The organism is Streptomyces sp. O3 (assembly GCF_054788135.1).
This window is the reverse complement of record NZ_JBTVYK010000019.1, coordinates 1-57,671: the sequence shown is the minus strand read 5'-3', so window position 1 is coordinate 57,671 and position 57,671 is coordinate 1. Positions and strand designations below refer to the sequence as shown.

Below are 57,671 nucleotides of genomic sequence, written 5' to 3'. Positions count from 1 at the left end.
GGTTCGCAGAACTCGTTCTCACTCAAAGGTGGGTTCGGGGTACTTTCGGGAATCGTTTGTGACAGTCTCCGGTGCCATGACGGTCCCTCAAGAGGCTTCCGCGAGCGACGCGGACGATGTCGAGCGCCACCCCTGCCCGCGCTGCCGTGCCGAACCCGGCTCGCCGTGCCGCTCGCGCTCCGGCGCGGTTTCCGGCACCTACCACACCGGCCGCTTCACCAAGGTGCCCCAGCTCGCCAAGCTCTTGCGCGTGCCCACCCCCGCCGACCGCGGGCCCGGCCAGCCGTGGCGCCCCGGCACCCCCGTCCCGCTCGCCCTCGCGCCGGACACCCCGACCGCCGACATCCGCATCGGGTACGCGCGGTGCTCGACGCTCACCCAGGAACTCCAGTCGCAGCTCGACGCGCTGGCCAAGCACGGCATCCCGCGCGACAAGGTGTTCTCCGAGAAGATCAGCACCCGCGTACGGGTCCGCCCGCAGTTCGAGGCCGCGCTCGCGCTCGCCCGCCAGATCAAGGCCCACGCCCCGCACTGCCGGGTCATCTTCACCGTGTACGAGATGAAGCGCCTCGGCCGCGACGCCGCCGAACTCACCGCACTCGCCGACCACCTCACCGCCCACGGCCTGGTCCTGGAGATGCTCGCCGGGCCACTGCCCGGGATGTACGACCCCAGCGGGCCCGGAAGGCTGCTGTTCGCGTTCTTCGCAGCGATGGCAGAGACCGAGCGCGAGAACATCCGGGAGTCGACCCTCGAAGGACTCGACGCGGCGGCACGCAAGGGCAAACACGGCGGCCGGCCGCCCGTCATCACCGACGACATGCTGCACACCGTGCTCCGGCGCCGGGCGAACGGCGAGTCGGTCGAGCAGATCCAGCCCGACCTGATCATCCCCACCGGCAAGCGCAAAGGTCAGGCCCCCAGCGTCGCCAGCGTCTACCGGGCGCTCGCCGAGCACGAGAAGCAAGAGACGTACCCCGAGGCCGTCGCCCAGGCGCACGCCGACTTCGCCGACCTCCAGGACGTCGACGACATCCCTCGCCCCCGCCGAGTCCGCATCCGGCGCCCAGGCGACCCGCTCACAGCCGAAGAAGCCGATCTCCGCCAGCGACTCCAGACCCAGCCTCACCCGAACTCGAAGCCGTAGAACGGTGGCCCCGCATGCCGATCCGCCCCGAGAACCGAGACCGCTACCCGGCCAACTGGCCCGAGATCAGCGAGGCGATCAAGAACCGTGCAGGGTGGCAGTGCGAGTGTGAAGGGGAGTGCGGACGCGGCAGCCACACCGGCCGGTGCCCCAACCGGCACAGACAACCCGCGTACGGCACCGGCTCCCGCGTCATCCTGACGACCGCTCACCTCGACCACACGCCGGAACACTGCGAGCCCGACAATCTCCGCGCGATGTGCCAGGGCTGCCACCTGCACTACGACCAGGACCACCACGCCCGCACCCGGGCCGAAGCCCGCCTTGCAGCGCTCGAAGCCTCCGGACAGCTCACGTTCGAGATGTAGCCAACCCGGCCATGATCGTTCTCAGCGCCAACCGCTGTACCGATGTTCCCCAAGCCCGATATCCGTCGCCCGTCTTGTCCAAGCGGTTGGCGAGCTGAGTGTAGGCGAAGGTGGTCTTCGGCAGGGTGACGACGGGTTCGGCAGTGTGGCCGGTGCGCTGCACCGAGTCCAGCAGCAGTTGGTAGTCCGTGTCGGCTTGGCCCCAACGGTGGCCGAGTTTGACGGAGTCCACCTTCGCGTACGCGTCACCGTCAAGGACATGAGTGGTGACACTGGTGAGACGCTTACGGGTGAAGAACACCGGGGAAAGCCGTCCCTGATCGCAGTCCTCGGATGCGTCGCAGTTCAGGTCCCAGGGGGTGTCGTACCAGTAGAACGCGTCCTTCTCGATAGAGGTGCAGTCGGTGCTGGCACCCGGAAGGCAGCGCTCAGAGGTGACGAAGTCAACCTTGGCCAGGGCCTTGGCACCGTACAGAGATGAGGACTTCAGGCCGTACTCAATTCGCTGGAGCGAACCCCCGCGGGTGTAACGGGTGTTGTCCTTTGCTTCCACGTTACGGCCGTAGGAGTTCTTCTCCTGGTCGTAGTAGTAGGCCACCGCGTTGCCGTGCGGGTCGACGACGTAGTCAAGGTTCCAGCGCCAGGCCTGCTGACACCAGGAGTCCACGAAGCGGGCGGCATGGCAGGGCTCGCCGGAGTCGTTACCGAAGACCGGCACGGTCCAGGTGGAGTCGGTGGTCTCCTTACCCGAGGTCCAGCCGGGCAGGCGGTGGTAGCCGAAGTAGTAGCGCACCCCGTTCGGGTCGGTCAGACGCCAGTACTCGCCGTCATTGTCGCCGTTCGCGCGGCCGGTGGACTTCAGGCGCTTGATGCGGCTGCCGTCGTCCTGCTGGAACTTGAACTCGTCGTTCCCGGCCGGGACGAGTTCACCGCCCTTGCCGTTGAAGGTGATGAACGCGTTGTCATACTCCCAACACAGGTCACCTGGCTTGTTGCCGTCGGTGTTCTCTACCCCGTCATCGGCGCATGGCTTGTAGCGGCGCTCGATGGCACCCGGCCACAGATTGAAGCCGTCGCCGACCCAGGAGGCCTGATTGTTGGTGGTACCGGTGCGTCCGTCGATGGAGCCGGAGGAGTACGACAAGCCCACGGTCGGCTCCAGGCCGCCCGGCACCCCCGGTACCGGGATGTCGTAGGACCAGTTGAAGTCACCCGTGTTTAGGTTCGTACTCCATGTAGCGGACGGGGACAGCGAGGTCGCGGTGTAGTCGCTGTTCTCGCCCTCCTCCGCCGCGACAGCGGCGAGCACGGTCGGGGCCGAGGCATGCAGGGCCACGCCGTCTGTGGTCAGGGTCTGCTTGTCGGTGTCGTTGACCGTCTCCACCGGCTCGCTGGTGCGGCAGGACTGCTTCTCCGGGGTCGTCAGCGCGCACGCGGGGAGCTCGACCAGGGTCAGGCGGGAGCCGTAGCCGCCGCCGAACGCCTCGGCGAAGGAGGAGTAGTCAACCCGCGCCTGGGCCTTGCCCGGTTTAGCGCCCTTGGCGTCGCCGGGTTCGAGGGCGAACAGCACGCCGTTCACGCCAGCCCGCTGGGCCGCCTCGCGGCCCAGGACACGGGCGGAGACCTTGCCTCGCGCCGCTGCCTTGGCCGCCTTAGCCGTCTTGGCTGTCTTTCCGGTCTTGGCGTTCTCGGGCGTTCCCAGCGCGAGCGGCAGGCCCTTCGCCTTGCGCGGGGCCAGTACGTCGGCGGCCTCGGCGGCGGGCTCCGGAACCGTCACCGTCGCCGAACCGGCCTTGGGCCACTTCGCCTTCGGCTTCTCCTTGGGGGTCTTGGGCCCCTTGGCGAGGGTGCGGGGCTCGCTCTTGACGCCGTCGCGGCCCTTGACGGGGTGCTCCGCGTTGGGGAGGTCAGGGCGGGTGTTGCCCGCGGGGTCCGCGGTCGCCGTCGGCGTGGCGATGGCCTGGAGCAGCGTGCCGACCATAACCGCGGACACGCCCAGGGCGACTCGGCGCCGCAGCGCCGGGAACCGCCGAGGTCTGGATATGCCGTTCATCGTGGTAATCAATCCCTCACAGAGAACCGCCGGTATCACGCGAGCGCGCGACGCGGCATAGGAACTTCAAGCTGCAGATGGGCCTGCGGTGGGTGTGCGCAGCCGTCGACCTGCGCACACCCACCGAGCGGCTTCAGACGCTGGGTACCTCGGTGGGAAAGTCAAACCATGCGCCAGCCAGTTGTTCGACCTGGGCTTCGGTCAACGCCCCCTGGAACACCCACACGTCATCGATCGAACCGGGGAAGTGCTCGCCCCAGGTTCCGTCGGTCTTGGCGCGGCCGACCTGCAGGGACTTGGTGGCCTTGAAGGACAGGATGTTCTCGCCCCAGGAGAACCGGTCCTCGCAGCTCGTCTCGTCGGCACGGCCGTCACCATCCGCGTCCGTGCACGCGACCTCCTGGAGCAGCCCGTTGACATACAGCCGGGCCTGCCTGGCGAAGCCGTCGTAGACCAATGTCAGGTGGTTCCACTCCCGCGCGTCCTCGAACGCGTTGTTTGCGACCCGTGATACCGCCGGGGAGGTTCCGTCCCTGTCGGGTATGGCCAGCTCCCAGCGGCCGCGCCCCTCCACACCGGGCACAGCGGGTACGTAGCGGACGTTGAACGCGCTCTGGCTCGTCCCCTCCGCGCTCACCAGGGACACCCCGCCCTCCGGCATCGCGGCCGCGCGGGCCCAAGCGGTGACGGTGAAGCTGGTGCTGGTGTCCAGGGGTACGCCGGTGGTGGCCGCGTAGCTGTCAGAGCCGTTGAGGAGCAGACCGTTGTCGCCAATGAACGCGCCGTCGAAGCCGACCTCGGCCCCGCCGTGCAAGGTCATGTCCGTGCCTCCGGCCGACGCGTCCGGGGAGGTCCCGGTCGTGCCCTGGCTGGCTTCGTCGAACTTCCAGCGGCCCTTGACCAGTGGGCGCTGGCGGAACATCTGCAGCGCTTCCTCGTCGGACACCGGGCGCTCGAACAGGCGCACCTCGTCGATGGTTCCGGGGAAGTAGTCGACGTACTTGCCGGTCCAGATGACTCGGCCGACCTGTACCGGGCCGTTGGCCTCCCAGGTCTTGCGGGCCGTGTCGGTGCCCTGCAGTATCCCGTTGACGTACAGCCGGATCTGCTGGGCGGGGGCGTCGTAGACGGCCACCAGATGGGCCCACTCGCCGGGCCGGGCGGGTTGTCTGGCCACGATCCGCTGCTCGCGGATGTTGCCCTTCTCGACGTCCTCCAGCGAGGTGCGCAGACTCCAGGCGTTCTCCCCTGCCTCGTAGGACAGGTAGAACGGGCTGTAGTAGGTGCCGCTCTGGCTGACCACGGTGCGGTTGCCGGTGACCGGCTCGGTGGGCAGCTTCGCCCAGGCCGACACCGTGTACGAGCGGGCCGTGTTCAGTACCGGGCGGTCGGTGGCCGCGTAGCCGCTCGTCCCGTCCAGGGACAGGGCCGCACCCGCGACGCCGGGCGCGCCGCTGTTCGCGCCGCCGTGCAGGGTCAGCGGCTGCTCACGGGACGCTCCGGTCACCTCGGTGGCGCCCGCCTGCTCGTCCAGCGGGAATACGACGCGTTCCGGACGCCCGCTGGTCAGGTCCTGGCCCTGGTGCAGCCGGGTCGCCTCGGCATTGGTGACCGCCCGGTCGAAGATCCGCACGTCGTCGACCGTGCCGGGGAAGAAGGCCATACGGGTCCCGTTGTAGGTGCCGGCGCCCAGTTGAAAGCCCCGGCGGGACTTCCACGCGGTGGTGTACGGGGTGGAACCCGCCAGCTGGCCGTTCACGTACAGCCGCAACTCCTTGGCCTTGTCGTCGTACACGCCCACCAGATGGCTCCACTCGCCCGCCTTGGCGTCACCTGGCTGTGCTCCCTTGGCCACTGCGATGGGGGCCCCGGACTTGTCCGCGGTGTACTGGTTGAACACCCAGCGGTCGGCCCACGCCGAGTAGTACAGCTCGAAGCCCGGCGTGTGGTTGCCCGGCTGGGCCGCGATGATCGCCGCCTTCTCCGGCATCCGGTCGAGCCGGGCCCAGGCCGCGACGGAGAAGCTGTCCGAGGTGTCCACGATGGTGATGTCGGAGGTCGCGTAGCCGGACGTGCCGTCGAAGCGGAGTCCGGTGCCCTTCTTGCCCTCGGCGCCGAGGGTGGCGCCGCCGTGCAGCCGCACCGTGCGCGGCGGCGTCGTGCCCGCGGCCGTGGTGGCCCCGGCGGGCTCGTTCAACTGCCAGCTGGCCCGGTCCGGCTGTCCGGCCTTGACACGGAACTGGTAGGTGCGTACTTCGGAGGCGTTGCCCGCCTGGTCGAACGCCTGGGCGGTGACGAAGTTCAGGCCCGGCTTCGCGGGCAGCAGCTGTACCGTCCTGGCCGCACCGCCACTGGTGGTCGCCTCCCGCGACGCGGACGGGTCGGTGTTGAACCCGTAGCGGTAGCGCACCGTGTCGGTGGAGGCCGAGTCGAGTGAGAACGTGCCGTACTGGCCCACTCCGTCGTACCAGGGGTCGTTCGGGTCCTCCGGGTCGGAGGCCGGGTAGTCGCCCGAGGAGACCGCCGGAGCCTTCGGGACGCTCGTGTCGTACACGAAGTAGCAGGCCGTGGGGTCGCCCGCGTACGACCACGGCGAGTACTGCGCCCCGTCATAGGACCGCACATACCAGTGCGCCGTCTTGTTCGCCGGAACCGACGGCAGCGAGACCGCGAAGTTCGACCCGGACTTCTTGGCCGAGGTCAGCGACGGCTTCCAGCGGGCGATCAGGCCCTTGCCGTCGCCGGAGTCCCACTTCGCCTGGAACTGCACCCGGACGCTGTCCCCGTCCGGGTCGGTGACGTTGTTCGCGTAGATCTTGCCCAGGGTGCGCACCCGCGCCTTGTCACCGGGCTTCTTGCAGGTACCGCCGTACTCCATCGTCAGCTGCGACATCTTCACCTGCGGCGGCGGACGGTTGTACTTCACCCGCAAAAACGCCTTGTCCGAGAACCGCTTCCAGCCGTACTTGTCAGTCTCGGTCGTGGCCCGCATCCCGAACGTCATCGTGGACCACCTGCCGTTCGCGGCCTCCTGCACCGCGGACTTCACATTGAACTCCGCGTCCTTGGCCGCACAGCCGGTGTAACCGTACGCGAACGACTTCGTCGCCAGCTTCTTGATCCAGAACCCGGACGCGCTCTGCGAGTTCCACGTCGTCTTGTCCGAGATGCCCTTGGTGCGCCACAGCTGCACCTCACGCTTGGTGCACGAAGCCGAGTGCACATTGCGCACCACGAACTCCGCCGACAGGATCGTCCGGCCCGCGAACTTCGACGTCGGAATCCGGTAGAACAGCCGCTTGGTGTCACGCGGCGCGCAGTAAGACCAGCCGCAGTAGCCCAGACCCGCGTTCGACTTGCCGTTGAACTTCCACTGCGGGGACGACGCCCAGTACTTCGACGCCATCGTCCACGCCGACGCCCGAGGCGAATACCACTGCGGGTCGATGAACACCGGGTAGGTGGTGTCCTTGCCCCTCAGGAGCTCCTGATCCGGCTTCAGGACCAATTCGTCACCGGCGGCGGGCAACTCCACCTCCACCGGCGCCAGCCTGCCCGACTCGCCCGCACCCGGCTCCGCCGGGTCCTCGGTGGCAGCGGGACCCTCCGCGGCGAGCCCGGCCGTGCGCGCCGAGGCCGTACCCGTCGAGGCCGTACGGGCCGCAGACGTACGGGCCTGCGGCGCGTCCGCGGCCGCCCCGGACGCCGCCTCGCCGCCGTCGCTGGAGTCCCACATCATCGGCTTCGGCGCCTCGAAGACCGTGCCCCTGGCACCCTCGTCGACCGCCTCCAGGCCACCGCCGGCGCTCTCCCGGACGTCCATGCCGTCCGCCTTCAGCCGCAGCCGAAGCTCCTTCAACTCCCTGCTCGCCGCCGCCTTCGCCGACTTCACCACAAGAATCTGCGTGAAACCGTCCTCCTGCGCGCCCATCCGCAGGTCCACGCCCGGCAGCACATCCGGATACGTCGCCGTCGCGCCGTCCACCTTCGGCGCGGGCAGCCTGCCCGGCCACGACAGCGCCAACTCCCGCCCGGCCTTGGACATCCGCACCAACGGCGCGTCATCCCCGCCGCCGGAGAACTCCAGCCCGACCGTGGTCGCCTTCGGCGCGACCGCACCGCCCGACGCCTTCGCCAGATCCGTGTCGACCGGCTTCCACTCACCGCCGACCCGCGCCCACACCGGACGCAGATACTCCCGCGCCTCCAAATCCCCCTCGGGCGTGACGAACACCTCGCTGCTCTCCCCACGCAGCGAAGCCACCTCCACCGGCTGACCGGTCCGCTTCGCCTTCGCCCGCGCCGCGTCCTCCGACAACGGTCCATCGGGCTCATCGGCCTCGTCGGTCTCATCCGAAGCCGCCGCCTCCGCGGCGTCTCGCGCGGCCGATGACTGTGCCGCCGACGCGGCGTCCGCCCCCGGCAGCACCCCCACGACCAGCACAGCACTCAACACAGAAGCCAAAGCCCCCGCGACCCCACGCATACGCGTGTGCGCCCCCACCCGTTACACCCCACCCACGACATGAAGATTCTCTAAAGAAACGGAACGCCTCACTCGAACATGAGGTGAATCCGCAGTCCAGAGCAGCGAAACCGATATTCCGGACTCGCTCCCGCTCTATCGAGTGGCGGTCATCACATTTAGGCAGGGTTGTACACCGATCAGACTCGATCCGGTTACGGTGAGATTACAGCCCGTCAGGGCGTCTGTCAGAGCCGCTGGATGATCGTGCCCGTCGCCAGTGCGCCGCCCGCGCACATCGTGATCAGGGCGAACTCCTTGTCCCGGCGTTCCAGTTCGTGCAGGGCGGTGGTGATCAGGCGGGCGCCGGTGGCGCCTACCGGGTGGCCGAGTGCGATGGCGCCGCCGTTGACGTTCACCTTGGCCAGGTCCTGTTCGAAGACCTGGGCCCAGCTGAGCACCACCGACGCGAAGGCCTCGTTGATCTCGACGAGGTCGATGTCCTTCAGGGACATCCCGGCCTTGCCGAGGACCGCTCGGGTCGCGTCGACGGGCCCGTCCAGGTGGTAGCGGGGGTTCGCGCCGACCAGGGCCTGGGCGACGATGCGGGCGCGGGGCTTGAGCCGGAGCGCGCGGGCCATCCGCTTGGAGGCCCACATCAGAGCCGCCGCGCCGTCCGAGATCTGCGAGGAGTTGCCCGCGGTGTGGACGGCGGTCGGCATGACCGGCTTCAGGCCCGCGAGGGCTTCCATCGAGGTGTCGCGCAGACCCTCGTCGCGGTCGACGAGCCGCCACATGCCCTGCCCGGCGGCCTGTTCGTCCTCGGTGGTGGGCACTTGGACGGCGAACGTCTCGCGCTTGAAGCGCTCCTCGGCCCAGGCGGTCGCGGCGCGCTCCTGGGAGATGAGTCCGAGCGAGTCGACGTTCTCGCGGGTCAGCGAGCGGTTGCGGGCGATGCGCTCGGCGGCCTCGAACTGGTTGGGCAGGTCGACGTTCCACTCGTCCGGGAACGGCTTGCCCGGACCGTGCTTGGAGCCGCTGCCCAGCGGCACCCGCGACATGGCCTCCACTCCGCAGCTGATGCCGACGTCGATGACACCGCCCGCGATCATGTTGGCGACCATATGGCTGGCCTGCTGCGACGAACCGCACTGGCAGTCCACGGTGGTGGCGGCGGTCTCGTACGGCAGGCCCATGGCCAGCCACGCGTTGCGCGCCGGGTTCATGGACTGCTCGCCCGCGTGGGTCACGGTGCCGCTGACGATCTGCTCCACGCAGTCGGCGTGGATGGCGGTACGGGCGAGCAGCTCGCGGTAGGTCTCGCCGAGCAGGTAGGCCGGATGAAGGTTGGCGAGCGACCCTCCCCGCTTGCCGATGGGGGTGCGTACGGCTTCGACGATGACAGGCTCCGCAGCCACCAAAGGCCTCCCTCTTCCGCGGACCGCCGACCGAACACGTACGCGAACTAGTACGCGTTCTAGTTCTGCTTGCAGTCTCGCGAGCGGAACCCGCCCACCGCAAGGGTCTTGCACGGGCGAGCTGCGCAACAGATGCCGCCGCGAGCCTTGCCACTTGTAGAACCCGTTACTACCTTGCGGGCAACTTCTGATGGGCCGTCAGTCCCGCAGACCTTGGAGTCGCCCATGCCGCCCATGCCGCCCACTCCTTCTGTGCCGCCCACGTCCTGCCCCGCGCTGCCCGAAGGGTTCGACGCCACCGACCCCGATCTGCTGCAAAGCCGCGTCCCCTACCCGGAGTTCGCCGAGCTGCGCAGGACCGCCCCGGTGTGGTGGTGTCCGCAGCGGCGCGGCGTCACCGGGTTCGACGACGAGGGATACTGGGCCGTCACCCGGCACGAGGACGTCAAATACGTCTCCACGCACCCGGAGTTGTTCTCCTCCGCCACGAACACCGCGGTGATCCGCTTCAACGAGCACATCGGCCGTGAGCAGATCGACGCCCAGAAGCTGATCATGCTGAACATGGACCCGCCGGAGCACACCAGGGTCCGGCAGATCGTCCAGCGCGGCTTCACCCCGCGCGCCATACGCAACCTGGAGGACGCCCTGCGCGACCGGGCGGCGCGGATCGTCGACGAGGCGTTGCGGAACGCGGGCCCGGACGGCGGCTTCGACTTCGTCACCCGGATCGCGGTCGAGCTGCCCCTCCAGGCGATCGCCGAGCTGATCGGCGTCCCGCAGGAGGACCGGGCCCGGATCTTCGACTGGTCGAACAAGATGGTCGCCTACGACGACCCGGAGTACGCGATCACCGAGGAGGTCGGCGCCGAGGCGGCCATGGAGCTCATCGGGTACGCCATGAACATGGCTGCGGACCGCAAGAAGTGCCCGGCCGAGGACATCGTCAGCCTGCTGGTCGCCGCCGAAGGCGAGGGCAACCTGTCGTCCGACGAGTTCGGGTTCTTCGTGCTGCTGCTGGCCGTCGCGGGCAACGAGACCACGCGCAACGCCATCAGCCACGGGATGCACGCCTTCCTGACGCACCCCGGCCAGTGGGAGCTCTACCGGCGCGAGCGCCCGGAGACCGCCGCCGAGGAGATCGTGCGCTGGGCGACTCCGGTGACCGCCTTCCAGCGCACCGTCACACAGGACACCGAGGTGGGCGGCGTACGGGTCAGGGAGGGCGACCGGGTCGGCCTGTTCTACTCGTCCGCCAACAACGACACCGCCGTCTTCGACTCCCCGGAGACCTTCGACATCACCAGGGACCCGAACCCGCATCTCGGCTTCGGCGGCGGCGGTCCGCACTTCTGCCTGGGCAAGTCCCTGGCGGTCCAGGAGATCGACCTGATCTTCGACGCCCTCGCGGACGCGCTGCCCGACCTGCGGCTGGCGTCGGATCCGCGCCGTCTGCGGGCCTCCTGGCTGAACGGCATCAAGGAGCTGCGCGTCGCCCGCGCCTGACCGGCCGTGCCCGGCTCCGCGCCAGCCGTGCCCGGCCCTGCGGGCCAGGGAGGCGGGGGCGCGTCCCCCTCACGCCCCGCCCCCGCCTCCCTATACGGGTCCGTCAGCCGCGTACGGGTCCGTCAGCCGCTGGTCTCGCGCTCCAGGACGGCTCGGGTCGCCGGGCCGTAGACGCCCTGCGGGTCGCCGCTGACCTGGCGGGTGAGCTGGTAGTTGCGTACCGCGTCCTCCGTGGGCCGGTGGAAGGTGCCGTGCGCCTGATCGAAGTACAGCCCTGCCTGCCCCAGCCGCCGCTGCAACTCCCTGACCTCGGGCCCCTTGTCGCCGCGGCGCAGTACGGGCGCCTCCGGCGCGGGCTCCGCGGAGGCCGTCGGCTCCGGCTCCGGCTCCGGGTCCGGCTCCGGGTCCGGGTCCTGAGACGGGGCCTCGCGCGTGGCGGACGCCGACGCGGATACGGACGCCGACGCGGCCCGTGTCGGGGACGGGGCGGGCCCGGCGCTCGCGCTGGTCGACGCGGTCACGGACGCGGGCGGGGACGGGGACGGGGACGCCGACTCGGAGGGGGAGGGCTCCGCCGAGGGGGACGCCGACTCGGACGTCGAGGGGGACGCCGACACCGGGCTCGACGCCGACGGCCCGCCCGGCGCGGCCGAAGCCGACGCGCTGCTCGCCTGGTCGGGGAGGGCCATCCGGTCCGGCTCCGACTCCTGCTCCGAGGTCAGCAGTCCGCTGGCCCACCCGGTCACCGCGACCACCGCGACCACGGCCACCGCGACGGCGATCAGCCCCGCCCGCCGTCTCCGCGCGGGCCGCTCCGCCTCCGGGTACCCGGCGTGCCCGGCGTGCCCGTCGTATCCGTCGTGCCCGGCGCCGTCGGCCTCGGGCCCGAATCCCGGTGTGATGTCCGCGGCGGCGACCACGGCGGTGCCGTCCGGGCCGGTCTCCGGACCGGTCTCCGGGCCAGTGCCCAGTGCGGCATGTGCGCCGGAGGCGGCTTGGGCGGCGGTGCCCTCAGCGGCGGCGTCCACCGCCCGCAAGGAGACCGTGGCGGACCCGTCGGCGTATCCGGCGGCACCGGACCGGTCGGCGGACCCGTCGACAGACCCGGCGGCGGCCCCGGAGCCCTCCGCGCCGAACAGCCGCGGGTCCGCGGCAGGCGGACCCTCAGCCGACGCCCCCTCGGCAGGCGGCCCCCCGGCAGGCGAGGGCCCCGCCGTCGGCGGCTGCGCGGCGGCGGGGGCCACAGGGTGGCTGAAACGCGGCGGCGGGTTCGGGGCGGCCTGAGCCGACTCGGCGAGTTCGACGTACGGGCGCACCCGCAGCACGTCGAAATCGCCGGACGGCGCCGCGGCCTCCCCCGCGCCGGGACCCGTACAGGCGCAGGCCGGTGCGTCCCCGCCCCCGTCACCCCTGGGTCTACCGCCGCACTCAGGACACTCGTGTCCGCTCACGTTCCGGGTCCCTCCCTCGATTTTCCAGCGATTATGCAGACCCGGACCTGGCTGGTTAAGGCCCCTCCCCCTTACGCGAGGACATCCGACGGGCGTCCGGCAGGCGTCCGGCAGGCATCTGGTAGACACTCGACAGGCCATAACCGGACACACCACCCAGGATGGAAGGCAGACAGGGACGGCAGACAGGGACCCACGGGTCCGCGAGAGGCCTCCGGGAGGCGTCGATGCCCCAGGAAGTGAGCGGCCAGGCGGCCGCGCCGCAGACGGATCACTCCCGGCGCACCGTCTGGGTGTCGATCGGTGCGCTGCTGCTCGGCATGCTCATCGCGGCGCTCGACCAGACCATCGTGTCGACCGCCCTGCCGACCATCGTCAGCGACCTCGGCGGCATGCAGCACCTGTCCTGGGTCGTCACGGCCTATCTGCTGGCCTCGACCGCCGCCACCCCGCTGTGGGGCAAGCTCGGCGACCAGTACGGCCGCAAGAAGCTCTTCCAGATCGCGATCGTGATCTTCCTGATCGGCTCGGCGCTCTGCGGCCTCGCGCAGAACATGCCGCAGCTCATCGGCTTCCGCGCGCTCCAGGGCCTGGGCGGCGGCGGGCTGATCGTGCTGTCCATGGCGATCGTCGGCGATATCGTGCCGCCCCGCGAGCGCGGCAAGTACCAGGGGCTGTTCGGCGCCGTCTTCGGCGCGTCCAGCGTCCTGGGGCCGCTGCTCGGCGGGCTGTTCGTGGACCATCTCAGCTGGCGCTGGGTCTTCTACATCAACCTGCCGATCGGGGTGATCGCGCTCGCGGTGATCGCGGCGGTGCTGCACATCCCGGTTCGCACGTCCCGGCACACCATCGACTACCTCGGCACGTTCCTGATCGCCTCGGTGGCCACCTGCCTGGTACTGGTCGCCTCGCTCGGCGGCACCACCTGGGACTGGGGCTCGGTGCAGATCGTCGGGCTCGCGGTGCTGGGCGCGGTGCTGCTGGTCGTGTTCGTCTCCGTCGAACGGAGGGCGGCGGAGCCGGTGCTGCCGTTGAAGCTGTTCCGGATCCGCACCTTCGTGCTCGCGGCGGCGATCAGCTTCGTGATCGGCTTCGCGATGTTCGGCGCGATGACGTATCTGCCGACGTTCCTCCAGGTCGTGCAGGGTGTCTCGCCGACCATGTCCGGGGTGCACATGCTGCCGATGGTGCTCGGCATGCTGCTGTCGTCCGTGGTCTCCGGCCAGATCGTCAGCCGTACCGGCCGCTGGAAGGTCTTCCCCATCGCGGGCACGGCGGTCACCGCGGTGGGCCTGGTGCTTCTGCACCAGCTCACCGAGGACAGCTCCACCTTCCAGATGAGCGCCTTCTTCTTCGTCTTCGGGCTGGGGCTCGGCCTGGTGATGCAGGTCCTGGTGCTCATCGTGCAGAACGCGGTCCCGTACGAGGACCTGGGCGTCGCCACATCGGGCGCGACCTTCTTCCGGTCCATCGGCGCCTCGTTCGGCGTCGCGGTCTTCGGCACGATCTTCACCAGCCGCCTCGACGACAAGCTCCGCGCCGCCTTCGCCGGTCAGGACGTACCGCCGACGACCGTGCCGACGCTGGAGGCGGACCCGCAGGCCATCGCCCAGTTGCCGCCCGCGCTGCGCCCGTCTGCGGTGCACGCCTACGCGACCGCGATCACCGATGTCTTCCTGTACGCGGCCCCGGTCGTGCTGATCGCCTTCGTACTGGCCTGGCTGCTGCGCGAGGACAAGCTGCGCAGCGCCGTCACCGCCCCGGACATCAGCGAGACGCTGGCCAGCAACCCCGTCGAACGGTCGTCGCGAGACGAGGTGCTGCGCGCCCTGTCGGTGCTCGGCACCCGTGAGGGCCGCCGCGAGGTGTACGTGAAGACCACCGAGAAGGCGGGCTACGACCTGCTGCCCGCGTCCAGTTGGATGCTGCTGCGGATGCAGCGGGACGGCTCGATCGAACCGGCGCGGCTCGCCGAGGACACCACGGTGCCGCTGGCGGTCGTGACGGCCGCGGCCCGCCAGGTCGAGGAGCGGCACCTGGCCGACCGCACGGGCCTTGACCTGGTCCTCACCGAACAGGGCCGGGAGGCGGCCGGGAAGCTGTGCAAGGCCCGCGAGGAGTCGCTCGCGGAGCTGCTCGGCGACTGGTGGGGTCCGGACCGTCCCAGGGACCTGGTGAAGCTGGTCGAGGAGCTCAGCGCCGAGCTGAACGGCTCGGACGAGGAGCGCCCCCACGACGGCGTGGCGGGGGGCCCCCCCCCCCCCCCCGGGGGCCCCCGGCGCCCCCCCCCCCGCCCCCCCGCGGCTCGCGGACATCGCGGCCCAGGCCGCGGTCAGCGAGGCCACCGTCAGCCGGGTGCTCAACGGCAAGGCGGGCGTCGCGGCCGGCACCCGGCACCGGGTGCTGGCCGCGCTCGACGTGCTCGGCTACGAGCGGCCCACCCGGCTGCGGCAGCGCAGCGCGGGCCTGATCGGCCTGGTCATCCCGGAGCTCACCAACCCGATCTTCCCGGCCTTCGCCCAGGTCATCGAACAGGTCCTGGCCGGACACGGCTACACACCCGTGCTGTGCACTCACCATCCCGGCGGCGCCACCGAGGACGAACTGGTCGAGCAACTGGAGGCCCGCGGCGTCACCGGCGTCATCTTCCTCTCCGGCCTGCACGCCGACACCACGTCCGACCCCGCCCGCTACCGCGAACTGGCCGCGCGCGGCGTCCCGTTCATCCTCATCAACGGCTACAACGAGGACATCAAGGCGACCTTCGTGTCGCCCGACGACCAGGCCGCGGTCCAGATGGCCGTACGCCACCTCTCCGACCTGGGCCACGAACGCGTCGGCCTCGCCGTCGGCCCGTCCCGCTATGTGCCGTCCCGCCGCAAGGCCGAGGGCTTCACCCAGGCCCTGAAGGCGACCTTCGGAAGCACCACGCACCCCGAACCCCTGATCCGCCACACCCTGTTCAGCGTCGAGGGCGGCCACGCGGCCGCGGGCGCGCTTCTCGACCAGGGCTGTACGGGGATCATCTGCGGCAGCGACCTGATGGCGCTCGGCGTCGTACGCGCGGTCCGCGAACGGGGACTCGACGTGCCCCGTGACGTCTCGGTGGTCGGCTACGACGACTCCCAGCTGATCGCCTTCACCGACCCGCCGCTCACCACCGTGCGCCAGCCGGTCCGCGCGATGGCCACCGCGGCGGTCGGCGCGCTCCTGGAGGAGATCCACGGAAACCCGGTCCAGCGCACCGAATTCGTCTTCCAGCCGGAACTGGTCGTACGCGGCTCGACCGGGGCGGTACGCGGCTGACGCGGCGGGGTCTGATGTCGGGTGGCGGCCTCCTGCGGGCCGCCGCCTGTGGCTCACCGGGCCGACCGGCCGGGCGCGTAGGGTCCGGCAGCACGGCCGGGGCCCTCGGCCGGTCGGGCCGGAGTGTGGTTGAACGTAACACCACTGAAAGTGCTTGCGGAAGAGTTTGCGGGCCTCTGGTTCCCGCGTTTCCGGGAGATGACGAGAGTGTGTGCGGAGGGTTGACCGGGGCGTGGCGGGATCGTACGGTCACGTCCGCAAGAACTTTCTGAGAACTTGCAGCAAGAAATCCCCACAGGCCTTACGGGCATGGCGCGTTGCCGGACGAGGCTGCATCGTCCCGCACTTCCCCCCACCGCTGGAGGAAACATGGCCCCCAGAGCCCCCAGAGCCCCCAGAGCCCCCAGAGCCCGAAGAGCCCGCAGGTCCCTCGCCGCCGCGCTCGCCCTCGTGGCGGGCGCCGCGGCCGCGGTCGTCGCACCGGCGGGCGCCGCGCAGGCGGCCCCGCCCGGCGAGAAGGACGTCACCGCCGTCCTGTTCGAGCAGACCTTCGACTCGGTGGCCACGGCGTGCACCGACACGCTCGGGCCGGCCGGGTACGGCTATGTCCAGGTGTCGCCGCCCCAGGAGCGTATCCAGGGCCCGCAGTGGTGGACCGCGTACCAGCCGGTCAGCCACCGGATCGCCGGTCCGCTCGGCGACCGGGCCGCCTTCACGGCCATGATCGACGCCTGCCACGGCGCGGGCGTCAAGGTGGTCGTGGACTCGGTCATCAACCACATGTCGGCCGGTTCCGGGACCGGCACCGGCGGCTCCTCGTACACGAAGTACGACTATCCGGGGCTCTACTCGGGCGCCGACATGGACGACTGCCGGTCCGAGGTCAGCGACTACCGGGACCGGGCCAACGTCCAGAACTGCGAACTGGTCGGGCTCGCCGACCTGGACACCGGCGAGGGGTACGTCCGCGACACCATCGCCGCGTATCTGAACGACCTGCTCTCGCTCGGCGTCGACGGCTTCCGGATCGACGCGGCCAAGCACATGCCCGCCGACGACCTCGCCGCCGTCAAGGCGAAGCTGAGCGACCCGGACGCGTACTGGAAGCAGGAGGCCATCCACGGCGCGGGCGAGGCCGTCTCACCCGACGAATACCTCGGCAACGGCGACGTCCAGGAGTTCCGCTACGCCCGCGGCCTCAAGCAGACCTTCAACGGCGGAAGCCTCGCCCACCTGAGTAACTTCGGCGAGGGCTGGGGCTTCATGGAGTCCGGCAAGTCCGCCGTCTTCGTCGACAACCACGACACCGAGCGGGTCGGCGACACCCTCAACTACAAGGACGGCGCGAACTACACCCTCGCCAACGTCTTCATGCTGGCCTGGCCGTACGGCTCCCCGGACGTCCACTCCGGCTACGAGTTCAGCGACAAGGACGCCGGAGCGCCGAACGGCGGCCGGGTGAACGCCTGCTACCAGGACGGCTGGACCTGCCAGTACGCCTGGCGCGAGATCTCCTCGATGGTCGGCTTCCGGAACGCGGCGCGCGGTCAGGGCGTCACGGACTGGTGGGACAACGGCGGCGACCAGATCGCCTTCGGCCGCGGCGACAAGGCGTACGTCGCCATCAACCACGAGGGCTCCGCGCTGACCCGCACCTTCCAGACCTCGCTGCCCGCGGGCGACTACTGCGACGTCCAGAGCGGCAACGGCGTCACGGTCGACGGCTCCGGCCGGTTCACGGCCACGCTGGGGAGCAACACCGCCGTCGCCCTGCACGCCGACGCCAGGAACTGCGAGGGCGGCGAGACCCCGCCCCCCGGTGACACGGGCGCGTCCTTCAATGTCGAGGCCACCACCGAGTGGGGCCAGAACATCCACGTCACCGGCGACCTGCCCGAGCTCGGCGACTGGGACCCCGCGAACGCCCCCAAGCTGGACCCGGCGAGCTACCCCGTCTGGAAGCTCGACGTGCCGCTGCCCGCCGGTACGTCGTTCGCGTACAAGTACGTCCGCGTGGACGCCGACGGCAACGTGACCTGGGAGAGCGGCGACAACCGCACCGCCACCGTCCCGTCCGACGGCATGGTCACCCTGAACGACACCTTCCGCGGCTGACCCGCGCCCAGGGCCGCCCCACGCTCCCCCGTGGGGCGGCCCGGCCTGCCGCCGTACCCCCCGTACGTACCCTCGTAAGGAGACCCCGGCCCGTGATATCCCCGCCCACCCCGCGCAGAGCGGCCACCGCCGTGGTGACGCTCGCCCTGTGCGGGTCGCTCGTCTCGGCCGTGCCCGCCGCGGCGAAGAAGCCGCCCAGGCCGCCGTCGGACGCCAAGCTCGCCGCCCAGCCCGCGCGGCACGACCTGACCCGTGAGCAGTTCTACTTCGTCCTCCCGGACCGCTTCGCCAACGGCGACCCGGACAACGACCGGGGCGGCCTGACCGGCTCCCGCCTCAAGACCGGCTACGACCCCGCCGACAAGGGCTTCTACCAGGGCGGCGACCTCAAGGGCATCACCGACCGGCTCGACTACATCAAGGGTCTCGGCACCACCGCCATCTGGATGGCGCCGATCTTCAAGAACCAGCCGGTGCAGGGCGAGGGCGAGGACGCGTCGGCCGGATACCACGGCTACTGGATCACCGACTTCACCCAGGTCGACCCGCACTTCGGCACCAACGCCGACCTGGAGAAGCTGATCGACAAGGCCCACGCCAAGGGCATGAAGGTCTTCTTCGACGTCATCACCAACCACACCGCCGACGTCGTCGACTACCGGGAGAAGTCCTACGACTACCTCTCCAAGGGCGCCTTCCCGTACCTGACGAAGAAGGACGGCGTGCCCTTCGACGACGCCGACTACGCGGACGGCGGGACAAAGAAGCGCAAGAAGGGAAAGAAGGGCAAGAAGCGCAAGTTCCCCAAGGTCGACGCGGACTCCTTCCCGCGCACCCCCGTCGTCCCGGACGCCAAGAAGGACCTCAAGGTCCCCTCCTGGCTCAACGACCCGACGATGTACCACAACCGCGGCGACTCCACCTTCGCGGGCGAGTCCAGCCAGTACGGCGACTTCTACGGCCTGGACGACCTCTGGACCGAGCGCCCCGAAGTCGTCAAGGGCATGGAGAAGATCTACCAGAGGTGGGTCAAGGACTTCGACATCGACGGCTTCCGGATCGACACCGTGAAGCACGTCAACACCGAGTTCTGGACCCAGTGGGCCACCACGCTCGACCGGTACGCCGCCAAGAGGGGCCGTGAGGACTTCTTCATGTTCGGCGAGGTGTACTCCGCCGACCCGGCGATCAACGCGGAGTACGTCACCGAGGGCCGCCTCGACGCGACCCTGGACTTCCCCTTCCAGGAGGCCGCCCGACAGTACGCCTCGCAGGGCGGTTCGGCGGCGGGACTGGCGAACGTCTTCGCGCAGGACTACCGCTACACCACGGACAAGGCCAACGCGTACGAGCAGGTGCCGTTCCTCGGCAACCACGACATGGGCCGCTTCGGCACGTTCCTGAAGCAGGACAACGCCGGTGCCGACGACGCCGAACTGCTCAAGCGGTACGGGCTCGCCAACGAGCTGATGTTCTTCTCGCGCGGCAACCCGGTCGTCTACTACGGCGACGAGCAGGGCTTCACCGGCGCGGGCGGCGACAAGGACGCCCGCCAGACCCTGTTCGCGTCGAAGACCCCGGACTACCTCGACGCCGACAAGAACGACCAGCTCGGCACCGACCGCACCCACGCCGAGGGCGCCTACGACACCGAGCACCCCCTCTACCGGCAGATCGCCGAGCTGTCCCGGCTCACCGCCGAGCACCCGGCCCTGCGCGACGGCGTCCAGACCGAGCGCTACGCCGCCGACGGCCAGGGCGTCTACGCCTTCAGCCGCATCGACGCCGACGCGGACGCGGACGCAGTCGCCGCCGCCGACGCGAAGACCGAGTACGTGGTCGCCGCCAACAACGCCGCCGAGGCGCGGACCGTGGAGCTCCCGACCGAGTCCGCTGGCATGGACTTCCGTACGCTGTACGGCGGTTCCGCCACCGTGACGAGCGGTCCCGACAAGAAGATCAAGGTCACCGTCCCGGCGCTGTCCTCCCTCGTCCTCCAGGCCGCCGAACCGCTCGCCGCCCCCGCCGCCAAGCCCTCGCTCACCCTCAAGGCCCCGAAGGCGGGCGCCGCCGGCACCGTGGAACTCACCGCCGACGTGTCCGGCGGCCAGCTGAACCGGGTCGTCTTCGCCGCCCAGCAGGGCCACGGCAAGTGGCAGGTGCTCGGCTCCGCCGACCACGCCCCGTACCGGGTGACCCACCAGGTCGACGCCCCCGAGGGAACGGCCCTGCGCTACAAGGCCGTCGTCGTCGACTCCGCCGGACGCACCGCCAGCGACCTGGCCGCCAGCACCGCGGGCGCGCCCCCGGCCGACGAGCCGCCCAGCGCGGTCGAGCGCGACTACGCGGTGGTGCACTACCAGCGCCCCGACGGCGACTACGACGGCTGGCGGCTCACGTCCGGCGACACCACCGCCCCCTTCACCGGCCGCGACGCGTACGGCGCGTTCGCCTGGCTGAAGCTCGACGAGGGCGCCGCCAGCGTCTCGTACACCGTCGAGAAGGACGGCACGGCCGACGGCCCCGAACGCACCGTCGCGCTCGCCAGGACCGGCGAGGTCTGGATCGCCCAGGGCGAGGACGGCCAGCGGGACACCGCGCCCGACGGGGCCTACCCGCCGCAGGACGAGACCAAGGCGGTCCTGCACTACCAGCGCGCCGACGGCGACTACGACGGCTGGGGCCTGCACGTGTGGACCGGGGCCGCGAACCCGACCGACTGGTCCAAGCCGCTCCAGCCGGTCCGCACCGACGCCTACGGCGCGGTCTACGAGGTGGAGCTCGCCGACGACGCCGCGTCCCTCAGCTACATCCTGCACAAGGGCGACGAGAAGGACCTCCCCGCCGACCAGTCCCTCGACCTCACCGCGAACGGGCACGAGGTCTGGCTGCTGAGCGGCCAGGAGAAGTACCTGCTGCCGCAGCCCGAGGGCGGCGGCGCGGCCCTCGACCCGACCAAGGCCGAGGCGGTCTGGATCGACCGGAACACCGTGGTCTGGGACGGCGGCCCCAGCGCCGCGTCCGCCCAGCTGCTGTACCAGCGCGGCGGCGGCATCGCCGTCGAGGACGGCGCCCTGACCGGCGCCGACGACGCCCGCTGGCTCCGGCTGACCGAGACGTCCCTCACCGACGCGCAGAAGAAGAAGTTCCCGCATCTGGCCGACGTCCGCGCCTACGCCGTCGACCCGCGCGACCGCGACACCGACCGTATCCGCGACGCCCTGAAGGGCCAGCTCGTCGCCACCCAGCGCGCCGCCGACGGCGCCGTGCTGACCGCCACCGGCGTCCAGCTCGCGGGCGTGCTCGACGACCTGTACGCGGGCGAGGCCGCCAAGGCCGACCTCGGCGCGACCTTCGACCGCAAGGGCCGCCCCACCCTGCGCGTATGGGCCCCCACCGCCCAGCGGGTCTCGCTCCACCTCGACGGCCGCCGCAAGCCCGTCGCCATGAAGCGCGACGACGACAGCGGAGTCTGGTCCGTCAGGGGCAAGAAGTCGTGGAAGGGCAAGGCGTACCGGTACGCCGTCAAGGTCTGGGCCCCCAGCGTCCAGAAGGTCGTCACCAACCAGGTCACCGACCCCTACTCGGTCGCCCTGACCACCGACTCGAAGCGGAGCCTCGTCGCCGACCTCGGCGACCAGCGCCTGGCCCCCGAGGGCTGGTCGACGCTGAAGAAGCCCGCCGCCGTGCCGCTCACCAACGCCCAGATCCAGGAGCTGCACATCCGCGACTTCTCGGTCGAGGACGCCACGGCGAAGAACCGCGGCGAGTACCTGGCCTTCACCGAGAAGAACACCAAGGGCAGCCAGCACCTGAGGGACCTCGCCGAGTCCGGGACCTCGTACGTGCATCTCCTCCCGGCCTTCGACATCGCCACCATCCCCGAGGAGAAGCAGGCCACCGTCGACTGCGACCTCGCCGCCCACCCGGCCGACTCCGCCAGGCAGCAGGAGTGCGTCGCTAAGGTCGCGGGCGAGGACGCCTACAACTGGGGCTACGACCCCTACCACTACACGGTCCCCGAGGGCTCGTACGCCAGCGACCCGGACGGCACCCGGCGCACCGTCGAGTTCCGGAAGATGGTCCAGGCCCTCAACGAGGGCGGGCTGCGCGTGGTGATGGACGTCGTCTACAACCACACCACCGCCTCCGGGCAGGACGACACCTCCGTGCTCGACAAGATCGTCCCCGGCTACTACCAGCGGCTGCTCGCGGACGGCTCGGTCGCCACCTCCACCTGCTGCGCCAACACCGCGCCCGAGAACGCGATGATGGGCAAGCTGGTCGTCGACTCGATCGTCACCTGGGCGAAGGAGTACAAGGTCGACGGCTTCCGCTTCGACCTGATGGGACACCACCCGAAGGACAACATCCTCGCCGTGCGGAAGGCGCTGGACGCGCTGACCCTCGCCGAGGACGGCGTCGACGGCGAGAAGATCGTGCTGTACGGCGAGGGCTGGAACTTCGGCGAGGTCGCCGACGACGCCCGCTTCGTGCAGGCCACCCAGCGGAACATGGCCGGAACCGGCATCGCCACCTTCAACGACCGCTCCCGCGACGCGATCCGCGGCGGCGGCCCGTTCGACGCCGACCCCGGCGTGCAGGGCTTCGCCTCCGGCCTGTACACCGAGCCCAACTCCTCGAAGGAGAACGGCACCAAGGCCGAGCAGAAGGCCCGGCTGCTGCACTACCAGGACCTCATCAAGGTCGGCCTGAGCGGCAACCTCCGCTCGTACACCTTCACCGACACCAGCGGCCGTACGGTCAAGGGCTCCGAGGTCGACTACAACGGCGCCCCGGCCGGATACGCCGACGCGCCGGGCGAGGCCCTGTCGTACGCGGACGCGCACGACAACGAGACCCTGTACGACGCGCTCGCCTTCAAGCTGCCGTCCGGTACGTCCGCGTCCGACCGGGCCCGGATGCAGGTGCTCGCCATGGGCACGGCCGCGTTCGCGCAGGGACCCGCGCTGTCCCAGGCCGGAACGGACCTGCTGCGCTCCAAGTCCCTGGACCGCAACTCCTATGACAGCGGCGACTGGTTCAACGCCGTCCACTGGGACTGCCGGGACGGCAACGGCTTCGGCCGCGGCCTGCCCCCGGCGGCCGACAACGAGGACAAGTGGGCGTACGCCAAGCCGCTGCTGACCGAGGTGCCCGCGGTGGGCTGCGCGCAGATCGAGGGCGCGTCGGCCGCGTACCGGGACCTGCTCCGGATCCGCACCACCGAGGAGACCTTCTCGCTCGGCACGGCGGACCAGGTGCAGGACGCGCTGTCCTTCCCGCTGTCCGGGAAGGACGAGACGCCGGGCGTGATCACGATGCGGGCCGGTGACCTGGTGGTGGTCTTCAACGCCACGCCCGAGCGCCAGACCCAGCGGGTGGCCGGGCTCGCCGGTGCGGGCTACCGGCTGCACCCGGTCCAGGCCGACGGCTCGGACCCCGTGGTGAAGTCGGCTTCGTACCAGGCGGAGTCGGGCGCCTTCACGGTCCCGGCCCGCACGGTGGCGGTGTTCACCCGCTGAGCCGTGCCGCGCTGCCGGCGCCCGCGCCCCGCACCGGATCCGCTCCGGTGCGGGGCGCGGGCGTCACGGCCTGGGCGCCAGGGCGACGAGGCGCTCCACCAGGTCCGCGAACGGGCCGTCCGGCGGCTCCGCCGCCAGCACCCCGCGCAGGATCGCCGCCATCTCGTCGTCGTACGCGGCGCTCACCGCGACCAGCGCCGCGAAGTCGTGCACCAGCTGCAACTCCAGCTCGCGGCGCGGCACTCGACGGCCCTCAAGCCAGATCAGCGCCGTGGACTCGGCCAGCGACACCCAGGAGCGCACGACCAGCTCCAGGCGGGCCGGGGGCCGGGTGACGTCCAGGTGGGACAGGATCTGCTCGTACGCGGCCTGGCGCACCGAGTCGATCAGCGCGTTGGTCGCCGACGAGCCGACGGCCGGGCCGCCGCGCATCAGCGCCGAGAAGCCGGGCCCGTGCTCGTCGACGAAGTCCAGGAAGCGGCCCATCACGCGCAACAGCCGCGCGCCCAGGGGGCCTTCGCGCGGCTCGTCGAACCGGGCCGCGAGATCCTCGGCGGCCCGCCGCAGCGCGGCCTCGTACAGGCTCATCTTGCCGGGGAAGTAGTGGTAGACGAGGGGGCGCGAGATACCGGCGGCCGCCGCTATCTCGTCGATGGATACCTCGTCGGGGGAGCGGCGGCTGAACAGGTCGAGCGCCACGGCGATCAGCTGCCGCCGCCGTTCCTCGACACCCATCCTGCGGCGCACCCCGGTCGTCATACGAACACCTTAACGGCCGGGGCGCGCTGTCGGCCTCACGGCCGCCTCACAGGTCGAGCACCAGTCCTTCACGCCGTGCGCGCGAGACGCAGATCAGCATCGAGTCGGTGCGCTCGGCGTCCGTGAGCAGTTCGTCGCGGTGGTCGACCTCGCCGCTGAGCACCCGCTGTTGGCAGGTTCCGCAGAAACCCTGCTGGCAGGAGTACGGGGTGTCGGGCAGCTCCCGGCGCACGGCGGCCAGCACCGTCTCGTCGGCCGCGACGGTCACCTTCCGGCCGCTGCGCCGCAGTTCCACGTCGAACGCCTCATTGCCGACGTCCGCCGCGGGCGCGGCCGGAGTGAACCGCTCCAGGTGCAGGGCGCAGCCCGCGGGCAGGGCCGCGGCCACCGCGTCCATCAGGCCGCCGGGCCCGCAGCAGTAGACCGCGGCGGCCTGCGGGGCCGAGGCGAACAGCGCGCCCAGGTCCGGCAGCCCGGCCTCGTCCTCGGGCACTGCCGTCACCCGGTCCGCCGCGCCGTCCAGCCGCGCGATCTCCGCCAGGAACGGCATCGAGCTCCGGGTGCGCCCGCCGTACAGCAGCCGCCACTCGGCCCCCGACGCGGCCGCGGCGCGCAGCATCGGCAGGATCGGGGTGATGCCGATGCCGCCCGCGACGAAGACGTACGCGTGCGACGACACCAGCGGGAAGCGGTTGCGGGGGCCGCGCACCTGGACTTCGACGCCCTCGCGCAGCACTTCGTGGACCTCGCGGGAGCCGCCCCGGCCGCCGTCCGCCTCGGGGATCAGCCGGGTCGCCACGGTGTACGAGCCGGTGTCCGCCGGGTCGCCGCACAGCGAGTACTGGCGGACGGCGCCGGACGGCAGCACCAGGTCCAGGTGCGCCCCCGGCGTCCAGTCGGGCAGCTCACGTCCGGCCGGATCCGCGCCAGCCAGCCGGATCCGGACGACCCCGTCGGCGATGTCAGCGCGGTCGGTGACCCGCATGCGCAGGGTGCGGCCGCGCGGGCGTCCGGAGGTCGGCCGTTCGAGCGCGGGCATCGGCCACAGCGGCGAGCGGGCGATGCGCCGCCGCAGCGCCCGCCGGGCGAGCAGGGCCGCGCCGACGCCGGCGAGCGCGGCGACCGTACGGGGGCGGGGCGGCACGAGGGCCTTCGCGGGTGTCCGGGGCGGCATCTCAGGCGGCGCCCTTCTCACGGGCCTCGGCCGCGAGCGCGGCGGGCGACGAGGCGAGATAGGCGACGGCCTGCCGGGTCGAGCCCTCCTGCGACGGGTGGTAGGCGCGGCCCAGATAGCGGGGGATGGACCGGACCATCGCCCCGGTCGTGGGCAGCACGCCCTGCCGCCCCTTGGCGAAGAACTCGCCGAAGGTCGGCTTGGCGTCGGCGGGCAGCGTCGGGTCGTTCGCCATGAAGAACCGCACGCCGCGCTGCCACAGGAAGACCAGCGCGCCGAAGGCCGTCGCCCAGGTGCGCGCCCGGCGTGCGTAGCCGCCGTCGACGTGCAGGAACAGGTCGAACGCGACGGACCGGTGCTCGACCTCCTCGGCGCCGTGCCAGCGCAGCAGGTCCAGCATGGTCGGATCGGCCCCGCGCCGGTCCAGCTCGTCGGCGTTCAGCACCCAGTCGCCGAGGAACGCCGTGTAGTGCTCGATCGCCGCGATCGTCGCGACCCGCTCCAGCAGCCACCACTTACGGGCCCGCCCCGGCGGCAGCGTACGGTCCCCGAGCAGCTTCTCGAAGAACCAGTCGACCTGCGCGGTGTACGGCGTGGGGTCCAGGCCCTGCTCCCTGAGGTGCGGCAGCACCTCGTCATGGGCCTGCGAGTGCATCGCCTCCTGGCCGATGAACCCGATGACGTCCGCGCGCAGCCGCTCGTCCCCGATGTACGGCAGCACCTGCTTGTAGACGTGCACGAACCAGCGCTCGCCCGCGGGCAGCAGCAGATGCAGCACATTGATCATGTGCGTGGTGAAGGGGTCGCCGGGCACCCAGTGCAGCGGCGTCTCCTCCCAGGCGAAGGAGACCTGGCGAGGCTTGAGCGCTATGTGCTCAGACTCGACGGGCCGGGGAAGCCGGGCCTGCTTGTTAGACATGGCGTCAATGTACTGACGGGTACCGCAGGGCGACACCCCCCGTGCACGGGGTTTTTCCCGGCGCACGGGTTTTCCCGGAGTACGGGTTTTTCCCGGCGCACGGGTCTTTCCGGCGCACGGGTTTTTCTAGCGCAGCCCCCGCAGCTCGGTTCCGTCCGCCAGGCGGCCCGTCAGCTCCGCCTGTACGCCGTCGTCGGCTGGCAGGGCGAGGACGTTGCCCCGAGCCGACCCCGTGACGCCGCCCGTCGCCGAGACCTTCGCGACGTTCTTGCTGCCCGCCGCCAGGACGTACCAGTTTCCGGCCGAGGACTTCCACAGCACCCCGGCGAGCACCCGCGGCGACCGCGCCCCGCACGCCGGGGAGTTCTCGGCCTTCGCCGCGATCGCGCCCGACTCGCCGCCCGGCGGGTGGAACTGCGCGAGCGTCCTGCTGCCGGCGCCGCGCCAGGTCTCCGCGCGGGTGCACATCCAGGTGGCGGTGCCGCCCGACTCCGGGAGCCGCTGGTACGAGTACGGCCAGGAGTTCACCGTACGCACCCCGCTCGACCCGACGGCGGGCAGCAGGCAGGCCGTCCCCGACCAGCGCTCGCGGGCCCGCGCGGTGGACACGTCACGCGGCTTCTCGGGGCGGCCCCAGGTGAGCCGGGCCGGGGTCAGCTCGCCCAGGTCGGCGAGCAGCCGGGTCGCGGTGGCGTCCCGTACCTCCAGTGTGTTGACGGTACGGCACTCGCCGCCGCGCACGGGGCTGGCGAGCGGGTCGGTGACGCCGTCGGCGGCGCGCCCCAGCGGCTTGGGCTCCGCGTCCGGCTTGAGGAGGTCGCGCACGGCCGTGTCGCGCACCCAGGGGGCGGTCAGATAGCGGACGTTGCCGTGCTGGCGGCTGACCACCACCGCGGCCGAGCCCGCCGCGTCGGCGCCGTCCACGCGGGCGAAGTCCAGCGCGACGCCGCCCTTGCCGCTCTCGCCGCGCGGCTCGGCGTACCGGGTGATCCGCAGGCCGTCGTACAGCAGCACCACGCGGGCCTGGCCGACCTCGCCCGCGTACAGCAGCTGCGCGGGCCCCGGTGGCGCGCCGGACGGGGTGCCGGGGGTCGCCGAGACCCGGACCGACTCGCCCGGACGCGCCCAGACCGCCAGCGCCCGGCGCAGCAGTTCCTTGTCGTCGGTGAGCGCGCCGCGCGCGGGCCACACCGAGAAGTCCGTACGGGAGGCGTCCCGCCAGGCGCCGTTCGGCGCGGTGGTCAGCCTGGCCGGGTCGAGGGCCGCTTCGGCCGCCGGGTTCTTCGCGTACGGGGGAGCCGCCGCCCCGTCGGGGCCCCAGCCGTCGCCGGGCAGCCCGAGCAGCGCCCCGCAGACCAGGACCGCGACCGTCGCGGCGACGGCGGCCCTGGTGTGCTGGCGGCGGCGCAGCAGGTCGGTGGGTCTCGCCTGGAGCGAGCAGGGGTCGAACTCCGGGGATCTGAGCAGCGCGTACGGCGCTTCGACCTCGTCGGCCTCGGCGAGCGCGGTGTGCGGGTCGTCGACCCCGGCCGCGTCCAGGAGCCCGCGTACCTCCCGGTCCGGCAGCCGCTCCAGGCCGCGCAGCGCGAACGCGGCACGGCCGGGGCCGCTCAGCGTGGACAGCCGCTGGTCCAGGGCGAGTTCGTCGGCGCCGCCGGGGCGCGGGAACAGCGTGATCCCGCGCACCTGCGGCAGCAGCGGCGGCAGTTGCGCCCGCCGCGGCCAGGCGAACCGCCGTAGCGGCAGCCCCGCCTGGAGCGCGCCGCGCACCACCCGCAGCCGGACATACGCGTATCCGGGGCCGGGGTCGGGGCCGCCGCCCTGGCCGGGCACGGCCGAACCCTCGCCGGGGACGCGGCCCTTGGGCAGCGCGCGCTGCGTGAGCGCGTGCGCGGTCAGCACCCGGCGGGTGCGGCCGAGCGACGACGGCAGGACCAGGTACGCCAGCCGCACCAGGCGCGGGTAGTGCTCGACCAGCGCGGCCTCGGCCCGCTCCACATCGATGTCGGGATCGACGTCGGCACCGGGATCGGCACCGGGATCGGTGCCGGGTTCGGGATCGGGTTCGGGGGAGGGGCGCGTGGCGACATCCGGAGAACTCACGTTCAGCAAAACGAGCGAATCGTGCGTTGGTCACCCCGGTGAGGTCACCCGATGGGGTCACGTGGTGGGGCGCCGATGGGGGCGCGCGGTGGGGCGCCGGTGGGGTCGCGCGTTGGTCACCCCGGCGTCAGCGGCAAGTGCGGCCCTGGTTGATGCAGTTCACCGCCTTGCGCATCAGCCGCTCGTCGAAGACGTTGATGAAGTCGCCGTGATCGGTGACGGGTTTGTGCAGCTGCTCGGGGAACGAGTCGATCGCGAAGTTCCGTTCGGCCGGTACGTCGTAGACGACGCGCTGCACGAGCTGGGGGATGGCCCGAAAGCCTCGCGGGCAGGAGCCGTCATCGCGCGTGAACGCCACATGGTCGCGGTGGTTCGCGCTGTCGGTGTTCCGGCCGTCCCAGCAGCTCTGGAACTTGAAGGTGCGCACCACGCTGCTTCCCTCGGGGCAGAGCGGGTACTTGTCCGTGAGCTGGCGGTCCTCGAAACCGGTGCAGCTCCAGGAGGCGTTGGCGTTGGCGTCGCCGTTGGTGAACGACTTGGCGTCACCGGTGATGACGCGCAGGAAGCGCGGCATCGCGGCGACCCGGCCCACCGGGCTCCCGACGAACCTCAGCTCGACCTCGCTGGGGGTCTGGATCTCGCCCACGTTCTGGTCGTTGCCGCCGCCGTCCTCGGCCGCGTCCCGCTCGACCGTGCCGTTCTGGATCCGCAGGACCGGCCAGTAGTACGTGGAGCGGTCGCCCTGGTTGCGGCAGGTGGTGGCGCCGTCCGCCAGATCCTCGTCATCGGAGAAGGCGTCGGTCGCCTGGTTGCCGACGTAGTCGTGCATATGGTGCGCGCCGTTGCGCACACCGGGCGCGACGATCACGTTGTCCGGGTTGAACTTGCCGTTCTCGTTCACGCCGCATTCGGTGACGAAGACGCCCTTCGACGCGCCGCGCAGCTGGCGGGGTTCGCTGACGTTCGGCCGGACGGACTCGATCTCGACGAAGTCGTCGGCGACGGGACCGTTGCCCGCCTGGCCGCCTGCCCGCCCGCCGTCGCGGTCGGACTCGGAGTCGCGGTCGGACTCGTCGGGGTCGTCGGGGTCGGATTCGGACTCGGCGCGCATGGCGCACCGCGCCAGCGCGGCCAGGCCGTCGGGGCGGTCGGCGGACCGCCCGACCGCGGTCGCGATCCGGTCGATGGCCGCGCCGCGCTTCGACTCCAGGGGCCCGAGGATGACGTTCCACACCGCGTTCGGGTCCCGCTCCAGCTGTCTCCTGGAGTCGGCGAACCTCCGGTAGGCCTCGGCGATCTGATCGTCGATGCCCGCGAGTTCGCGGCCGACCTCGGCCCGCGCGGCCTCCGGCACCTCCCGGAGCCGGTCGCCGACGTCCGGGCAGTCGATCGTGGACAGCCGCTGCGCGGTGTGCGCGCGGCGGTCGCTCCGCTCGGCGCGGTCGTCGTCGTACCAGCCCTCGCCCGCGGAGGCGTAGACACCGGCCGTGACCAGCCCGCCCGCGCCCAGGACCAGCGCGGCGACGGCCGCGGTGACCCGCCGCGCGGGCGTGGAACGGCGTTTGCGTTTCGCGTTTCGCATGGATCTCCTAGCTTCGGTGCCGGGGACATGTGGGGTGTCCGGCAGGGGAGGAGCTCTCTGTTCCATACGGGGATGAGGGGACCGGTGTTCAACGGGCCGCGACGTCATGGAAGCCGTCGGCGGACGGGGCGCGGGGCGCGGGGGTTCCGGGACCTTCGGCCGGACGGACGGGACCTAAGCCACTCGGATACGGGTCGTTAGCGGGGCGAACAGGACTCCCAGTGCCCCTAGCGTGGGTCCTGCGACCGACGTATCGGCTGACCACGAGGGACCCCATGCGGAACTGGATGTTCGGCGGCGTGTACGGCACAGTCCTGGCCAGCGCGCTGCTCGCCGCCCTGCAGGCGGACGGCGAGTTCACGCCGTACTATGACGCGGCCTGGGTCATGGTGACCGCGGGAACCGCCGCGCTCGCGCACGGTTACGCCCACCACATGGCCGCCCATGAGCCGGGCTCCGGCAGCCACCGGTGGCGGCAGCTCGGCCGTGCGCTCGCCGACGAGTGGCCGGTGGTCGTCGCGGGTTTTCCCACGGCGCTGCTGTTGGTGGCGGCGGGGGCGGCCGGCTGGCCAGCGGACGAGGTCACCACCGCGGGCCTGGCCCTGAACGCCGGGCTGCTCTTCGGCTGGGGCGCCTTCGCGGCCCTGCGGGTGGGGTACCGGCGCCGGTCGGCGGTGCTGATCGGAGGCGCGGACGCGATGATCGGGTTGCTGATCGCCGTGGCCAACGCGCTGATCAAGTGATGGGTCGTGCCCCTGTGCCGTGCCCCTGTAGCCGTGGCTCTGTATGCAGGTCGCGGGGACCGTGCGGGCCGTTTCCGCCCCCTCTCCGGTGCGGGTGCGTGCCGCGTTACACGGGGTTCACAGTCGGGCAATGGACGGGAAATCGCCGGTTGTCAGGCTGCGCTTACAGCGTGCGTGCCACCGGCCGCCGTGACAGCACCCGCAGCAGAGCCCGCAAAGGATGGCGCCCCGTGACGTTCAAGGCCGAGTACATCTGGATCGACGGCACCGAGCCGACCGCCAAACTTCGCTCCAAGACGAAGATCATGGCCGGTTCCGGCGCGAGCCTCGCCGAGCTGCCCGTCTGGGGCTTCGACGGGTCCAGCACCAACCAGGCCGAGGGGCACGCCTCCGACTGCGTCCTGAAGCCGGTCTTCTCCTGCCCGGACCCGATCCGCGGCGGCGACGACCTGCTGGTGCTGTGCGAGGTCCTCAACACGGACATGACGCCGCACGCCACCAACACGCGGGCCCAGCTGACCGAGGTGGCGGAGCGGTTCGCCGCCCAGGAGCCGATCTTCGGCATCGAGCAGGAGTACACCTTCTTCAAGGGCTCCCGCCCGCTCGGCTTCCCCGAGGGCGGCTTCCCGGCCGCGCAGGGCGGCTACTACTGCGGCGTCGGCTCGGACGAGATCTTCGGCCGCGACGTCGTCGAGGCGCACCTGGACAACTGCCTCAAGGCCGGTCTCGGCATCTCCGGCATCAACGCCGAGGTCATGCCGGGCCAGTGGGAGTTCCAGGTCGGCCCGCTGTCCCCGCTGGAGGTCTCCGACCAGCTGTGGGTCGCCCGCTGGCTGCTGTACCGCACCGCCGAGGACTTCGAGGTCTCCGCGACGCTCGACCCGAAGCCGGTGAAGGGCGACTGGAACGGCGCGGGCGCGCACACCAACTTCTCCACCAAGGCGATGCGCGAGGGCTACGACGCGATCATCACCGCCTGCGAGGCGCTGGGCGAGGGCTCCAAGCCGATGGACCACGTGAAGAACTACGGCGCGGGCATCGACGACCGCCTCACCGGCCTGCACGAGACCGCCCCGTGGAACGAGTACAGCTACGGCGTCTCCAACCGCGGCGCGTCGGTCCGCATCCCGTGGCAGGTCGAGCAGGACGGCAAGGGCTACATCGAGGACCGCCGCCCGAACGCCAACATCGACCCGTACGTGGTGACCCGGCTGATCGTCGACACCTGCTGCACCGGCCTGGAGAAGGCCGGACAGGCCTGACCGACGGCACGACAGCGGCGCAGGGCGCCTCCGCGGACTCTCGCGGAGGCGCCCTGCGCCGTACGCCTTGTCGGCCGTACGCCTTGTCGGCCGTGCGGCCGTGCGGCCTTCGGCTGTCAGGCTCCGGCGCGGGCCCGCTTGACGAGACCCACGGCCACGTCGAGTACCAGGAACGCCAGCAGGCTGATCCCCAGCAGCGGTACGAACCAGCCGACCAGCGCGGTCACGGCCGCCAGCGGCAACAGCACCGGCAGCGGGACCCTCCGCCAGGCGCCACGCGGCGTCGGCCGGCCGACGCTCAGCGCGCGGTCCCTGGTCGGGCGGCGCAGCCACCACATCCGGTAGCCCCAGACGATCAACAGGATCGTGCCGACCATCAGGGCGGCCAGCGTGAGCTGGTTGGCCAGCCCGAGGAAGACGCCCATGTGCGCGGCGATGCCGATCCGGGTCAGCTTCGCGAGCACCGGGTAGTCGGCGAACCGCACGGTGTCCAGAACCGTCCCGTCGGCCGGGTCGACGGCCACCGAGTCCAGGTGGACCGGGAACTGGGTGTCGGTCTCCTTGAGGACATAGCCCCGGCCCTCCACCGGCAGGGAAACCGCCAGCTTGCCGTCGACGCCCTCGCCGCGTGCGATCTCCAGCACCCGGTCCAGGCCGATGTCGGCGCCCTGGTGACCGACGTGGCCCTCATGGCCGTCGCCGTGGCCCTCGTGCCCGCCGCCCGACGCCGCGGCGTCGGCGCCCGTGAGGGTCGCGTCGACCGCGGGTGTCGTCCCGCCCAGCTGGGACTTCCACTCGGCGATGTTCTCGCCCGCGTACTTCGACCAGGTGAGCCCGGTGGCCGACAGCAGCACCAGGCCGAGCGCCGACCACAGCCCGACGGCGCCGTGCCAGGACAGCGTCCTGCCGCGGCCGCCCTTGCGCTGCCCGCCCGCCGAGGGGACGACCAGGTCGCGGCGCCTGGCCCGCCTGCGCCCGAACCAGAGCAGTACGCCGCCGAGCGCGACCACCCACAGCCAGCTCGCCGCGAGCTCGCTGTAGTAGCGCCCGAGGTCGCCCAGGTGCAGGGTGCGGTGCAGCTCGGACAGCCAGGCGCGCAGCGGCAGCGCGCCCGAGCCGCCGTAGCTGGCGAGTTCACCGCGTACCTCGGCGGTGTACGGGTCGACGAAGACCGCCAGGGACTTGTCATCGGCGACCTTCGGCGAGTCGAACAGCACACGGGTCGTCGCACCGTCGTCGGCCGACGGCCAGACGGCCGTGACGGTGCCGTTCGGCTGCGTCTCGCGAGCGGCCGCGACCTGCTCGCTGAGCGGCAGCTTCCCGTCGCCGACGGGAACGCTCAGCTCCTGGCGGTAGACGATCTTCTCGGCCTGGAAGGACAGTGCGTAGAGCAGTCCGCTCACGGCGGCGACGAGCAGGAACGGGGCGATCAGCACACCCGCGTAGAAGTGCAGCCGCAGGAGGAGCGGGCGCAGCGCGGCCCGGCTGGATCGAGAGGCCGGTCTGGGTTCTTCGGAAGTGTCCGGCTGAGGCTGCCGGGTGTCGAGGGTCATGACGTCCTTCGGATTTCGTGCGAGGGCAGGGGGCAGCGCACCCACGGCATCGCCGAAACCTGGCGTCAGGGCGTGGTGGGCGCGTAACGGGGGAGTGCGGCCACCGTCGGCGGCCCGCGCCGGGCCACCACATGCGCGAGATCGGCGGTACGCGGCCGTGCCCCGCCGCGCCCCGGCCGCGCTGTCCGCACCGAGCCCGGCGCCGATGGCGCCCGTACGACCGTCAGCAGCAGCCGCAGCGGAGTGAAGGCCAGCGACCGCAGCGCGCGCAGCAGCCCGAAGAGCGCCGCCTCGCCGCGCGCGAGCCACAGGGCGCAGACGACCGCGGCGAGCAGGTGCGCGGTGAGCATCCCGGCGGTTCCGTGGTCCAGCGCGCCCGTCGCGTCCACGGCGGGGGGATGGGTGGCGTGAGCGCCGTGGGTCGCGTGGGCTCCGGTGTGATCCGCTCCGTGCGGTGGCGGTGGCTGTGCCGGGCTGTGCGACGCGGTGTGCGACTGCCCCAGCGAGAAGATCAGGTGCAGGGCGCCCTGCACCCCGGCCAGCCCGGCCCCGATCGGCCAGGCCCCGCGCCGTCGACCGCCCGCGATCCAGGCGACGCCCAAGGTGACGCAGAACGCGGCCAGTAGAGACCCGACCGGGACGTCATGGGCAGATGTGGAGGAATGTCCTACACCAGACAGGATGACGCATACCGCCGCGAAGAGTGCGGCCCGCAGGGCGCGCATCGGCGACCGGGTACCCGTCATAGCGGCTTATGGTGCCACCCGTGACTGAGCAAGGAATCGGCGGGTCCGGTTCCGTTTTTTCTGTGAGCGGAAGTTGTTCCCCCACAGCGGAATGCGATTCCTTCACTGGCGTTTCGCGCGGCAGAGTCACCGCCATGAGACTTCTGATGCTGGGTGGTACGGAGTTCGCGGGGCGCGCGGTGACCGAGGCGGCGGTCGCCCGAGGCTGGGAGGTGACCGTCTTCCACCGCGGTCGGCATGAGCCACCGGCCGGTGTCACCGCGCTGCACGGCGACCGCACGAGTCCGGACGGCCTCGCCGCGCTCGCCGACGGCGAGTGGGACCTCGTGGTCGACACCTGGTCGGCGGCGCCACGGGCGGTCCAGGACACCGCGCGGCTGCTGGCCGACCGAGTGGGTCGCTATGTGTATGTGTCGAGCTGCTCGGTGTACGCCTGGCCGCCGGCGGCCGGGTTCACCGAGGACGCCCCGCTGGCCGACGGCGCGCCCGACGCGGAGCAGACCGGGTATCCGCACGACAAGCGCGGCGGCGAGCTGGCCGTGCTGGAGTCCTTCGGCGACGACCGGTCGCTGCTGGTCAGGTCGGGCCTGATCATCGGGCCGTACGAGAACATCGGACGGCTGCCCTGGTGGCTGAGCCGGGTCGCGCGCGGCGGCCCGGTGCTCGCTCCGGGGCCGCGTGAGTTGCCGTTGCAGTACATCGACGTGCGCGATCTCGCCGAGTGGGTGCTGGACGCGGCCGCGGCCGGGCTCAGCGGCCCGTACAACCTGATCAGCCCGCGCGGGCACACCACGATCGGCGAGCTGCTCGACGCCTGCGTCGAGGCCGCCGGGGCCGGGGCCGAGCTGCGCTGGACCGCGCCCGAGGTGATCGCGGACGCCGGGATCGAGCCGTGGTCGCAGCTGCCGATCTGGGTGCCGCCGGGCGGCGAGCTGCATGACGCGCTGCACGGAAGCGATGTGACCAAGGCGGTCGCGGCGGGCCTGACGTGCCGCCCGGTCGCGGACACCGTGGCCGACACCTGGGCCTGGCTCCAGTCGATCGGGGGCACGGCCCCGCAGCGGCCCGACCGGCCGGTCGTCGGCCTCGACCCCGAGACGGAGGCGAAGGTCCTGGGCGTCTGACGGAAGGACCGGGCAGGCCCTGGGCGTCTGACCGGGTCTGCCCCCGTGCGCGGGGATCGACATCCCCGCGCCGTACCGCCCCTTCCCGAGCGACCTGCAGTGGCTGGTGACGGACATGACCGTCGGGGCGTCGTCGCACGTCGAGCAGCTGTGGAGAGGCGGCCGGGCTGGCGGCCTGGGCGGGTGACGTCCGCTTCACCCCGCGCTTCCGCACGCCGCTGGAACGCGAACTGTCGAGCTGAGCGCTCGGCCGGACTGCTGGGCCGCCAGGCCGCGTCGAGCGGCGGCCTGGCGGCACGCGGCGATCAGCGGCTGTAGCGCATCAGCGCGCGCACCATGTGACAGGTGATGTCGGACGGCGGGTGGACGCCGACCAGCTCGGCCGTGGAACGTATCCTGCGGTCGTCGGCCTGCTCGGCGCGGTAGACGCCGGAGTCCAGCAGGGCGATGGCCAGGCGCATGGCCTTCAGTCGGCGGTTGTGCCGGATGTACCACTCGCGCGGCCGTCCGGCGGGCAGCGGCTTCTTCACCAGAGGCATGTAGGGCAGGTCGATCGGCAGGGGTTTCGCGGTGACTGCGGCAGCGGGCACGGGCATCCTCCAAGGGTGGTCGGGGCCCTCGCGGACCGTCTCGAACACTGCTTCAATTCTACTGCGGGGCACTGACAAAAGCCGCTGGCCAGAGGGCCTATGGCACCCCATCAACCCCACCGTGCGCCGCTACCTGGACGACGTCCCGACCGAGGACGAGATCCGCGCCGTACTCGCCCGGCTCGCCCTGGAGCCCTGGGACCGCTGGATCGCGGCACTCGCCGCGCACCCGAAGCTGATCCAGCGCCCGATCATCACCGCGGACGACGGCACGGCGGTCATCGCCCGCACGGATGAGGCGGTACGGGACGCCCTGGCGTGCATGCGGTGAACTCCTGTGGGAAGGAGGGCAGTTGCCTTTTGGTTTTTCCGTGGTGAGCTGAGTGGAACCTGTGTAGTTTCGAGGTGTCGGCGCACTCACCCGGACAGGCCCCAGGCAACCCCCAAGCCGACGGCCGAGGATGAACAGGACTGAGACAGTTGTCAGCCGCAGCGCCTCCGTTCCCGGACCACGACAGCGAGAGCTTCGACCGGTTCCGTTCCCGCCTGCTCCTGTGGGTCTGGGACCGGGTCATGCAGAACCCCGACCTCCCTGTGGACTGCGCCGAGTTCTGCGCCTGGCAGAGCATCTCGCTGGACACCGTGCAGTCCCTCGTCGACCGGCTCGGCGAGCAGCGGCTGATCAGTGAACAGGGATCCCGGCGGCACGCCCCCGTGGTGACCCTGCTGCCCGCCGGTGAGGACGAGGCCCGGCTGCTCCAGGCCCGCAGGGCCGACCCCGTGCAGCGCGGCCGGTACGCCACGTGGGCCGTGCTGCGCTGGATCTACGCGCACTCGGAGCGCCAACCCCTGCGCATCAAGGCGTTCTTCGACTCGTCGGAGCTGTTCTTCCTCGGCGAGGCCCTGCACCGCGCCGAGGTCGCCCGCGCGCTGTCCTACCTCGCCGACAGGCGCCTGATCACCTGCACCGGACCGGAGTTCCAGGGCGGCGTCGGATCGGAGGTGGCGCTCACCCCGCTCGGCACCGACGCCGTGCTCAGCGAGGGCGAGACGGGCGACATCGGCGCGTTCGTGGCTCATCAGGGCGGAAGCGACCACCCAGTGACCCGCATCGAGGCCAGGACGGTCAACATGGCGCACGGCGACTTCCACCAGACGGTCCAGACCGCGCTGTCGCCCGTGGACCTGGCCCGCCTGATCCGCCAGCTGGCGCCCGTGCTGGCCCCGGACGACGCCACCCGTGCGGCCCTGCTGAACAGCGCGGACGACCTGGCCCGGCGGGGCGGCCCGGACGGCGACCCCGACCCGGACCGCCAGCGCGGCCTGATGGAGCGGGTACGGCGGCTGCTCGGCGAAAGCCCCGACACGGTCGGCCGACAGATCACGCTCGACGTGATTGGCCAGGCCCTGGGGAGGCTGCTCGGCGGCTGACCCCGCGCCTCGGAGCGCCCGCCCCGTCCGTACGCCCTCGCCTGTACGCCGCCGTACGCCGTCGCCGGACCCGTTACCGGGCCCGTTGCCCCTGGCACGTTTCCCTGACGACTCCCCGGCAAGAGGAGGACCATGCGACCCCCGTTGTACGCACGCGACCCCTTGCTGCACGCCCTCGTGCCCCGCCTCGTCGGCCTGGACCCCGTCAAGCCCAAGCAGGTGAGCCGGGAGCACCCGGACGACCCTCCCGTCGTCCTGCTGACCGGCCGCCACGGCATGGGCAAGACCGCCGTCCTGGACGCCCTGGACCAGGCCTACCGGGGGCGCGCCCCGCTCGGCCGGGTCGATTTCGCGGACGTCGACGCCGCGCGCCGTCCCGGCGTCGCCGAGTCGAACACCTCCGCCGTGGTGGAAGTGCTCGTCCAGCTCGTGTGCGACCTCGCGCCCGCGCTCGGCAGGTTTGGCCGTCCGGCGTTCGCCCGGCTGCTGCCGGGACTGTTCGCCGTCTCCAGCTGGCGCCGGGGCAGCGACCGCCAGCGGCGGCTGGCCCGCGACCGCGTGGACCGCCTGCTGCTCGCCTGCGGCTTACGCAGGGCCGAAGCAGCGGGCCAGGACGGCGGCGGCGCGGGCGAGGACTGGACGTACGAGGTCAGCGAGGGCCTGGCGGTCGCGGACGGGGATGGGGAACAGGACCTGGAGGCCGTGGCCGCCGCCGTGGTCGCACGGTACTTCCGCAGGCACACCAGGACCAGGACCGGCCGCGCCGTGCGCGAGTGGTACCACGGGCGAGTACCGGGACCGGACGACGGCGAGGCCGCGCTGGTGCGGCTCTGCCTCCGCTTCCACCAGGGCGGCGCCTACCGCCACGCGGTCGAACGCCTCCTGGTCGCCGCCTTCGCCGAGGACCTCGCCAGTGCGTACGGCCGCTGGCAGCGGGTCAACCGCACACCGCGGCCGCTGGTCCTGCTGGACAACGCGCACACCGAGGGCGGCGAGCGGCTGCTCGACCTGATACTCGAACACCGGGCGGAGGCCGCCACCGGCACCACTGCGGCCGGGGCCGCCAGCGCCCCCGACCCGCTGGTCGTCATCGCGACCCGCCTCGGCGACGCCGCCGCCCGCTACCCGGACGCGACCCGCTGTCGGCTCACCGAGGTACGCGCCGCCTCCGGCTGGTCCCGTACCGCGCCCGCGTCGGCGTCGGCCGGGCTGCTCGTCCTGCCGCTGGCCCCGCTCGCCCTGGACGACGTCCTGCTGATGCTCGACGCCGCCGACGCCCCGCTGCACCGCCACCTGCCCACGGCCCTGCACGCGCTCACCCGAGGCCACCCGGCGGGCAGCGCCCTGCTCTGCAAGACGGTCGTCCGCGCGGCCGGTGAACGGGACATCCGGCCCGAGGAGCTGCTGGACCTGCGCACCGGCGACGACCGGCCGGTGGCCGAACAGCTCCTGGAACGCCTGATACCGCACCCCCAGCACCGCGACCACCTCGTCCTGCTGTCCCCGGCCCCCGACCGCGAGGCCGCCGACGCCCTGGCGGCCCGGTCGACGGGCGTCGGAACCGCCCTGCTGCCCGCCGCAGAGGCCGCCCGCTACCTGGAAAAGGAACACTGGACCACGGACCCGGCGGACACCCCCGACGCCGACGCCGACCTCCCGGCTCCGGACGGCCGCCCGCGCTTCGTCCCCGACCCCTTCCTGCGCGACCTGCTGGTCGACCGGGCGCGCGGCGGCCCGGACGAGAGCCACCGCTGGCAGCACACGCACACCGTCCTGCGCGAGCACTACGAGGCGCTCGCGGCCGAACGCGCGACCCACGCCGACGCCGACGCGGGTACGGGTGCGGGTGCCGGTGCCGACGCCGCCGCTGACGTACTCGCGTACGAGAGCGCCGCGCTGCGGCACACCCTCGCCGCGTCCGGTCCCGACCCGGTGGTGACCCGGCTGACCGAGTGGTTCGCCCAGCGGGACGCGGCCGACTGGCTGCGCGCCCTGCGCCGCGTCAGCACCGCCCCCCACCCGCCGCGCGCCCAGTGGACGGACCGGCGCGCCGATATCGCCCGCGGCGCCGACGACCACCGGCACGCCGACGCCGACGCCACCGGACGCGCCGTCAACCGGCTGCTGCACGCGGTCTGGTACCTGCGCGAGACGTTCGCCGAACCGCTGGACGACCTCTGCGTCGGCGTCGGTGCGGAGCTGCGGTTCCTGTCCGCACAGCATCCGTCGGGCCACGCCGTGCTGAACCGGGCCGCGCAGACCTGGCCGGTGGCGCTGCGGCACCGGCGGCCCTGCCTGATCGAACCGACCCAGCAGCCGACCCAGCCGCGGCCGTGAGCGCCGCGGGAGCGAGAGGAGAGGAGCGCCGACCATGCTGACGCGCTGGAGGAACCACGTCTGGGGCCCGCTGGACAAGGCCGTCGCCGCGGTGGTGTGCCTCGCGCTCCTCGCCGGTCTCGGCCTGCTCGTCCGTACCCTGCTGCCCGAGGACTGCGGCGCGGGCCTTGAGGAGGTCGGCGGCGAGTGCGTGGGCGTCACGGCGACCGACTCGCTGGACGGCGACCCGGAGATCAAGACCCTGATCGACGCGATCGCTGAGGAGAACGCCCGAGTCAAGAGGGCCTGGGAGGACCCGCGGAAGGGCAGGCCGCGCATTCCCTACGCGCGGATCGCGCTGCTGATGCCCTTCACATCGGACGCCACCAGCACCATGAGCCCGGACGAGATCAGGCGCGCCGTCGCGGGCGCCCACACGGCCCAGCTGGAGGCCAACGCGGAGGCGGGCCCGCACTACCAGCTGCTGCTGGCCAACGACGGCAAGGACATGAGCAAGTGGCGCCCGGTCGTGGACCGGCTCGTCACGATGGTGGACGGAGACTCGCCCCTGGTCGGCGTGTTCGGCATGCCCAGCAGCACCCCGCAGACGCTCGCGGCGGTCGAGGCGCTCGGCGAGCACAAGATCCCCGCGGTCGGCTCGATCCTCACCGGGACCACGATGCAGCGCCCGTACCTCTTCAACACCTCCCCGTCCAACGAGCTGCTCGTCCAGGGCCTGGCGCGCTATCTGAAGGACGAGCCGGGCGAGCGGGGATTCCTGGTCGCGGACAACCGGAAGAAGGACGCGTACTCGCTCGACCTGCGCCGGGTGTTCGAGGAGAGGTTCGGCAAGGACTACGGGCTGGACAAGAACCGGGCCTACTACCTGGGCTTGACCGGCGAGGAAGCCGGAATCCCGCGCCGCTTCTCCACCGTCGCCCAGAAGATCTGCGTCACCGGCTCGGACACGGTCTTCTTCGCCGGACGCGACCATGACCTCGGCTACCTGATCAGCAGGCTGGCGAAGGAACCCGCCTGCAACGACTCCCGGCCGCTGCGGATCCTGAAGGTGGGCATCGGGCTCGGCACCGAGTACACCACGCCGAAGCTCACCGAGCAGCTGAAGGAGGCGGACATCACCCTGGTGAACGCGGCCTCGGTCGACCCCGCGTGGTGGGAGCGGAAGGGGCACCGGGACCGGCCGGTCGGACTGGCCTCCTTCCGGGAGAAGTTCGGCGAGCTTCAGGCCGCGCACGACCTGGGGGAGCGGCCGCTGGACGACGGCTATTCGATCATGTACCGGGACGCGTTCACGGTGCTCGCCCAGGCCTTCGACCAGGCCTACAACGACATCAACGACATCAGTGCCGACACCGGCACCGACACCGCCGCTCCCGTCACGCCGACGAAGGACGACGTCTACGAAACCATCGTCAACATGGGCATCCTGGACACCGAGGGCGGCGCCAAGTGCGCCAGTTGTGTACTCGGCGCCTCCGGCACGTTCGGCTTCGACGACTCCGACGAGACGAAGAAGTGGCCGGTGTGCAAGCCGGTCCCCGTGATGGAGTACCCGGCCAGCGCGAAACCCGAAACGAAACTCTTCCGCACCTACGAGCGCATCTTCGACGGCGACTGCCCCTGAGGCGTCCTGTCGCCCCATCCGGCACCGCGGACCACGGCCCGTAGTTGTCAGGTCGCCTACCAGCGGACTACTGTCACCACGCCTTGGTGTACGGGAAATCGGTGTGATGCCGATGCGGCCCTCGCCACTGTGATCGGGAAGTCCGGCTCCAGCCCCCAGGGGGGCGGCCACTGGGTACCACCACGTATCCGGGAAGGCGGAGCCAGGGCGGTACGACCCGTAAGCCAGGAGACCGGCCAAGGCGCGTTGTCCATCCACGAGGTGCTGGAGAGGGTCTGCTCAGCCATGCATATAGCCGAGGGTTTTCTACCACCGGTACACGCGGTCGCCTGGAGTGCCGCGGCGGCGCCGTTCGTCGTCCACGGCGTACGCGCCCTGACCCGAGAGGTCAGGGCGAACCCCGAGAGCACCCTGCTGCTCGGCGCGTCCGGGGCCTTCACTTTCGTCCTTTCCGCGCTGAAAATCCCCTCGGTCACGGGCAGTTGCTCGCACCCGACCGGTACGGGGCTCGGCGCGATTCTCTTCCGGCCGCCGATCATGGCGGTGCTCGGCACCATCACCCTGCTCTTCCAGGCGCTGCTGCTCGCGCACGGCGGACTCACCACGCTCGGCGCCAACGTCTTCTCGATGGCGATCGTCGGGCCGTGGGCGGGGTACGGGGTCTACCGGCTGCTGAAGCGGTTCGACGTCCCGCTGATGGGCGCGGTGTTCGGCGGGGCCTTCGTCGCCGACCTGTCCACGTACTGCGTCACCAGTGTCCAGCTGGCGCTCGCCTTCCCCGACCCGAGCAGCGGATTCCTGGGCTCGCTCGGCAAGTTCGGCTCGATCTTCGCGGTGACCCAGATCCCGCTCGCGGTCAGCGAGGGGCTGCTCACGGTGCTGGTGATGCGCCTCCTGGTGCGCTCCAGCAAGGGGGAGCTGACCCGGCTCGGCGTCTTCCTGACGCGCAAGCAGTCGCAGGCGGCGAAGTCCCCGGAGCACGCACAGGACACGGAGCGTGCACAGGACACGGAGCGTGCACAGGACACGGAGCGTGCACAGGACACGGAGCGTGCACAGGGCGCCAAGGGCACGGCGGAGACGGAGGCGGAGACCCGATGACGATGACCAGAAACACGAAGATCAACGGTCTCCTGCTCCTGATAGTGGCCGCGCTCGCGGTGCTGCCGCTGGCGCTGGGCATGGGCGACGACAAGGAGGAGCCGTTCGCGGGCGCCGACGGGGAGGCGGAGGGTGCGATCACCGAGATCGACCCCGGCTACGAGCCCTGGTTCAGCCCGCTGTACGAACCCCCGTCGGGGGAGGTCGAGTCGGCGCTGTTCGCCGTGCAGGCGGCGCTGGGCGCGGGCGTCCTGGCGTACTACTTCGGCCTGCGCAGAGGCCGCAGGCAGGGCGAGGCCCGAGCCACGACGGCGGCCACGCCGCACGGCACGCCCGAGCCGGGCAGCGTGCCCGAAGGCGGGGGCACGCCCAACCGGGGCGGCACGCCAGAACCGAGCGGCGCGCCCGTCACGGACGCGCCCCCGAGCGCCTAGCCCGCGGCCGCCGCGCATCGTGCTGCCTATCGACGCGGCGGCGCACAGCAGTCGCTGGCGCCGCCGTCACCCCGTGGACAAGGCCGTGCTCGGACTCGGCCTGACCGTGCTGGCGATCTCGCTGCCGCCCTGGCCGGGCGCGGCGCTGGTCATCGTCACGGCACTCGCCCTCCTGCTCGGGCCCGCCGGAGTACCCCCGCGCAGACTGTGGCGGGCGTACCGCATCCCGCTCGGCTTCTGCGTCACCGGTGCGCTGACCCTGCTCGTCCAGGTCGGCGCGCCCGAGGGGATGCTGACCCTGGACCCGGACGGCCCGGCCCGCGCGGCGGGCCTCCTGCTCCGCACCTCGGCCGCCTCGCTCGGCGTGCTGCTGTTCGCCTTCACCACGCCCATGTCCGACCTGCTGCCCCGCCTGGTGAAGGCCGGGGCGCCCGCCGCGGTCGTGGACGTCGCCCTCGTCACGTACCGGATGAGCTTCCTGCTCCTGGACTCGATGACCCTGATCAGGCAGGCGCAGGCCGCCCGCCTGGGCCACACCACCCGCGCCGCCGCCTGGCGTTCACTCGCCGGACTCGGCGCGACCGCGTTCGTCCGGGCCTTCGACCGCGCCGCCCGCCTCCAGGCCGGACTCGCCGGGCGCGGCTACGACGGCACCCTGCGCGTCCTGGTCCCCGAGGCCCGCGTCTCCCCGCGCTTCGTCGCCGCGGCGGTCACCCTCCTGGCCGCCCTCGCGACCCTCGCCCTCGCCCTGCACCCCGTACTGGAAAGGCCCCTGGGATGACGCCCGCCGGGATGACGCCCGCCGCCCTGGAAGTCCCCGCCGAGGTCGAACTCCGCGGCGCGTCCTACGCCTACGACGAGGGCCCCACGGTCGTCGACGCCCTCGACTTCGCCGTCGCTCCGGGCCGCGCCCTGGCCCTCCTGGGCCGCAACGGCAGCGGCAAGACCACCCTGATGCGCCTGCTCAGCGGCGGCCTGCGCCCGGCGAGCGGCACCCTGCTCCTGGACGGCGAGCCCGTCACATACGACCGCAAGGGCCTGACCCGCCTGCGCACCACCGTCCAGCTGGTCGTCCAGGACCCCGACGACCAGCTGTTCGCCGCGTCCGTCGAACAGGACGTGTCCTTCGGTCCGATGAACCTGGGCCTGCCCGAAGCCGAGGTCCGCGCCCGTATCGACGAGGCCCTGGCCGCCCTCGACATCACGCCGCTCCGCGACCGCCCCACCCACCTCCTCTCCTACGGCCAGCGCAAACGCACCGCGATCGCGGGCGCGGTGGCGATGCGCCCGCGCGTGCTGATCCTGGACGAGCCCACCGCGGGCCTCGACCCGGACGGCCAGGAACGCCTGCTGGACACCCTGGCCCGCCTGCGCGCGGGCGGCACCACCGTCGTCATGGCCACCCACGACGTCGACCTCGCCCTCCAGTGGGCCGACGACGCGGCCCTGTTGCTCCCCTCCGGCGTCCACACCGGCCCGGTGGCCGACGCGCTGGCCCGCCAGGACCTGGTAGCCCAGGCGGGCCTGCGCACCCCGTGGGGCATCGCGGCGGCGCGACTCCTGCGCGTACACGGACTGCTGCCAGCCGAATCCCCCGGCCCGCGCACCCCGGACCAACTGGCGGCCTGGACGACGCACGGCACGGAGGACGAACCGGAGCCGGAACCGGAGCCGGAGAGAGGCGATACAGGCTCTACCAGGCGACCGGCAGACGCTCGGGAAGCCGCTTCATGAAGTTGGTACGCCACACGAGCTGCTCGACCGGCACCGCGAGCCGCAGCTCGGGCAGCCGCTCCACGAGAGCCTTCAGCGCGATCTCGGCGTGCTTCTTGCCGAGCGCGGTAGCCGGGCAGTAGTGCTGTCCGCCCCCGAACGACAGATGGGTATGGGCGTTGGCCCGGCTCGGGTCGAAGACCTGCGGATCGGGGAACTGCTCGGCGTCGTAATTGGCCCCTTCGACCAGGACCAGCGCCAACTCCCCCTCCCGCACCAGGACATCGCCGAGCTGGACATCCGCCAGCGCCAGCCGGGGCAGCCCGTCGCCGATCGACAGGTTGATCCGCAGCAGTTCGTCCATGGCGCCCGTGACGAGGCCGGGATCGGCGGTGAGTTGCTCGCGTACGTCGTCGCGGGTGAGCAGGGAGACCATGGCCATGGTCAGGAACCCCGAGGTGGAGATGACCCCGGCGCCGAACAGCGTGACCCCGACCGTGGCGAGCATCTCGTCCGTCAGGTGGTCGTAGTCCGAGTCCCGCCGCAGCGCGGCGAGTTCGCTCATCAGCCCGCCGCGGGCGGGGTCGGCGTCGTCGAGCCGCTCGACCATGTAGGCGATGTCGCGGTCCCAGTTCAGCCGGGCCGCTTCGATGGGCCGCGGCGAGTTCATGAACGCCACGTCCAGACTGCGCATCAGCGCGGGCCCGTCCTCCTGCGGTATCCCGAGGATGTGGCAGTGCAGACCGGCCGAGTACGGATCGGCGAAGTCGGTGCGCAGATCCGCCGGTGCCCCTGCGCGCAGGGCCCGGTCGACCAGCTGGTGCGCGGACGTCTCCAGCCACTCCTGGAGGCCGGGGGCCTTCGGGTTGAGCGCCTTCATCACCGCCTTGCGCAGTCCGGCGCCGGTGATGTTGCCCATGTTGTTGACGACCTCGGGCGGGATGGTCAGGGCGTACTGGCGGGGCACGCCGGGCGCCGAGGTGTCCTTGAGCGAGAACCGCTCGTCCTCCAGCACCTGCTTGGCGAGCGCGTACGACGAGACCAGCCAGGCCTCGTCCCCGGCGATCGTACGGACCCGCTTCACGGGCTCGGCGCGCAGGGCCCGGATGTCGTCGGGGAGCCGGGTGCCGTCCCAGGAGAAGGGGAAGGCGGGCAGAGTAGCGGTCGTCATCAGTGGTCTCCTTGGATGGCCCGGTCGCCGAGGCCGCCGAGGTCGGCTTCGGCGGGGACGAGAATGCCGTGCCCCTGGTTGCGGGAGGCGCGCAGGCCGGGGCCCCGCGCGTAGAGCAGATCAGCCAACGGCAGTGCCTGGTGGTAGCAGTTGACGGAGGACGGGACCTCCAGGATGGCGGGCGTGTCCAGGAACAGCGGCGCCTCAGCGCAGACATAGTCCAGACACACCTGCGTCTGCCGCGCGCTGGCGGCTTCTCCCGGAGCGAGCTTCCCGTCCAGGAAGATCGCCGTGAGCTTCTCGCAGGCTTCGCGGAACTCGCCGTCGGTCTCCAGCATTTCCCGTACGCGAGCGTGGATGCGCTGGTACGCGGGAATGCGCGTGAGCGCGGACATGGGCCGGGCCCGTACCCGCAGTCCGGACGGGTCGACGTCCTGAACCGCGTTGCCCACCTTGGCCCGTACCCCGCGCAGGTTCTTGACCGCCTTGCGGCGGGCGTCGTCGGGGGCGTAGCCGAGTGCCTCGAACATCTCGGCCACGTAGAGGTCGGTATAGACGAAGTCGACCTGTTTGAAGTGCTCGACGCCCCAGCGGGCGAGGCCGTGCAGCCGCTGAGCGGAGAAGAAGCTGTTCCCGGAGGAGACCCCGATGACAGCGTGATCGCCTTCATCGGCGATGACGCGGCAGTGCGGGGTGTACGGAGTGAGGCGGAAGGTCTCGGCAGGGGCGATGGTCGCCTGAGTCAAGATCGGAAAACCTCATCGCACCGCTAGTCCCATAGGGGCCCTGTGCCCCTGGTGTGGCGGAAACGACGACAGGAAGCTACCACCCGACCCCGCACGGTGACAGCCCTACCCATGGGTTTGGCCGGGACTGGGACCGAGAGCGGGTCTAGCCCCAGCTCACTTGTACGGCCGTCCCGTGGGGGGTAGTTACCAGCTCAGCACCTGCGGTCCGGCCTATTCCTCTTCCTCGATGAGACGGCCGAACTTGCCGTAGCGCGGAGGATCGCCCTCCTCGTCCGCTTCATCCCTGTCCACCCACTCAAGCTCGCCGTTGTCGACACGAGGGACATCGCCGCCGACCCAATCGCGCTCCTCAAGGCCGATCGCGACGGAGATCAGGAGTGCGGGCAGAGACTCCATCCAAGCTACCGGCTCGAAGTGGCTGACGTCGTCGTGCCAGGCGATGCCGATCCGCCCCCGCTTGGTGCAGTCACGTTGATCGATGACCAGCGAGTCGCCGCATCCATTCCATGCGATCGGTATCCACTGCGGGTGCCACCAAGGTCCGTACTCCTGCTCAGGGTCCCACTCGTGGTCGATCTCGGGATGGATCTGCATCCGCTGCTGCCATTCACGGGCCAGGCCGCGCACGTCATGCAGCATCCACATGCTCGGGATCAGCGTGCCGTAATCGGTTCCGTCGTGGCGAAGCAACGATTCCGCCAACGCGTCCGGGAGGGGTATCCCCAGCGCCTCTTGCGCTTCGGCGATGGCCGTCGGCTCGGCCGGTCCCGGCAGCGAGGCGAAGGTCTCCGGAGCGTGGGTCTCCAGCCACGCTTCGATCCTGAGCCACGCTGAAGTCACAGACAGTGTCATGCTGGACAGTATCTACGCCGAAGAGAGCCGGGGCCTTGCCCCCGGACAGGTCTTGAGCATTCCCGGCAGACCGGCCGGGCCCGGGCCTACGAGTAGGCCGCTGCCAGTGAAGGGCGCTATCCAAGTCAGCGATCGCGGACAGGTTCAAGGAACTCGAGCCGATTGCCCAGCCTGTCGAACGCGTAGAAGCGATGGTGTCCAGGGAAGTTGTCATCCCAGGTGATGCTCACCCCGTGGTCTTCCAATCGCGTGGCGAGCGCTTGGAGCGAGGTCACGAGGATGCCTGGATGTGCCTTCCTGTTCGGACGGAAGTCCTCTTCAACCCCCAAGTGGACTTCCAAGCCTCCGCCGCGGAACCAGCACCCACCACGAGCCGCTAGCAGCGGCGGCTTCTTGATCTCTGTCATCCCGAGAACGCCTCCCCAGAAGTCGCGACAGAGCTCTTCAGTTCCCGGAGGGATGGCGAGCTGCACGTGATGCAGGCCGCCCAAGGTGTATTCGAGCGCTCCCTGAGTCATCTCTTCTCCTCGCCCTCTACTCGGAAATCTTGATGTCAAGATAATGAGGGTCGCATGGATCTGACAAGGGGATGGCTCGACAGGGGGCGGGTGGGCGGATCGAGCTTCGCCCCGTCCAGCTCAAGGCCCACTTGCCAGGCAAGCCTCAGGGGGCGAAGAAGTCTTCTGAACGAGTTGTCGCGCGAGTATGGGCCCGTCGCCTCCAGCCTGGAGGTGGCAGCCCACACTTGTGTTCCTGACGGCAGATCAGGTATCGCGGCGTCCGGTGCGCACCGGCCTGTCCCGGCTTACCCGCCCCTGCCTCTTAGAGTTCGGCGGCTCCAGCCTGGCTCCTGATCTGTCCTGCAACCGCCTGTGCGAACGCCTCCCTGGCCAGGAGGTGATCGACCGACCGCAATCGGTGGCGGACCCGGCGGACACGTGCGAATCCGCCGTACGCACCGCCCGCGCGGCTCTCGACGCGGGCGACCAATACCGCGGCTCAGGGTCACCTCGACGCCTTCGGCGACACCCTGCACAACCTGGCCCGCGCCACCCGCGAACCGCGCCAGACGGAACTCCAAGCAGCAGCGAGGGAGTTCAACCGTGCCCGCCGCTCCTCCATCCGCGCCCCAGCCGGCTGCCACGCCGCAGCGCAGGCACCATCCGGAACACGGCTGACACCGCTAACGGCGGCAGACGAGGACGCCGCCCAGACAGTGGATCTCGAACGCCCCATGCTGGGTGATGTGTTCGTCCAAGATGGTGCGGGCCCGTTCGATCGTCGCCCCAAAGGGCACGTCGTGCTGGTCCGCCCATGCCTGGTACGAGGCCATGTGCGCGATCACGGGTTCGGGGTCGCGGACGGCGATGGTTCCGGGTAGTTCGATCGTGTCGACGCGGCTGAACTCCTCGCCGAGGAAGCCCGGCGCCTTCTCCAGGGAGAAACGGGCGCTGAGCGAGATCCGTGCCGGGCCGCGGCCGGTGCCGAGGACGTCACCGGCCGCACGCACCCACAGCTCGTCCAGCTCGGCCTTGTCGCGGTCGCTGTTCGTGGAGGCAAGCAGCAAACCATCCGCAGTGACGACGCGGGACAGCTCGCGTACCGCCTGGGCAATGTCCACAGCGTGGTAGAGCATGTGCATCGCCAGAGCGGCGTCGACGCTCGCCGACGCAAGGGGCAGCTTCGCCACATCCGCCACGGCGACTGCTCCGGGCACGTCGGCGAGGATGCCGGGAGCAAGGTCGAGGCCCAGGAGGTCCAGATCAGGCCGTTCCTGGCGCAGCCGCTTAATGAACTTGCCGTTCCCGCAGCCAACGTCGACGACGCGTCCGCGTACCGCGCTGAGGTGCTCGGTGACGATGCCGGGCAGATTGTGGCGAGGCGTCTGCCACTTGTAGAGCGACTGCCGGGCGGCGAGGTCCCGGTCACCGTTGTAGGCGCTCCCGGCCAACCGGTCGCGGTCGGTCACGGCGGCGTCGTGGGCGGCGGAGGTTTCGGTCACGTCGGCAGCTCCGGAGGACGGGCGGCGGGAGAGGCCGCGAGGACGGCCGTGTGCTGGATGCGCTCGCACAGTTGGGTCACCTGCGCAGCCCCACCGTACTGCCGACCGCCCAACTCCCGGCCGAGATCAACCAGCCTCCGAACGATGCTCGCCGACACCCGATCCGGAGACGCTTCGAGAACGAAGCCGACCATCTCCTCGGTCCCGTCGATGTCGCCCAGGAGCATGTGGCCACGGGCAAGGTCGAGATGGGCAGCGAAGAGGTCACCGACCGACTGGTCATCGTCATCGGCGCCGCGGTAGAGCCGGATCGCCGTGTCCGCACTGGCGATGGCTTGCTGAACGTGGTCACGACCGCCTATGGCCAAGTGCGTCGTCCCGGCGTACGCGAACTGCTTGGCGGCCGGGAAGGCGAAGACTCCCGGTGCGTCGTCACCCCCGCGCATCCCATCGCGGGAACGTTCCGCGTCCGCCAGGGCGGCTGCCGCCCCCGCCGCGTCGCCCGCTATCGCGAGGGAACGCGCCTCCAGACTGGCGAGGCGAGCGCCGATGCTTCCCGCTGCTCGACGATGGCGCCCCGCCTGCGCGAGCCGCGCCGCCTGCTCGTACCGCCCTGTCCAGTAGGCGATCAGGGACTCCACTGCCCGCACCCAGGCCAGCATCCCCTCATGCCCAGCGGCCTCGGCACACGCGCGGGCCGTACGCGCATGCGTGGCCGCCGAGTCGTAGTGCCCCAGGTCCAGGCAGACATGGGCGCACAGCCCGCACAACCGCGAGGCCGAAACGTACAAGTCACTGGTCTGCTGAGGTCGTTGACGCCCGCGCAGCAACTCGAAGACTCCGTCCCGCAGCTGCTTGATCTCGACGTACAGCTCCAGCAAAGGGTGGCTGACATAGGACCGCGCCAACCGTGCGACATCAGCCTCCAGCTGCTCAACGACCAGCTCGTCGGCGTTGTGCTGCGCGATGAACCGGACGAACTCGGCCGACAGCGACGCGTCCGCCGACACGGCGCTGGCCACTGACCACTCGGCCGAGGGCGGTAACGGCAGGCTGTCCGTGCCCTCCGCCGGTTCACCGCCGCCCCGGCGTCGCTTACTGACCGCGACAGCACGGTCGAGGACAGCGACCTCGGCCTCGAAGACCAAGGCCAAGTGCCCTCGGGTGTATGGGACCGGGATACGCGCCTCACGCTCGTAGCGCCCGATCTCCTTACCGGTCATGGCAGCACGCCCCTCCAGGGCGTTGTACTCCTCGGCGACCTTCTGCTGGGTCCAGCCCCGCTTCCTGCGCAGACCCAGGAGCAAGGCACCGATGCCCGTGTCGCCCATCCTGTCTCCCCGGCGCATGTGGATTCTGGCCCCCATAGTGGCCCCCGGCTTGGCTCCCGCGCTGGCTCCCGACCCGAACGAGCGACAGCGCTTGGCTGTTGGACATGCCCAACAGACCGCACGATGAGCCGCAGACAGTCGAGCCGGATCACACCGCAGGCGCCGACAAGCAGAGCACCACTCGCTTGGCCCGTTGTGACCTGTCCGCACGCGACGCCCGCGAATTCGTCGCCGAGACCCTTACCCAGTGGGACTGCCGTGAACGCCTCGACGACGTCCGGCTGTGTACGTCGGAACTCGTCACCAACGCCCTGCGGCACGGAGAGTCCGACAACCACTTGATCCTTGTGCGCCTCGCGCTTCACGGTGCAGAGCTGCTGGTCGAGGTCCACGACGGCGGCGAAGGAACCCCCAGGCAACGCGAAGTCCAGGACACCAGCGACGACGGCCGTGGCCTGTTCCTCGTCTCCGCCATCGCCGACGACTGGGGCGTCGCGGTCCGCGAACGCCCCGGCAAACACGTCTGGGCATCCTTCAGGAGCCTGGCGGTGACCGCATGCTGATCTCCACCCACTCCGCCGAACCGCGCGCGCTGTCCGCCGGTCTGATCGCCTCCCTGGCCACTGTCACCTGGCTCGACACCGACCCGACCGGCGCCACCCTGTGCTGCCTGCTCCTTGTATCGCAGCCGCCACGAGCCCCGTACGAGACGCCCACAGTCATCGAGCAGCGCATGCACACTCTCGCGATCGCACTCGGCCTTGGTCCGGCCACGGCGCCACCGCCCGACATCGGGCCGCGCCTGCGCCCTCTCAGCCCGACCGATGTCGCCCTGCGCTTCGACGACACCCCGTACCGCAAGCGCATACCCGCAGGCAGGCCCTGGACTCTGCTCCTCCGCCAGCGAACACCGGTCGCCCTCGTCCTGGGCCTCGACCCGCTCTCCCGCACCGCCAGCCCCGCCGAGATCGACGCCTACCTCGACCGCACCACGCTCCAGCAACGGCTGCTCTTCGGCCACACCCGGACCGAGTGACGTACCGCCCGACACAAGGGGACCCCTCGTGACCATCCACCCCGTCTCGCCGAACACCGTGCTCGCCAACGCCCTCCACCACGCCGAGGACGTCCTCACCCCACGCATCCTGGCCGAACCACCCGAGAGGATCGTGCTGGTCGTCGGCACGCAGATCAACGGCGCCCCGCACATCGGCACCTCGCTCGTGCAGTCGCTGGCCTTCGCCATGGCCGCCCGCCTCCGCGCCCGCTTCGGACTGTCCGCCGAAGTCCACGTCGGCGCACTCGACAACGCCCCCTACGACCTGGCCACCGACCCGACGACCGGCCACCGCTACCAACGCGCCTACGCCCAAGCCCTCGGCCAGCAGGCCCTCCGCGACCTCGTCAGCGCCCTGTACGAGCCTCTGTTCACGGAACTGTCCAGGCGCCTGGGCATCCCGTACCGCGTCACGACCTACAGCCAGCAGCAGGCCGACGAGCACTTCCGCCGCACCTGGTTACGGCTCCTGCCCCGCATCGACGCCGCCCGCTGGTGGCTCGCCCCCTCCACCGGCATCCCGCACGTCCGCGTGCCGTGCCCGCACCTCGGCTGCGGCTGGGCGGAGAAGCACGCAGAGCGGACCCAAGCGCGACTCACCGGCACAGAGACAGCCGCCGTCAGCGCCGTCTGCCTCCACCACGGCCCGTACGAGGTGACCGTCACACCCACGAGTGGCACCTATCTCGACCTGGCCACGCTGTACCGGAACCTCGTCAAGGAACTCGCCCTCGTCGGCCCGCAGCGCGGCACCCTCCACATCATGGTCAAGGGCGGCGACTGGGTCTTCGGCTCCCACCTCGTCGACGAGGCCCACCAGGCCGTCGGCCTCACCCGCGCCCAGCTCCCCGCCCGCCTGTTTTGCCCCCAGATCGTCACCGACACCGGAGCCAAGTTGTCCAGATCCCTGATACGCGAGGGCCACGCGCCCTTGCCCGACCGCGCCGCCGACTGGATGCTCGACACCCGGCACTGGCCCGGCACGATAGGCGAGTACGCCGACCAACTGCTCACCCTGACCGAGACCCTGCTCGCCGACCCCCGCCACTTCTTCCGCGCATACTCGGCCGCCGAGATCGGCCACATGATGACGACACCAGCACCCAGGAGCGTCCCCGCCCCATGACCGACACCACCGCCCGCGTCCACGAACTGAACCTCTACCGCAAGTACTTCGACCTCGTAGCCGCGGGCACCAAGACCATCGAGGTACGGGTCAAGTATCCGCACCTGGAAGACCTCGCCGCAGGCGACACCATCCGCTTCCACATCAAGGGCACCGAAGAGACCTGCGACGTTCGCGTCCTGCGCGTCGCCGAGTATGAGACCTTCGAGGCGCTCCTGGACGGCGAAGGGGCAGCTAACGTCAACCCAAACGCCAGCCGTCAGGAACAGCTCGCCAACATCCGTACCATTTACGGGCCGGAGAAGGAGCATCTCGGCGCACTTGCGATCGAGATCAAAATCCCCGACTGACGAGAGAGTCAGAGGCCGTGCAGCTTCAAGCCAACGTGGTCGACGATCCACCGATGCTTCTCACCATCGATTGCGAAGTAGATGCGTCCGACCCGGTCCGGGCTGGTGTGGTCGTCGAGCTTGATGTGGGGCTGCCGGTCCCACGGCTTCTTGCGTCCCTCGAACTTGAACTCGTGCAGTCCGTATCGACGCAGCCCTTCATCCGAAGGCGCATACACCAAGGCGGTCTGGTCACCGATCCAGGAGACCAAGGAAGTTCCAACGCGGGCCTTCTGTCTCTTCCACTCCCTGGCCAGGTCAGCAAGCGTATCCAGTGCTTCCCTCATCCGCTTGGGGTGAGGGTATGAACACTTTTGCCACTGGTCCTTCGCATTCGGGGTGAACACGAGCGCACCACCAGACTCCTGAGTCCAACGTGCCCAGTCTGCTGAAAAGTCGCTAGGATCTGCGACAAAATGCTCTGGGACTGCGCTCGGCTCTGGATTGATCGCCAGCGTCGCTGCTTCCAGCTGTGCCGTGAGATTGGCCGATTCAATCTGCAGCTGCACAACTTGGTTCTCTAGCTGCTCATTCCGCTCCAGCAGCTCAAGCGACCAGCCGCGTTCCTTCTCCAGCTTCTTCCTCAGCTGGGTGTTCTGTTCGCTCTCGGTTCCAGCGAGAGCATCCAGCAGGGCATCGGTCTCAGCCGACCGTACAGCGTCCCAGAGGCGATCCCGGCCGCGCGCCACCACGCTGAGTGGGGTGAGGAGGCGGGTCAGCTTGCCCAGGAGGACCTGATGATCACCGCTCAGCTCGGCAGGTCCCCACCACGGTGCCCGCGCATCGGTGGTGGGCCAATAGAGGCGAGCCCCGTCTCTCGGTAACAGATTGCACGGAAGCCCGCCGTTGAAGGAGTCGAACGCCAGCCAGCCAGAGATCACCACGACGTGTGCGAGACCTGCAAGGCGGCGGGCAGCTTCGCGGGCGAAGGCGGCAGGCGGGCCCATCGTCCGGATCGACGAGATGACCAGTACCGGCAGACGACGCCGAGGATCGTCAAGGCGCGCGTGAATCAGCGGGACTTGGGCAGTGAGCGCCGGCGTAACCGCAGCGGTGATCTCGTCACCGTCGTCCGTGCACACGAGGGTGGTGTCTCGCATGATCGCATTGAGGGCACGGGGCGGCTTCAGCTCTTCTACCCTCGCGGGTGCCAGCAAGCCGTCGCTCGTCCTCCCCATGACGACCCGAAAACTGGTCTCTCCACCGTACGTAACAGCGGTCAACTGGCACGAGAAGCGGCCGCCCCCAGACAGATCGCTCTCGACCTCCATCCTCAGCGCACGGGCATCAGCACCGATATTGACCGGGGACCAACTCACGCGTTGCTCAGGGCGCCCCGGCCCGTAGCCGGGGAGAGCTGCCTCGCCCTCGTCGGCCATAAGGGCGGAAGAAGAAAGCCCCGTCCTGTCCGGGGGGACATGCAGCTCCATGTGAGAAAGCAGCCGCTCGAAGGCGGGGGTACCTGCGTGATCGTCCGCGAGCGCCACCTTGAAGCCGACGACGTACAACTGCTGCATGGGGCTCCCCTCGTATCACCCAACCCTCAGCGGAGGCCGCACCCTGCACCACGGCTGAGCCACGCCAGCATAGTGACGTCGCATGCATCGAGCGACTCACGTTCAGTCGCTCCTGTTCCCGGTAGGCCGCTCCCGCCACAGCTTGCCTGTTTCTGCGGGCAGCGATCTCATGCGCGGCTCTTCGACCAGTCCGCACACAGTCCGCAAGACACCCGATCAAGACCGTCGCAACCCGTGCCACCAATCAGGAAAAGGACAGGTCAGCGACCTGCAGCGAGCATCGCTGCAGGTCGCTGACCCGGCCGATTACTAGGAGACGAAGAAGTCTCCCGAATGAGTTGTTGCGCACGCGAGGGCCGTCGCCTCCGGAGTGGAGACGACGGCCCTCACTTGCGTATCTGATAGCGGGTCAGGTAGCGCGGCGGCCGGTGCACACCCGGTGCACAAGACCCTGGAAAACGGCCGGGACCAGCGAGAACTGTCGAGCAATGTTTTCCCAGGTCACAGCAGGTGCCCGAGGGGCAGCCCAAGCTCACCCGACCCCGCTCTTTAGATGTCGAAGTACAGCTCGAACTCGTGCGGGTGGGGGCGGAGCTGGATCGGGGCGATCTCGTTGGTGCGCTTGTAGTCGATCCAGGTCTCGATCAGGTCGGAGGTGAAGACGCCGCCCGCCTGGAGGTACTCGTTGTCCGACTCCAGGGCGTCCAGGACGGCCGGGAGGGAGGTCGGGACCTGCTGGACGTTGGCGTGCTCCTCGGGGGCCAGCTCGTAGAGGTCCTTGTCGATCGGCTCGGCGGGCTCGATCTTGTTCTTGACGCCGTCCAGGCCCGCGAGGAGGAGGGCCGAGAAGGCCAGGTACGGGTTGGAGGACGGGTCCGGGGCGCGGAACTCGACGCGCTTGGCCTTCGGGTTGGAGCCCGTGATCGGGATGCGCATGGCCGCGGAGCGGTTGCGCTGCGAGTAGACCATGTTCACCGGGGCCTCGAAGCCGGGGACCAGGCGGTGGTACGAGTTCACCGTCGGGTTGGTGAAGGCGAGGAGCGACGGGGCGTGCTTGAGGATGCCGCCGATGTAGTAGCGGGCGGTGTCCGAGAGGCCCGCGTAGCCCTGCTCGTCGTAGAAGAGCGGGGAGCCGCCCGACCACAGCGACTGGTGGACGTGCATGCCGGAGCCGTTGTCACCGAAGATCGGCTTGGGCATGAAGGTCGCGGTCTTGCCGTTGCGCCAGGCGACGTTCTTCACGATGTACTTGAAGAGCATCAGGTCGTCGGCGGCGGCGAGCAGCGTGTTGAACTTGTAGTTGATCTCCGCCTGGCCGGCCGTGCCGACCTCGTGGTGCTGGCGCTCGACCTGGAGGCCGTTCTTGTCCAGCTCCAGGGAGATCTCGGCGCGCAGGTCGGCGAAGTGGTCGACCGGCGGGGCCGGGAAGTAGCCGCCCTTGTAGCGGACCTTGTAGCCGCGGTTGTCCTCCGTCGAGCCGGTGTTCCAGGCGCCCGCCTCGGAGTCGATGTGGTAGAAGCTCTCGTTCGCCGTGGTGTTGAAGCGCACCGAGTCGAAGACGTAGAACTCGGCCTCGGGGCCGAAGTACGCGGTGTCGGCGATGCCGGTGGAGGCGAGGTAGGCCTCGGCCTTCTTGGCGATGTTGCGCGGGTCGCGGCTGTAGGCCTCGCCGGTCACCGGGTCGTGGATGAAGAAGTTGACGTTCAGCGTCTTGTCCCGGCGGAACGGGTCGAGGCGGGCCGTCGTCAGGTCGGGCACGAGCGCCATGTCGGACTCGTGGATCGCCTGGAAGCCGCGGATCGACGAGCCGTCGAACATCAGCTGCTCGGCTGGGTCGAACGCCGCTGCGGGCACCGTGAAGTGCTGCATCACACCCGGCAGGTCGCAGAAGCGGACGTCGACGAACTTCACGTCCTCGTCTGCGATGAACTTCTTGGCGTCGTCGGCGTTCTGGAACATCCAGCTCCTCCTACTCCCGGTCCGGGGTGGAGCCGGGGATGTGTCGCTCTTGGTGCGGCCAGTGCGGTGGCACACGCTGGTCCTGACCATAGGGACGGGCCATTTCTCAAGGATGACCCATTTGTTTCGTTGAAGTTAACCGGCGCGGGCGTGAGCGGCATCTCAGTCGGCCGTCGCGGACCCCGCGAGAGGGCCGCGAGAGGGCCGTGAGAGGCCCCGTGAGTGGGGGCGTGAGGGGTGCGCGAGGCCCGGGCGGCAGGGGCTTCGTGGCCGGGTTTGTGGCCGGGCCCGCAGCCGGGGCGCAAGCGGGGCCCAGTACCGTGGACGGGTGGACGACAACAGGCGAGTCATCGGATCGTGGCTGTCCGGCCCCCGGCAGGCGGCCGAGGACATGGGCGCCGACTTCGGTTACCGGGGTGAGCGGCTGGGACTGCCCGAGAGCGGCCCCGGCTCGATCGCGCCGGGCGGCCGCCGTCTCGGCGCGATCGTCATCGACTGGGGCCTGTGCATGCTCATCGCGTACGGGCTCCTCGCGCGGGGCGACAGCCAGGCGGCGGGCAACTGGGCGCTCGGCGTCTTCCTCGTACTCCAGGTGCTGACCGTGGGCACGGTCGGCTCGACGCCCGGCAAGCGGCTTCTCGGGCTGCGGGTGGTCGGCGAGGACCGGGGACGGCTCGGCTTCGGCCGTGCGGCCGTGCGGAGTGTGCTGCTGTGCCTGGCCGTCCCGGCGCTGATCTGGGACCGGGACGGGCGCGGGCTGCATGACCGGATGGGCCGCGCGGTTCAGGTTCGGATCTAGGCGCGCGGCTCATCTGGACCTAGGTGCCCGTATACGGCGGATGCCCGTATACGGCGGAGGGGGGGGGGGGCCCCCCCCCCGGGGGGGGGCCCCCCGCCACCCGGCGCGGCATAGGCCAGTTCCTGGACATCGGCAGCGGCATCCCGGCCGTCGACGCCACCCACGAGGTC

42 protein-coding genes, 1 pseudogene and 1 riboswitch are annotated in these 57,671 nt (G+C 70.8%); of the genes and pseudogenes, 23 read left to right on the top strand and 20 right to left on the bottom strand.

The window, feature by feature from the left end:
- The first annotated feature begins 76 nt into the window (after positions 1-76).
- Together ACX6XY_RS12110 and ACX6XY_RS12105 are read left to right on the top strand one after the other, a co-directional pair.
- Positions 77-1,147: a recombinase family protein gene (locus ACX6XY_RS12110; protein WP_460329190.1), complete on the top strand. Its 1,071-nt coding sequence runs from the start codon at positions 77-79 to the stop codon at positions 1,145-1,147.
- Between the two features lie 14 nt (positions 1,148-1,161).
- Positions 1,162-1,515: a hypothetical protein gene (locus ACX6XY_RS12105; RefSeq protein WP_460329188.1), complete on the top strand. Its 354-nt coding sequence runs from the start codon at positions 1,162-1,164 to the stop codon at positions 1,513-1,515.
- Here the strand turns inward: ACX6XY_RS12105 and ACX6XY_RS12100 are convergent.
- From ACX6XY_RS12100 to ACX6XY_RS12090, 3 genes are all read right to left on the bottom strand, one after another.
- Complete coding sequence (locus tag ACX6XY_RS12100) at positions 1,499-3,568, bottom strand: hypothetical protein (RefSeq protein WP_460329186.1); 2,070 nt, start codon at positions 3,566-3,568, stop codon at positions 1,499-1,501. The two genes, ACX6XY_RS12105 and ACX6XY_RS12100, sit on opposite strands and share 17 nt — an antisense overlap.
- A gap of 133 nt (positions 3,569-3,701) precedes the next feature.
- Positions 3,702-8,024 (bottom strand): LamG-like jellyroll fold domain-containing protein, encoded by a 4,323-nt coding sequence (locus ACX6XY_RS12095; protein WP_460329183.1) that lies wholly within the window; start codon positions 8,022-8,024, stop codon positions 3,702-3,704.
- 257 nt (positions 8,025-8,281) lie between these two features.
- Positions 8,282-9,451 (bottom strand): steroid 3-ketoacyl-CoA thiolase, encoded by a 1,170-nt coding sequence (locus ACX6XY_RS12090; protein WP_460329180.1) that lies wholly within the window; start codon positions 9,449-9,451, stop codon positions 8,282-8,284.
- Between the two features lie 225 nt (positions 9,452-9,676).
- Here ACX6XY_RS12090 and ACX6XY_RS12085 point away from each other — a divergent pair, with 225 nt between their 5' ends.
- Positions 9,677-10,957: a cytochrome P450 gene (locus ACX6XY_RS12085; protein ID WP_460329178.1), complete on the top strand. Its 1,281-nt coding sequence runs from the start codon at positions 9,677-9,679 to the stop codon at positions 10,955-10,957.
- Positions 10,958-11,079: 122 nt separating this feature from the next.
- Here ACX6XY_RS12085 and ACX6XY_RS12080 read toward each other — a convergent pair whose 3' ends face one another.
- Complete coding sequence (locus ACX6XY_RS12080) at positions 11,080-12,408, bottom strand: peptidoglycan-binding domain-containing protein (RefSeq protein ID WP_460329175.1); 1,329 nt, start codon at positions 12,406-12,408, stop codon at positions 11,080-11,082.
- 227 nt (positions 12,409-12,635) lie between these two features.
- Here ACX6XY_RS12080 and ACX6XY_RS12075 point away from each other — a divergent pair.
- The 4 genes and pseudogenes from ACX6XY_RS12075 to pulA form a co-directional block, all read left to right on the top strand.
- A pseudogene (locus tag ACX6XY_RS12075) lies at positions 12,636-14,648 on the top strand (DHA2 family efflux MFS transporter permease subunit); the annotation flags it as partial.
- Positions 14,649-14,721: 73 nt separating this feature from the next.
- Positions 14,722-15,714 carry a LacI family DNA-binding transcriptional regulator gene (locus ACX6XY_RS12070; RefSeq protein WP_460329289.1) on the top strand — a complete coding sequence of 331 codons (993 nt, stop codon included), beginning with the start codon at positions 14,722-14,724 and terminating at the stop codon, positions 15,712-15,714.
- A gap of 369 nt (positions 15,715-16,083) precedes the next feature.
- Positions 16,084-17,829, top strand: a complete 1,746-nt coding sequence (locus ACX6XY_RS12065) for a carbohydrate-binding module family 20 domain-containing protein (protein WP_460329173.1) — start codon at positions 16,084-16,086, stop codon at positions 17,827-17,829.
- Positions 17,830-17,921: 92 nt separating this feature from the next.
- Positions 17,922-23,354, top strand: coding sequence for a pullulanase-type alpha-1,6-glucosidase (gene pulA, locus ACX6XY_RS12060; protein WP_460329170.1), 5,433 nt, complete (start codon positions 17,922-17,924; stop codon positions 23,352-23,354).
- 63 nt (positions 23,355-23,417) lie between these two features.
- Here pulA and ACX6XY_RS12055 read toward each other — a convergent pair whose 3' ends face one another.
- The 5 genes from ACX6XY_RS12055 to ACX6XY_RS12035 all read right to left on the bottom strand — a co-directional run bounded on the left by ACX6XY_RS12055 (position 23,418) and on the right by ACX6XY_RS12035 (position 29,891).
- Positions 23,418-24,113: a TetR/AcrR family transcriptional regulator gene (locus tag ACX6XY_RS12055; protein ID WP_460329167.1), complete on the bottom strand. Its 696-nt coding sequence runs from the start codon at positions 24,111-24,113 to the stop codon at positions 23,418-23,420.
- Between the two features lie 46 nt (positions 24,114-24,159).
- Positions 24,160-25,287, bottom strand: a complete 1,128-nt coding sequence (locus ACX6XY_RS12050) for a PDR/VanB family oxidoreductase (protein WP_460329165.1) — start codon at positions 25,285-25,287, stop codon at positions 24,160-24,162.
- 1 nt (position 25,288) lies between these two features.
- Positions 25,289-26,206, bottom strand: a complete 918-nt coding sequence (locus ACX6XY_RS12045) for a metal-dependent hydrolase (RefSeq protein ID WP_460329162.1) — start codon at positions 26,204-26,206, stop codon at positions 25,289-25,291.
- Positions 26,207-26,332: 126 nt separating this feature from the next.
- A complete protein-coding gene (locus ACX6XY_RS12040) occupies positions 26,333-28,309 on the bottom strand; it encodes a hypothetical protein (RefSeq protein WP_460329159.1) in 1,977 nt (658 codons plus the stop codon).
- 127 nt (positions 28,310-28,436) lie between these two features.
- Positions 28,437-29,891, bottom strand: a complete 1,455-nt coding sequence (locus ACX6XY_RS12035) for a DUF1996 domain-containing protein (protein ID WP_460329157.1) — start codon at positions 29,889-29,891, stop codon at positions 28,437-28,439.
- A gap of 275 nt (positions 29,892-30,166) precedes the next feature.
- On the opposite strand from ACX6XY_RS12035, the gene ACX6XY_RS12030 reads away from it, so the two are divergent.
- Complete coding sequence (locus ACX6XY_RS12030) at positions 30,167-30,634, top strand: hypothetical protein (protein WP_460329155.1); 468 nt, start codon at positions 30,167-30,169, stop codon at positions 30,632-30,634.
- Between the two features lie 230 nt (positions 30,635-30,864).
- Positions 30,865-31,896, top strand: coding sequence for a glutamine synthetase (gene glnII, locus ACX6XY_RS12025; protein ID WP_460329153.1), 1,032 nt, complete (start codon positions 30,865-30,867; stop codon positions 31,894-31,896).
- A gap of 116 nt (positions 31,897-32,012) precedes the next feature.
- Here glnII and ACX6XY_RS12020 read toward each other — a convergent pair whose 3' ends face one another.
- Together ACX6XY_RS12020 and ACX6XY_RS12015 are read right to left on the bottom strand one after the other, a co-directional pair.
- Complete coding sequence (locus ACX6XY_RS12020; RefSeq protein WP_460329150.1) at positions 32,013-33,449, bottom strand: PepSY-associated TM helix domain-containing protein; 1,437 nt, start codon at positions 33,447-33,449, stop codon at positions 32,013-32,015.
- Between the two features lie 65 nt (positions 33,450-33,514).
- Entirely contained in the window at positions 33,515-34,195 is a 681-nt protein-coding gene (locus ACX6XY_RS12015) for a hypothetical protein (protein ID WP_460329148.1), read from the bottom strand.
- A gap of 134 nt (positions 34,196-34,329) precedes the next feature.
- On the opposite strand from ACX6XY_RS12015, the gene ACX6XY_RS12010 reads away from it, so the two are divergent.
- A complete protein-coding gene (locus ACX6XY_RS12010) occupies positions 34,330-35,319 on the top strand; it encodes an NAD-dependent epimerase/dehydratase family protein (RefSeq protein WP_460329146.1) in 990 nt (329 codons plus the stop codon).
- Positions 35,320-35,624: 305 nt separating this feature from the next.
- Here the strand turns inward: ACX6XY_RS12010 and ACX6XY_RS12005 are convergent, their stop codons facing one another.
- Positions 35,625-35,909 carry a hypothetical protein gene (locus ACX6XY_RS12005; RefSeq protein ID WP_460329143.1) on the bottom strand — a complete coding sequence of 95 codons (285 nt, stop codon included), beginning with the start codon at positions 35,907-35,909 and terminating at the stop codon, positions 35,625-35,627.
- A 61-nt stretch (positions 35,910-35,970) separates the two neighbouring features.
- Between ACX6XY_RS12005 and ACX6XY_RS12000 the strand changes: the two genes are divergently transcribed.
- The 8 genes from ACX6XY_RS12000 to ACX6XY_RS11965 all read left to right on the top strand — a co-directional run bounded on the left by ACX6XY_RS12000 (position 35,971) and on the right by ACX6XY_RS11965 (position 44,570).
- Positions 35,971-36,240: an ArsC/Spx/MgsR family protein gene (locus ACX6XY_RS12000; protein WP_460329287.1), complete on the top strand. Its 270-nt coding sequence runs from the start codon at positions 35,971-35,973 to the stop codon at positions 36,238-36,240.
- Between the two features lie 149 nt (positions 36,241-36,389).
- Positions 36,390-37,340 (top strand): hypothetical protein, encoded by a 951-nt coding sequence (locus ACX6XY_RS11995; RefSeq protein WP_460329140.1) that lies wholly within the window; start codon positions 36,390-36,392, stop codon positions 37,338-37,340.
- A gap of 132 nt (positions 37,341-37,472) precedes the next feature.
- Positions 37,473-39,677, top strand: a complete 2,205-nt coding sequence (locus ACX6XY_RS11990; protein WP_460329138.1) for an ATP-binding protein — start codon at positions 37,473-37,475, stop codon at positions 39,675-39,677.
- Positions 39,678-39,711: 34 nt separating this feature from the next.
- Positions 39,712-41,301: an ABC transporter substrate-binding protein gene (locus ACX6XY_RS11985; RefSeq protein WP_460329136.1), complete on the top strand. Its 1,590-nt coding sequence runs from the start codon at positions 39,712-39,714 to the stop codon at positions 41,299-41,301.
- 67 nt (positions 41,302-41,368) lie between these two features.
- Positions 41,369-41,556, top strand: a riboswitch (cobalamin riboswitch).
- A 30-nt stretch (positions 41,557-41,586) separates the two neighbouring features.
- Positions 41,587-42,402, top strand: a complete 816-nt coding sequence (locus ACX6XY_RS11980) for an energy-coupling factor ABC transporter permease (protein WP_460329134.1) — start codon at positions 41,587-41,589, stop codon at positions 42,400-42,402.
- A gap of 2 nt (positions 42,403-42,404) precedes the next feature.
- Positions 42,405-42,836: an energy-coupling factor ABC transporter substrate-binding protein gene (locus ACX6XY_RS11975; RefSeq protein ID WP_460329285.1), complete on the top strand. Its 432-nt coding sequence runs from the start codon at positions 42,405-42,407 to the stop codon at positions 42,834-42,836.
- A 19-nt stretch (positions 42,837-42,855) separates the two neighbouring features.
- Positions 42,856-43,617, top strand: a complete 762-nt coding sequence (cbiQ, locus tag ACX6XY_RS11970) for a cobalt ECF transporter T component CbiQ (protein ID WP_460329131.1) — start codon at positions 42,856-42,858, stop codon at positions 43,615-43,617.
- Entirely contained in the window at positions 43,614-44,570 is a 957-nt protein-coding gene (locus ACX6XY_RS11965; protein WP_460329129.1) for an energy-coupling factor ABC transporter ATP-binding protein, read from the top strand. Before cbiQ ends, ACX6XY_RS11965 begins: the two co-directional genes overlap by 4 nt.
- On the opposite strand, the gene ACX6XY_RS11960 is transcribed toward ACX6XY_RS11965, so the two are convergent.
- From ACX6XY_RS11960 to ACX6XY_RS11935, 6 genes are all read right to left on the bottom strand, one after another.
- Positions 44,530-45,720 (bottom strand): cytochrome P450, encoded by a 1,191-nt coding sequence (locus ACX6XY_RS11960; RefSeq protein ID WP_460329127.1) that lies wholly within the window; start codon positions 45,718-45,720, stop codon positions 44,530-44,532. The genes ACX6XY_RS11965 and ACX6XY_RS11960 overlap by 41 nt on opposite strands.
- Positions 45,720-46,466, bottom strand: coding sequence for a cyclodityrosine synthase (locus ACX6XY_RS11955; protein ID WP_460329124.1), 747 nt, complete (start codon positions 46,464-46,466; stop codon positions 45,720-45,722). The genes ACX6XY_RS11960 and ACX6XY_RS11955 overlap by 1 nt, the downstream gene beginning before the upstream one ends.
- A 213-nt stretch (positions 46,467-46,679) precedes the next feature.
- On the bottom strand, positions 46,680-47,321 hold the full coding sequence (locus ACX6XY_RS11950; RefSeq protein WP_460329122.1) for an SMI1/KNR4 family protein: 642 nt from the start codon (positions 47,319-47,321) through the stop codon (positions 46,680-46,682).
- Between the two features lie 125 nt (positions 47,322-47,446).
- Complete coding sequence (locus ACX6XY_RS11945; RefSeq protein WP_460329119.1) at positions 47,447-47,839, bottom strand: VOC family protein; 393 nt, start codon at positions 47,837-47,839, stop codon at positions 47,447-47,449.
- 665 nt (positions 47,840-48,504) lie between these two features.
- Complete coding sequence (locus tag ACX6XY_RS11940) at positions 48,505-49,323, bottom strand: class I SAM-dependent methyltransferase (RefSeq protein ID WP_460329117.1); 819 nt, start codon at positions 49,321-49,323, stop codon at positions 48,505-48,507.
- Positions 49,320-50,654: an XRE family transcriptional regulator gene (locus tag ACX6XY_RS11935; RefSeq protein WP_460329114.1), complete on the bottom strand. Its 1,335-nt coding sequence runs from the start codon at positions 50,652-50,654 to the stop codon at positions 49,320-49,322. The genes ACX6XY_RS11940 and ACX6XY_RS11935 overlap by 4 nt, the downstream gene beginning before the upstream one ends.
- Positions 50,655-50,758: 104 nt before the next feature.
- Between ACX6XY_RS11935 and ACX6XY_RS11930 the strand changes: the two genes are divergently transcribed.
- The 4 genes from ACX6XY_RS11930 to ACX6XY_RS11915 are packed head-to-tail and all read left to right on the top strand — an operon-like array spanning position 50,759 to position 53,187.
- Positions 50,759-51,217, top strand: coding sequence for an ATP-binding protein (locus ACX6XY_RS11930; RefSeq protein ID WP_460329112.1), 459 nt, complete (start codon positions 50,759-50,761; stop codon positions 51,215-51,217).
- Positions 51,211-51,690 carry a hypothetical protein gene (locus ACX6XY_RS11925; protein ID WP_460329109.1) on the top strand — a complete coding sequence of 160 codons (480 nt, stop codon included), beginning with the start codon at positions 51,211-51,213 and terminating at the stop codon, positions 51,688-51,690. The genes ACX6XY_RS11930 and ACX6XY_RS11925 overlap by 7 nt, the downstream gene beginning before the upstream one ends.
- 28 nt (positions 51,691-51,718) lie before the next feature.
- A complete protein-coding gene (locus tag ACX6XY_RS11920; protein ID WP_460329107.1) occupies positions 51,719-52,837 on the top strand; it encodes a hypothetical protein in 1,119 nt (372 codons plus the stop codon).
- Positions 52,834-53,187: an ASCH domain-containing protein gene (locus tag ACX6XY_RS11915; RefSeq protein ID WP_460329105.1), complete on the top strand. Its 354-nt coding sequence runs from the start codon at positions 52,834-52,836 to the stop codon at positions 53,185-53,187. The genes ACX6XY_RS11920 and ACX6XY_RS11915 overlap by 4 nt, the downstream gene beginning before the upstream one ends.
- Before the next feature lie 8 nt (positions 53,188-53,195).
- Here the strand turns inward: ACX6XY_RS11915 and ACX6XY_RS11910 are convergent, their stop codons facing one another.
- Positions 53,196-54,743 (bottom strand): hypothetical protein, encoded by a 1,548-nt coding sequence (locus ACX6XY_RS11910; RefSeq protein ID WP_460329103.1) that lies wholly within the window; start codon positions 54,741-54,743, stop codon positions 53,196-53,198.
- 549 nt (positions 54,744-55,292) lie between these two features.
- Entirely contained in the window at positions 55,293-56,702 is a 1,410-nt protein-coding gene (glnA, locus tag ACX6XY_RS11905; protein ID WP_460329100.1) for a type I glutamate--ammonia ligase, read from the bottom strand.
- 391 nt (positions 56,703-57,093) lie between these two features.
- Between glnA and ACX6XY_RS11900 the strand changes: the two genes are divergently transcribed.
- Positions 57,094-57,501, top strand: a complete 408-nt coding sequence (locus ACX6XY_RS11900; RefSeq protein ID WP_460329283.1) for an RDD family protein — start codon at positions 57,094-57,096, stop codon at positions 57,499-57,501.
- Positions 57,502-57,671: the final 170 nt, after the last annotated feature.

Bases quoted from the DNA above. Each gene is read 5' to 3' on its own strand.
- ACX6XY_RS12110 (WP_460329190.1), top strand. From the start codon at position 77: ATGACGGTCCCTCAAGAGGCTTCCGCGAGCGACGCGGACGATGTCGAG.
- ACX6XY_RS12105 (WP_460329188.1), top strand. From the start codon at position 1,162: ATGCCGATCCGCCCCGAGAACCGAGACCGCTACCCGGCCAACTGGCCC.
- ACX6XY_RS12100 (WP_460329186.1), bottom strand. From the start codon at position 3,568: ATGAACGGCATATCCAGACCTCGGCGGTTCCCGGCGCTGCGGCGCCGA.
- ACX6XY_RS12085 (WP_460329178.1), top strand. From the start codon at position 9,677: ATGCCGCCCATGCCGCCCACTCCTTCTGTGCCGCCCACGTCCTGCCCC.
- ACX6XY_RS12065 (WP_460329173.1), top strand. From the start codon at position 16,084: ATGGCCCCCAGAGCCCCCAGAGCCCCCAGAGCCCCCAGAGCCCGAAGA.
- ACX6XY_RS12055 (WP_460329167.1), bottom strand. From the start codon at position 24,113: ATGACGACCGGGGTGCGCCGCAGGATGGGTGTCGAGGAACGGCGGCGG.
- ACX6XY_RS12050 (WP_460329165.1), bottom strand. From the start codon at position 25,287: ATGCCGCCCCGGACACCCGCGAAGGCCCTCGTGCCGCCCCGCCCCCGT.
- ACX6XY_RS12045 (WP_460329162.1), bottom strand. From the start codon at position 26,206: ATGTCTAACAAGCAGGCCCGGCTTCCCCGGCCCGTCGAGTCTGAGCAC.
- ACX6XY_RS12035 (WP_460329157.1), bottom strand. From the start codon at position 29,891: ATGCGAAACGCGAAACGCAAACGCCGTTCCACGCCCGCGCGGCGGGTC.
- ACX6XY_RS12030 (WP_460329155.1), top strand. From the start codon at position 30,167: ATGCGGAACTGGATGTTCGGCGGCGTGTACGGCACAGTCCTGGCCAGC.
- ACX6XY_RS12020 (WP_460329150.1), bottom strand. From the start codon at position 33,449: ATGACCCTCGACACCCGGCAGCCTCAGCCGGACACTTCCGAAGAACCC.
- ACX6XY_RS12015 (WP_460329148.1), bottom strand. From the start codon at position 34,195: ATGACGGGTACCCGGTCGCCGATGCGCGCCCTGCGGGCCGCACTCTTC.
- ACX6XY_RS12010 (WP_460329146.1), top strand. From the start codon at position 34,330: ATGAGACTTCTGATGCTGGGTGGTACGGAGTTCGCGGGGCGCGCGGTG.
- ACX6XY_RS11990 (WP_460329138.1), top strand. From the start codon at position 37,473: ATGCGACCCCCGTTGTACGCACGCGACCCCTTGCTGCACGCCCTCGTG.
- ACX6XY_RS11985 (WP_460329136.1), top strand. From the start codon at position 39,712: ATGCTGACGCGCTGGAGGAACCACGTCTGGGGCCCGCTGGACAAGGCC.
- ACX6XY_RS11980 (WP_460329134.1), top strand. From the start codon at position 41,587: ATGCATATAGCCGAGGGTTTTCTACCACCGGTACACGCGGTCGCCTGG.
- ACX6XY_RS11975 (WP_460329285.1), top strand. From the start codon at position 42,405: ATGACCAGAAACACGAAGATCAACGGTCTCCTGCTCCTGATAGTGGCC.
- ACX6XY_RS11965 (WP_460329129.1), top strand. From the start codon at position 43,614: ATGACGCCCGCCGGGATGACGCCCGCCGCCCTGGAAGTCCCCGCCGAG.
- ACX6XY_RS11960 (WP_460329127.1), bottom strand. From the start codon at position 45,720: ATGACGACCGCTACTCTGCCCGCCTTCCCCTTCTCCTGGGACGGCACC.
- ACX6XY_RS11950 (WP_460329122.1), bottom strand. From the start codon at position 47,321: ATGACACTGTCTGTGACTTCAGCGTGGCTCAGGATCGAAGCGTGGCTG.
- ACX6XY_RS11945 (WP_460329119.1), bottom strand. From the start codon at position 47,839: ATGACTCAGGGAGCGCTCGAATACACCTTGGGCGGCCTGCATCACGTG.
- ACX6XY_RS11935 (WP_460329114.1), bottom strand. From the start codon at position 50,654: ATGGGCGACACGGGCATCGGTGCCTTGCTCCTGGGTCTGCGCAGGAAG.
- ACX6XY_RS11930 (WP_460329112.1), top strand. From the start codon at position 50,759: ATGCCCAACAGACCGCACGATGAGCCGCAGACAGTCGAGCCGGATCAC.
- ACX6XY_RS11925 (WP_460329109.1), top strand. From the start codon at position 51,211: ATGCTGATCTCCACCCACTCCGCCGAACCGCGCGCGCTGTCCGCCGGT.
- ACX6XY_RS11915 (WP_460329105.1), top strand. From the start codon at position 52,834: ATGACCGACACCACCGCCCGCGTCCACGAACTGAACCTCTACCGCAAG.
- ACX6XY_RS11910 (WP_460329103.1), bottom strand. From the start codon at position 54,743: ATGCAGCAGTTGTACGTCGTCGGCTTCAAGGTGGCGCTCGCGGACGAT.
- glnA (WP_460329100.1), bottom strand. From the start codon at position 56,702: ATGTTCCAGAACGCCGACGACGCCAAGAAGTTCATCGCAGACGAGGAC.
- ACX6XY_RS11900 (WP_460329283.1), top strand. From the start codon at position 57,094: ATGGGCGCCGACTTCGGTTACCGGGGTGAGCGGCTGGGACTGCCCGAG.